Below are 57671 nucleotides of genomic sequence, written 5' to 3'. Positions count from 1 at the left end.
ACGAGATCATGACCCAGATAGGGTGTCCAATCTACAAATAACTTCTCATTAGGTTCACTGACTAATGAATTGGCGACATACTCTCCGCGATCTAGAGATTCGCGGTATTCGTCTTCATACTTAGTAGCGTCTTCGCTTGTGATAACCCCAGCTTCGATAAGCTTATTGATGTAGATCGTACGAGTAGTCGGTAGCTTTTTGATAACCGCATACATAAGTGGCTGCGTCGCTGACGGCTCATCGGCTTCATTATGACCATTACGGCGATAGCAAAACAGATCGATAATGATGTCTTTGTCAAATTCGTGACGATAATCAAGCGCAAGCTGAGCTGCAAATATGACTGACTCAGGATCGTCACCGTTCACGTGTAAGATTGGCGCATGTACCATTTTTGCCACATCAGTACAGTATTCTGTTGAACGCAGATCTTCTTGACGACTGGTCGTAAAGCCTACTTGGTTATTAATGACAATGTGTACCGTACCACCTGTAGTATAGGCGCGCGTTTGCGACATCTGGAAGGTTTCTTGCACTACCCCTTGACCTGCAAAAGCAGCATCACCGTGAACCACGATAGGCAGTACTGAGTTGCCGTCTTTACCGCTATGACCAGGCTGATCATTACGGCGAACTTGACGTGCCCGTACTGAGCCTTGTAGCACTGGTGCGACAATTTCTAAATGAGATGGGTTAAAAGCTAGTGCTAAATGCGCTTCGCCACCAGGCGTCATCACGTTTGATGAATAACCATTGTGATATTTGACGTCGCCTGAGCCTTTTTCTGGTTGCACTTTACCATCGAATTCATCGAATAGATCAGCAGGATTTTTACCTAGGATGTTGACCAGTAAGTTAAGACGTCCGCGGTGAGCCATACCAATGACCATCTCTTTGGTACCATAACCACCAGCGCGCTGAATAATCTCATCAACTGCAGGAATAAAGCTCTCGCCGCCCTCTAACCCAAAACGTTTGACCCCTGTATACTTACGTGCCAAATACTTCTCTAGGCCCTCAGCAGCAGTTAGACGCTCTAAGATTGATAAACGTTTTTCTTTATCAAACTCGATATAACCTAAATTACTTTCTAAATATTTTTCCATCCAGCGCTTTTCAGTACTGCTAGTGACATGCATGTACTCAACACCGATATAACTACAATAGACGCGCTCCATGATCTCAATGATCTCACGTAGCGGCGCTTCGCTCTTACCGATGTTTAAATCGTTGGTTGGATATACCGTATCCAAATCAGCTTCTGACAAGTTGTGATAAGCCAGCGTCAAATCTTCTACTTCTGGACGCGGATGCAGCCCTAAAGGATCGAGATTGGCATGACGATGACCACGGCGACGATACGCAGATATCAATTGCTGCACGCCCATTTGCTTAGGATCAGCGCAGTCAGCTGCTAAGCTTTGAGCGGCAGAAGTAGAACCGCCGCCTTTATTAGCCGTCTGATTACGTGCAAGCAGTAAAAATTGATCTTGAATCGCATTGTGCTTAGCATCGTTTGGCGCTTGATACTGTTTAAAGTACTCTTGCCAATCGCTATCAACGCTATCTGGATCGCCTAAGAATTGCTCATAAAGAGCTTCGATATAATATGCATTATCAGCGGCAAGTTCAGTATGAGCTACGCCTGCTGCTTGTTTAGTTGTACTATTCATAATAACCGTCTATTTGATAGATAAATGAATGAAATTTGGTAGTTTTATCAGTATCTGCAGTTTATATTTGCATCAAAGTGCAATATGAACTGTCTTTTAACCAGTTGTGCTACCCTATTGTTTATTTGTGAACGCTCAGTTTTCTATATAATATCGTCTCAAAACATTTTTTTATATATACTGCCATCGACCATAACCAGATTACTATCAAAAACTAGCAAACTAATTTTGAGTAACGGTATCATTTGTTATAAATTGCCATTCCTTGACTCATATTGGCTGCTTTTGCATGCGCAAACAATAGTGCTACTTACCCTAACATGAGGTAAGTAGGTCACATAGTTTGTTTGTTCAATACTAAGTATTTACGTAATAAATATTTACTATCACGCTATTATACCTAAGTTTTATCAAACTACGAATCTATAAAAAAATGTCAGTTATATAAACATGTCTTAATCTTATCAAAAAAAACACCGCCAAGTCACTCGGCGGTGTTTTTAATTTCAAAAGACTAACAAATAAAGCATATTAGCCTGCTTGGTCAATAAGCATGTTACGTAGATGACCAATTGCTCTAGTTGGGTTGAGACCTTTTGGACATACAGAAACGCAGTTCATGATACCGCGGCAGCGGAATAAGCTAAATGGATCGTCAAGACGTGCTAAGCGTGCTTGCGCGTCACTATCACGACTATCTGCTACAAAACGATAAGCATGCAATAGCGCTGACGGACCTAAAAATTTATCAGGATTCCACCAAAATGATGGGCAACTGGTCGAACAACAAGCACATAAAATACACTCATACAGACCATTTAGCTCCTCGCGCTGTTCAGGAGATTGCAAGCGCTCGGTTGGCGGCGCAGGCTGATCGTTAATCAGATATGGATGTACCTTTTCGTACTGCTCATAAAACTGGTTCATATCGACAACCAAATCGCGAACGACTGGTAAGCCTGGTAGTGGACGAATGGTAATCTTTTCAGGCAAAGTGTTCATGTTTAACAAACAGGCTAGCCCATTTTTGCCGTTGATGTTCATACCATCAGAACCACAGATACCTTCGCGGCATGAGCGGCGAAAGGTAATAGTCTCGTCTTCTTTTTTTAGACGTAGCAAGACATCAAGCAACATACGATCTGATTCTAGTAGCTCGATATTGTAAGTTTGCATACGCGGAGCTGCGTCCCGATCAGGATCGTAGCGATATATCTCAATGGTGCGGTTACCTCTGCTCATAATGCTTAACTCCACACTAGATAATGGCTGGCTTGTTAGAATAATAGCGCCTTAAGCACTCACCTAACCTATAGCTGGCGATCATCCTTTGTCATAGATGAATTGATAATATAACGTAGCTATTACTTATCCTAGTATAAATACTCATTCTAGAATAAGTATAGCGGTATAACCTACTCAATGAACTTAAAGTTAGTAAACGCGAACTTTAGGTTCGATGTAATCTACTGTCAGTGGTATCTTGCGTACAGGCTTGTAGATGATACGGTTGCCTTCAGAATACCATAAGGTATGCTTCATCCAATCGTGATCATTGCGACCGTTAGGAGCATAATCATCATCTTCTGGACGATCATAATCAGCAACACTATGAGCGCCGCGGCTCTCATGACGACTAGCAGCCGATATCATAGTGGCTTTTGCGACTTCATAAAGATTAGCCACTTCAAAAGCTTCGATACGCGCTGTATTAAATACTTGCGACTTATCTGCTAGATGAATGTTTTCAACTTTTTCGCCAAGTGCCAATAGCTTCTCAACCCCCTCATCCATCATCGCCTGCGTACGGAATACACTGGCATGCGTCTGCATAATAGCGCGAATCTCATCTGCCACATCTTGTGCGTTGTGACCTTCAGTAGATTGCTGCAATTTATCTAAACGTCCAACAGTATAATCAAGGACGCGCGGATCCATAGGCTTATAGTTGTGATCGTTTTGATGGAACTCATCAACGATGTGTTTACCAGCAGCACGTCCAAATACCAATAGATCAAGGAGTGAGTTGGTACCTAAACGGTTAGCACCATGTACACTTACGCAAGCGCACTCGCCAATAGCATAAAGACCCGTTACGATTTTGCCTTCAGTGTATAGACCGTCTTCATCTGTACCCGCCTCAAGATCAGGCTTGATGACTTGACCATGAATCGTGGTTGGAATACCGCCCATCATATAATGAATAGTTGGAATAACAGGAATGGGCTCTTTAGTAATATCAACGTTTGCGAAGTTCTTACCAATCTCAAATACTGATGGCAAGCGCTTCATAATGGTTTCAACGCCTAAGTGAGTCATATCCATCACGATGTAGTCGCCGTTAGGGCCACAGCCGCGACCTTCTTTGATCTCTTGATCCATAGAACGTGAGACGAGATCACGCGGCGCTAGATCTTTGACCGTTGGCGCGTAACGCTCCATAAAGGCTTCGCCGTCTTTGTTACGCAAGATTGCGCCTTCGCCTCGGCACCCTTCGGTTAACAGAACGCCTGCGCCTGCAACACCTGTTGGATGGAACTGCCAAAACTCCATATCTTCTAACGGCACGCCTGCACGTACTGCCATGCCTATACCATCGCCTGTATTGATATAAGCGTTGGTTGAGGCTTCAAAAATACGACCTGCGCCGCCTGTTGCAAGTACGGTAATCGGTGCTTGGAATACAGCAACTGTACCTGTCTCTTGCTCTAAAGCAACAACACCGTTGATGTTACCTGCCTCATCTTTGATCAAATCTAGAGCAATCCACTCAACAAAGAACTGCGTGCCTTGCTCTAAATTTTTCTGATACAACGTATGTAATAGCGCATGACCAGTACGATCAGCTGCAGCGCAAGCACGTTGTACCGCTTTTTCACCGTAGTTTGAGGTATGTCCACCAAAGGGGCGCTGATAGATAGTGCCATCTTCGTTACGATCAAATGGCATACCCATATGCTCAAGCTCGTAAACGACTTTTGGTGCTTCGCGGCACATATACTCAATAGCGTCTTGGTCACCCAGCCAATCTGAACCTTTTACGGTGTCATAAAAGTGAAAATGCCAATTATCGTTACTCATGTTACCAAGACTTGCACCAATTCCGCCTTGGGCTGCGACCGTATGCGAGCGCGTTGGGAATACCTTAGTAATAACAGCGACATTCATACCCGCTTCTGCTAATTGCAACGAAGCACGCATGCCTGAACCACCACCACCAACAATGATGGCATCATAATTCAAGGTTTTAATGTTGCTGATAGTATTATCTTGTTTAGTTGCCATTGTGATCTTCCTAGTTAGTACTCAAAATAAGTAGTACTTGTGAAGTAAATAAGGATTGTCTGATAGATTGATCTATATCCATTGGCGATATAAGAGCGATATTGTTATGCATAAGGGTTGTGTTGATCATAGTAGTCAAACGCTTTGCCAAAATATGAACAATATAGTCCTTACAGCCCCCTTTATCAGTGTTAGTAGCCTGACTGTATATCCTTGTACTACTGGCAATCTAGGACATTAGGAATGACTACTATTCTATATAGTCATCGACTGACTACTTTTAAACGCTTTATCTGCTTATAAATATGACTTAACAGTTTGTATTTACAAGCAATTAACCAAAAATTAGTACTGATAAAAAAGTCATCAAGCAAACAAGCTATTGATTAAACGGCAACGACGTTAAAGCCATTACCCCAAAAAATCATGATGCCCCAGAATACATAAACTAAGATAGCTGCAACCATCAAAGCTTGTAATGCTAAGCGCAAACCTGCAGCTTTTGCACCGACTTTGCTAGTAGTAATATAATCTGTAAATACGGTCCACATACCAACCCAAGCGTGACCTGCTAGAGCAATAATCGCGACTAAGCTAAACAGGCGCATAGGTAAGCTGTTCATAAAACCGAACCACTCATAAAAGTCCACGCTACCATGAGTCAAAAAGAAGCCGAGCAGAGTTAGGCTATACAGAGCCAATACTACAGCGCCAAAACGTTGCACAATCCAATCGCGTGACCCTGAACCTGTCAAACCTGTTGCGCTTTTGATACCTGAATTATTCTTAATCATTAGAACATCACCCATATAAATGACGCGACGATCAAAATCGCAGCGATTACAAAGCTGACAACAGCAGCCGTGCGACCAGATTTTAGCTCTTCGTTCATACCCATGTCAGCGAATAGATGCTTCATACCCATCACAAAATGGTAAGAGATAGCAGCGACAAATATCCAAGCGACAAAACGCACTAACACATTGTCAAATACAGTTGCAAAGCTCTCAGGCGATGCCAAAGAAGTTTGTAGCAACCAGAGCATGACAGGGATGAGTAAAAATAGAATAATACCGGAAATACGGTGTAATATTGAGGCGATGGCGATAGGTGATTTTGCATTAACGCTAATCACCTGACTCATAGGCAGATCAATGGGTCGGTTGCTTTTCACAGCGGTCATCCTTTTGCGGTTATACTCTTGTTTTTGCTACCAAAACTTAAACTTTATAAAAGCTATAAGCACAGTGCAAATCATGAGGCGAATAAAGTAAGGAAAAGCTAATTGACCTTGTTTATTTTGTACCGATATCATCTAATCCAACCAGATGGCATTCTTAACTGTCTCAATCACTTTCATTATTAAGAATGACTTCAAGATAGACTATCTAAAAATAGAACAAATAACAAAAACATTCAAGTTATAAAGTATGTCTATCTCATAAATATCAGCGTTTATCGTAACAAAATATAAGTAGTCCGTAGGTAAGGTAACGTCATCTACTCATAACAACAAAGTTTGCTTTAGCCAAATTGTCTCAATTATAAAATGACTGAGCACTAATTACAAACTTATCCTCTAAATAATGACTTATAAAAAGGTTTTAACGCCCTATTAACACTGTGCAATACTCAGCTATTATTGCTCATCTTGTTTATAACTTGTAGTTTAGACAAAATAACTGCTATAGCTCAGCGATTATCTAGATAAAGGCCGTTTTTGAGAAAATGAGTGAACAGACATATTTTGATACAATAATAACCTCGTCTCAGTGCCACCAAATCCTATAAATCGGTGGTATGGACGCTAAAAGTCTTTTCAAATCACTACGGTTTGCTGCTAATATAGATAAGATAGCGCATTAGTTGAATTTATATCTTTGTTTGACTAGTAGTGACGCACTACCAAGCGTCGATTTTATATTTGTGTTTATAAATTAAAACCAATGGAGAGGAAATTATGGCTGATAACAATATGGCTGATAAGAGTGCCACGCTAAGTGTAGATGGTAATGAGTACCAACTGCCCATTACTGATGGTACTTTAGGACAGTCGGTTATTGATGTTGCCGCCTTACAAGAAGCAGGCTACTGGTCTTATGACCCTGGGTTTAAGGTCACAGCTCCTGTTGAATCAAAAATCACTTTTATCAACGGCGGTAAAGGTGAGCTATTGCATCGCGGCTACCCTATCGATCAATTGGCAAACAATGCTGAATACCTAGAAGTGGCTTACGCGCTCATCAATGGTGAGCTACCAAATAGCGAGCAAAAAGAAGATTTCTTTGCAAAGATTCGCAAGCATTCAGCAGTACATGATCAATTGCGTAAGTTCTTTGAAGGCTTTCGCCGTGACGCCCACCCTATGGCTATTATGGTCGGCGTAGTCGGTGCTTTATCTGCGTTTTATCACGAAGACTTAGACATCAGTAATGAGCATGATCGTGAGCTTACTGCTATTCGCCTAATCGCTAAAATGCCAACGCTAGCTGCTATGAGCTACAAGTACTCACAAGGCGAGCCGTTCATGTATCCGCGTGAAGACTTTAGCTATGCTGAAAACTTCTTGTACATGATGTTTGCCACCCCAGGTGACGTTGATTACAAAGTAAATCCTATCATCGCTGATGCTATGGACAAAATCTTTACTTTGCATGCTGATCATGAGCAAAACGCGTCAACATCTACTGTGCGCTTAGCAGGCTCTACTGGCGCAAATCCTTATGCTTGTATCGCAGCTGGTATCGCAGCCCTTTGGGGCCCCTCACATGGTGGCGCAAACGAAGCTGTGCTTGAGATGCTAGATGAAATTGGTACTGTTGAAAACGTGCCAGAATTTATGGAAAAAGTGAAAAGCCGTGAAGTCAAACTTATGGGCTTTGGTCACCGCGTGTACAAAAACTTTGATCCACGCGCGCAAGTGCTCAAAAAGGCTTCTGATGAAGTACTAGAAGCTTTGGGCATTGATGATCCAAAACTTGAGCTGGCTATGGCGCTAGAAAAGATCGCTTTAGAAGATCCGTTCTTCATCGAGCGTAACTTGTATCCAAACGTTGATTTTTACTCTGGCATTATCCTAAAAGCTATTGGTATTCCAACGTCAATGTTTACTGTTATCTTCTCACTAGCTCGTACTTCTGGCTGGATCAGCCATTGGCTTGAGATGCACAGCACGCCATTCAAAATCGGTCGTCCGCGTCAGTTGTATACAGGTGAAACCAAGCGTGATTTTGTTAAACTTGAAGACCGTAAATAGGTCTTACAGTTTATTGAAATAAGCTAACCAAAAAATCCCGCCATAGTGCGGGATTTTTTGGTTAGCTCCAAAGTAGAGTCCGTTCACTATAAATGTTATAGATGAAGCGGCACCTTTTATCGTTTACTGCTGGAACTCTTTTAGCGTTTGCTCATATTTGGCGATTTGTTCGTCGTAATCTTTAATAGTATCGTTAAATTTACTCATTAAGGTCTCAAATTCTTGCTGTTGTGATAGTTTTAATTGCTGCATATCTAGCACTTGCTGCGCCTCTATCTGCTGCCAGACTTGACGCTGAATAATTAATCGCGCCAGTGCAGGACTCTTGGCATTGACCCTATTAGCAATCTCGGCATGCTCAAACAACTGCGGAATTAAAGCGGCAATATTGAGTAAGGTGTCGGTATCTTTTGCGCTCATCTCACTAGTGACAGGCTCATAGAGCGCTTGCATAGCTTGCTGATAGTTTTCTATGATTTGCTCCTGTGTCAACATATTAGGTTTGCGCGGCTCTAAACTAATGCGTTTGAGTACCGACAAGTCGCGCTCACCCACCTCTGTACTGGTATTGATATCAGAGCTCTTCTCTTGCGTATCCGTTGGTGCTGACTCAGCAGTTGCAGCTTGATCGTTAGTTGATTCAGTAGCAGACGCTTGATTGGGTTGTGTTTGAGTGGAATTGGAGAGCAGACCGGTCTCACTCTCTGATATGTCCGCTGCTTGTAAGGACTCATACTCTGCTTGCAAGCGTCTTTGCAGCCCTAGTACTTGTTCGACGTACAAAGGCTGAAACTGCTCAATGCGAGCGGTAGCGGAATCGCTTTGAGTCACGGATTGACTGTCCTCAGCGCGCTGCTGCTCCTCTGTCTTTACCTCTTGACTCTCTGGTGCCACATCAGGGCTGGCTGGCTGATTGCATGCGGTGAGTAGCAAAGAGCCTATCAGAGTTAATGCCGTCAAATTTATCGCATGACGCGCACGCGTAGCGCCTTTATAATTAGAAGTAGGTAACAAAAATTTAAACATCAGAATACAAATCCTTTGTTAAAAATTAAAATCAGTATGGCAATCCATTGCTTATTTAAGGTATGTTTGATAATTTACAAACGGTTTTTATCTTATAGATGATTATGCACAAGTAGAAGATTAAACTATGAACGAGCTGTCAGTGTTTTTGCTATGATTTTTGGCTGGCACAACTAAAAATGGAATACAAGCTTGTAAATCCTGACAATTTTGACCGCGTTCGCGACGCAAAAAGTAATCTTGTACCATACGCGCTTGCTGCTCAATGCCATACTTAAAAAATGATTTGCCAGTTTTGAGTATGTATTGATAACGGCGATCTAAAAGCGCGCCGCGAACCACTTTGATACCCTGCTGCAACTGCCAAACGTGCGTAAGCTCATGTATCAGCCAGCTTTGTTTGCCAAGCGTGGTATGGCTAAAGTCCTCTATCCAATCTAACGGATTGAAGTAAATATTGCCATTAGGGCTAACCGCATAATTTTTGAGTACCCACCAAGCGGTTTTAAGCTTGACGGCATCAAGATTGAGACTATCGCCGAATACGCTACGTGCCAGCGCCTTCTCGCCACTGGTGAGATACCGTGATTGCGGCTTTTGATAAAAGCTTACAGTGCGTATTGCATTTAAATATCGATGCCAGCGTCTTTTATTCTGTCGATCTGTCATTATTAATATTCCATATATCGATACAACCTAGGCCCTGTTGTTTAGGTCTATTGCCGCAAACTTTGAGAATGCTATGTCCTCTACCTTTCATGCTGATACTCCACTTGCTCAGCGTATGCGCCCATCCTCTTTGGAGGCGATTATCGGTCAAACGCACCTGCTAGCAAAAGGCGCGCCACTACGACGTTTGGTAGAACAAGGCCATCTGCCCTCTATCATTTTGCACGGCGAGGCGGGTATTGGCAAGACTACTATTGCCATGCTGCTCGCTGATGCTGTAAATAGACCGTTTCATGCGCTGTCAGCACTCAATACTGGCGTTAAGCAGCTGCGCGAAGTCTTGGACACTAAGGACTCGCTGAATTTTGAGTCGCCTGTCGTCTTTATTGATGAGATTCATCGCTTTAATAAAGCCCAGCAAGACGCTCTGCTTGGCGCAGTAGAATCAGGTGACATTACTTTGATTGGTGCAACGACAGAGAACCCCTCATTTAGTGTCAATAATGCATTGCTGTCACGTTGCCAAGTGTACCGCTTAGAGCCGCTCAATTCTGAGCAGATCCATGCGGTGTTAGAGCGCGCGCTCTTAGAGGACAATATCCTTAAAAAGTTAACTATAGACTTACAAGCGCAAGAGATTATCAGTCAATTCGCTCATGGCGATGCTAGAAAAGCCTTAAACCTATTAGAGCTTGCAGTACAGACCGCTGATCCTGCGCAGTCACCACTTGTTATCGATGATGAATTGATTGGGCGCGTGGCGCAGACTGCACTGGTGCGATACGATAAAGATGGCGAGCAGCATTATGATATCGTCTCTGCCATGATTAAGTCCGTACGCGGCTCTGACCCTGATGCTGCTCTTTACTGGATGGCGCGAATGCTGGTCGGCGGCGAGCCTGCAGATTTTATCGCACGGCGTTTGGTCATTTTGGCTAGCGAAGATATTGGTAATGCAAATCCTAATGCCTTGCTGCTTGCGGATGCAGCACTACGGAGCGTGCAATCAATCGGTATGCCAGAGGCGCGTATTATACTAGGGCAAGTTGTCGTTTATTTGGCGACCAGCGCTAAAAGCAATAGTACGTATAAGGCGATCAATGCGGCAATGACACTCGCAGAAAAAGATGCCTCTGCTGTACCTCTACATCTAAGAAATGGCGTAACCAAACTTATGCAAAATCAAGGCTATGGTAAAGGCTACGCCTATCCACATGATTATCCCAACCACTATTATCCGCAGTCTTATTTGCCTGATAATCTAGCCAATACCCGCTTCTATGATTTTGCTGATAACCAGCGTGAGCAACATAGCAAACAGTTTATAGATTGGCTTAAAAACCAAGCGGCGAGTAATGACTAATTTTTTAAGTTGCTAGTGTTTTTAAGTTGATATTATTTCTAAGTTGACAGTATCCTAAAGATGATGACATTTGACTTTGAGTCATTAAGTAAGTAGCTAAAAGTACAGCGGTACGCTATAAAAGCCACTAAAACGGATAAGTCACTTGCTTTACTATGCTACAAACACTATATCTTCTACAAGATTTATAGTTATATGCTGCTGGTTTTACTAACCTATACAGCGCTTTTTTTATTCTACTGCTACAATAGGCAAATATTTCGCTTTCACCCTTTTTTTATACTGACAAATAATAAAGCATTGAGACCTTTTATGAGTTTAGATACGATTCCTGAGATTATTGAAGACATTCGCGCGGGCAAAATGGTCATTTTGATGGACGATGAGGATCGCGAGAACGAAGGCGATATCATCATGGCCGCCACTCACGTGCGCGCCGATGATATCAACTTTATGATTACTCATGCTCGCGGCTTAGTATGCTTAACGTTATCACAAGCGCGCTGTCAGCAGCTTGAATTGCCGCTAATGTCTGATCGTAACGAAGCCAAGTTTAGTACCAACTTTACGGTGTCTATTGAGGCCGCCGAAGGCGTTACCACAGGTATATCAGCAGGTGATCGTGCACGTACGATACAAGCAGCGGTTTCCTCTTCAGCCAAACCTGAGGACATCGTACAACCTGGGCATATCTTTCCCATCATGGCACAAAACGGCGGCGTCTTGCACCGCGCAGGTCATACCGAAGCGGGTTGTGATTTGGCACGCCTAGCAGGACTTGAGCCTGCAGCGGTTATCGTTGAGATTATCAATCCAGATGGCACCATGGCGCGCCGCGATGATCTTGAGATATTTGCTAAAGAGCATGATATCAAAATCGGTACTATCGCCGATCTTATCAATTATCGTATCGCTAATGAGCAGACCATTGAGGAAGTAGAGTCGCACCCGTTTGAGACTGAACATGGGACATTTACTTTGCACCGTTTTCGTGAGTTTGGTGCTGATGAGACGCATTTGGCATTGGTCAAAGGCGATGTTGGCGCAGGCGTCAGTACGGTACGTGTCCATGGGTTTCATCCGCTACGAGATTTATTCGCCGCCAAGAACGACGCCACAGGCCGCGGCGGCTGGAGCGTACAAGCTGCGATGGAAGAGATTAATGCATCTGAGCGCGGCGTGCTGGTATGGATTGGGAGCCATCAACCCATAGATTTAGGTGATGCTTTGGACAAAGCGTCGGACAATCAATCGATCTCTACTATCACTCAGCAGCCTTATCGTAGTATCGGTGTTGGTGCACAGATTTTGCGTCATTTGGGTGTGCGTGATATGCGTCTGCTGTCATCTCCGATGAAGTTCTATGCGCTATCAGGATTTGAGCTTAACGTCGTTGATTTTGTTCATTCTCCCAATCAAGAAGAGTAAGGTTTAAGCTAAAAACACGCTATAAAAAGGGCATATCAATTATTATTGGTATGCCTTTTTATTATTTAAATAATGCGCTTCATATCTTATTATTTCATAGTTTTGGAGCGTGACCGACTCTTGACTCTATCGCAACGAGATACTCTCGCTCCTTTTGCGTCCATGGTAGCTTTACTTCGCCAGTCGCGTCCAAACGTACGACTACCGCCTCAGCTGTCGCTACAATCGCCTGCTGCGCGTCACTGTAATAGCTATATTCTACGACCATGCTCGTATTGCCCAAACGCTGACAGCGTACACCGATGAGCAGAGTATCAGGATAAGTTACTGGGCGTAAATACTGACAGCTTGACTGCGCCAGCATCGTCACCATGCTGCCATCAAACATACCGAGCGCCTGTAAGTAAGCAATACGCGCCGACTCTGCATAACGATAATAGACGACATTGTTTAGATGGTTAAAGGCATCCATCTCGCCCCACTGTACCGACTGGCTATGAATAACAGGATAGTGCTTTAGGGAGCCAGGAATAGTACTTACTCCTTGCATAGCATTTAGTTGATTTGCTGCCGCATGGTTCATAATTTGCCTATTTGCGTGGGTATTGAGCTATGAGCTATTTATTATTGGGCTGATCTAAAATTTGCGTGGTCAACAAGGGCGAGCGTGCTGGCGTATTAGCTATGAGCTTATCTAACCAGTTGATGACTTCCGTTATGTTTGTTGGTGCATCCATCATGGCTGTTGCTACTTTTGCGCTGTCCTCTACTTCTATAGCACCTTGCACTTTAGGCTGAGAATGAGTAGATGGCGCTGTTAGCGTTTGTAGTTGCTTGCGCGCTTGACGCAGGTAACTCTTAAGCTGTTCTTGGTCACGCATAGTGCTCGCTTGACTGGCTAAGTTTAAGGTCATAATCACTTCGTGAAGCACCAGCTGTCGCCGTGTCAGGCTGGTATTATCAGTGCTATTTATGCGCTCATGATCTTTATCAGACTCATGGCTGTTGTTACGCCCATGGCTGTTATTACGCTCATGGCTATTATTACGCTCATGGCTGTACAAAAACTCTTGAATGTTTTGAATGGCAAGGTTCTGCAATTGCCAAGGGCTAGGTTGCGAGGTTTGTGCTTGCAGGCGTTCAATATCATCAGTTAAGCCTTGTTTGATAACAATAGTAAGCGCAGGCGCAATCTCATTACTCTCTTGCGCTAGCTGCCAGTGCAGTCCGCGCAACAGCTCAATAGCAGCTCTATCGTTGTCGTCAGCAAGCAACCTATCAGCAGCTTGTATTTGAATACGTAACAAATCGAGCTGATTTTGTGCTTGACTGCCCGCGGCACTACTAGGCTGCGGCAAAGTCTGCTGGCTAACTGCAAACAGGCGGTCATCCATCTCATTTAAACGGCTGACCACGTGCTCGTTACTTTGCAAACGCTCTTTTATCTGATTCTCAAAACGCTGCTGATCAATATAAAGCCACACTAAAGCGATAGTGAGTAGCAAAATCACCAGCCATTGCAAGCGTATCAGCAGCATATTGGCTTGCCGGCGCTGCTGATCTGCTGATGGAGCTGAGGAGGACGGCTTAGGAGGGATTGACATAGAGTACCGTGATTGTGTTAAGCATTTTAGTATCAAGCATCTTTAAAGGCACAAAGGTTAGATTTGATAGTGGATAATATAGTCTCAGGTGCTAAGTCCTCTACGCGCCAGTAATCAAGCTTTGCATCATCTAACATATTAGCTAGGCGCTCGCCTAATACTATGTAAGTAAAATCATTTAGCCCAAATTTTTTTGTTACCAAAGATTTGCAAGGTGCAGCGCGCCCTTGAGTGACGATACTTGTCCAGTGCTCAAAAGCGCTACCACTACTAATAAGGACAATGGGTTTTGAGGTAGTAAAAGTTGTCTGCTCACGCCAGCGCTGATAACTCTGTTGCGCATCAACAGGCATCACGCGCTCATACCAGGCAATGCTATCGATATGGACACCGCGCGCCTGTAACGTATCAACCAATAACCGCCGACCACCCAAACCGCGCCATACAAGCAATTTATCGCCTTTTTGTAGAGACTCAATCTCAGGCATAGCGAGCATGCCTTCGTTGTTAGCAACCATAGGTTGTAGCACTTGATAGTTGATAGGGCGCTCATCACTTTGTAGGACAGCAGCTGTCGCTGTGCCAACTGCAATAATATGACTGGGCGCTTCATTGTTAGCTTTGTTGGGTACAAATACATCAGGCGACTGGGCTTGCAAGGCTAAAGAGTCACTGCCTGTCTGTTCTTGGCCTTTTTGTTCAAGTTTTTGCCATACCCCAAGGCCAGAGGCGGCAGCCGTTGGACTAACGATGACAAGCGCCTGATAGTCACCTGCCATCCATCGCTTCATCACCTGCACCTCTTGCTCAGTAATGGCGCGTGGTTGCAAGGCAAGCATCGGCATATCAACTACGGTCAGTCCAGCGCTTTGTAGCAGATGCGTCAGCGGCGCGGCGCGCTCTACTGGGCGCGTATTGATCACTATATTTGAGGACAAAGCAGCAGACAATTGATCTAAATCGGATGACATAGACATACCATTACGTGTAATAAGATAAAATAAATAGCCTGTTCAAAACAACATTACTAGCTTTGGTAAATGGCGGATAATATCTCATCCGCCCCTTTAGCAAGGAGCATATCCGCCACGTCAATACCCAACTCATTAGCCTGCGACTCTTGCTCATCTTGCGTGCCCGTCAAGGTAATACGTTTGTCCGCTTTGAGCAATCGGCTACCATCCTCAGACCCTACGCGGCCACGTAGCCAAAGCGTGTTGCCATTATCATCATTACCGTTATCCATATTATTATCGAAACTGTCCGCCATTTGTAATACCGCAAACGCGGCAATAGGTACCTGACAGCCGCCTTGTAGATGCCTATTAAGCGCGCGCTCTGCGATTAGGCGAATACGAGCCTTGTCATCGTTCAGCGGCGCAAGTAAGTCCATTACTCGCGTATCATCTTCGCGGCACTCAATCGCAAGCGCGCCTTGTCCGACCGCAGGCAGACACATATCAATATCCAATTCACTACGAATACGCGCATCAAGCTCAATACGCTGTAAACCACTGGTTGCCAAGATAATTGCATCATAATCATTAGCATCAAGCTTACCTAGGCGCGTGCCGACATTGCCGCGCAGGGTTTTGATTTGTAAATCTGGTCGATAGGCTTTTATTTGGCACTGGCGGCGTAAACTGGCGGTACCAACGATAGCCCCTTGTGGTAGCTCATCGATACTTTGGTAGCTATTAGATACAAAAGCGTCTGTGGGCGCTGCACGGGTGCAATAAACGCCAAGCGTAAGCCCTTGTGGTAGTTGCATCGGTACATCTTTTAGCGAGTGTACGGCTATATCCGCTTGTTTATCGTACAACGCCTCCTCTAGCTCTTTGACAAACAACCCTTTACCGCCAATTTTGGCTAAAGGCGTGTCCAAAATCTTATCGCCCTTAGTGACAATTTTGAGCAAATTAATAGTCATGTCAGGATATAGTGCTAGCAGTCGATCTCGAATATGCTCAGCTTGCCATAACGCTAAGGGACTTTGGCGTGTTGCGATGTTTAGGGTAGTCAAGGCAGGTTGTCGCTGGTTACTCATAAAAGACCTCAAATCAATGTATTGCTAACGTCGTAAAGTAGGGACGCAAAAAAATACCCCTATTTAAGCATAAATAAGGGTGTGATGATACGGTATGAATGATTTGCAGCTCATGACTAATGCTCACTAAACAACTTCTAAATACAGCAAGATCTACATAAGACGATATCTACATACTCTGTATTTTTTCACGTAGCGCAGGCAGATGGCGACGGCTAACCGCTAGGGTCTCATCAATACCCTTAAAGCGAACTTGATACTGACCTGCATCTACTGTCTCCAAAAAATCTAAATAGCTTAGATTAATAATGGCATTGCGATGTACACGAAATAGGCGATCGTCAAATTCTTGCTCAAGCTCTTTTAGAGTTTCATCAATCAGTACAATACCGTCTTTGTGGCGCACTTTGACATACTTTTGATCAGCGGTACAGTAGTAGATGTCTTTGAGTTTAATGAGCTCAACGCCGCGATGAGTCCGTGCTGAGATATGCTCACGAATGGGCCGTGCTGTTGGATCCTCAAGTTTACGGATCTCATTGAGCTGGGCGGCATTCAAGCTTTTGGCTTTACTCATTGCCTCTAACAGCTCATCTTTGTTAGCAGGCTTGAGCAGGTAACCAATCGCATTGGCTCTGAGTGCGGCAATCGCATAGTGATCATAAGCAGTAACAAAGATGATAGCAGGCGGATGCTCAAGCTTATTGAGCTCATGAGCGCAGCGCACACCGTCCATCTCAGGCATACGAATGTCTAGTAATATAATATCGGGTTGATGAGACTTTACGGCGGTAATAGCTTCCATGCCAGTCGTTGCTTGAGCAACCACTTTATGACCTGACTCTTGCACGATTCTCACCAAACGCTCACGCGCTAATGGCTCATCATCACAAACTACAATCCGCATGTAATATCCTCTCTTAAACTATATGTGACCGCTATTTAGTAGTATAGATATTATACTGGTATATGCTCATATTCTTTTAATACTATCTATCACTTATTTATTCACTACTTTACATAATCACTGCATTTCAGAAGCTGTAAAAAGCCCTTTCAAAGACAATTTTTTGAGGTAAAAGCCTATTGCGTTATCTTTTTACATCAATTTAACTCGTGTTATTTATAATAATAGCTAGACCATTATCGATAGTAGTAATAATGTAGCAATAAATATGCCAGCTGTTAAAAAAGGTTGTTTTAAAAGCGTTACAGACCAACATCTTGAAGCGGATAGTTTATCTTAGTGATGATCTGTTCAGTTGTGACCGTACTGTTGATAGTAGCGCTATCGCCAAAGTAAGCGCGCAAACGCTCAGTTTGAATGTAAAAATCCATGTGTTGCTGCAAATCATAAATAACCATCAAAGTCTTGCTAGGCAGTTGCACGGTAATTGTAATGATCACGCGGTGCTGCTCCCACGTGACCTTTATATGAATATCAATGGTCTCAGTAGTCATCTCTACGACGTTGAGCAGCATCTTTTCCAGAACACTTTGCAAGGTGAGTGAAGTGATGACCATGTCATACATGATATCTTCTTCAGGTAGAGACCAATTGACAATCAGCTTGTCCGCCAATCGGCTCGACTCTATCGCTATGTAATGCTCACAAAGTGCAATCTCCTCTTCAAAACTGATCTCACGAGCGCCATTGAAGCTGGCACGAAAGAGCGCTGAGACGTGCTCTAGTAATTTAGAGGCGCGCGCAGGATTAGAATCCATAAGGGCGATTAGTGTATTAACGGTATTAAAGAAAAAGTGCGGAGCAATACGGGCTTTAATCATATCGTTTTGCGCGCCAAGCTTGTCCTCAAATGAGGCTTTGAGAGCATTTAGCTCCATGTAGCGGCGTAAAAAGTATAGGATAAAGACTAAAGTAAAACCGCCGCCCACAATACTATCGAGCATAACATCTATGATAAACGTTCGAGTATCGTACTTGAGCCAATCAAAATTAATCATCACTAGCTGCACTAAAATCATAGTTACAGCAGAGCTTGTCATAAATAGCGCTATGATATAGACGCTGACTCTAACGTTACTCATACTCTTAAATATGGGTCGCAGATAATCAATAAGGTATAAAATAGGAAGAATTGAGATGACGTTTTGAAAAAAATAGCCTGCAAAAAAAATGGCAAAATCAGACCCTGTAACCAAATCTTGGCGCTTAGTGATAGTGACAAATAACGACCAAAAAAAGATGTACATCAGCCACTGCCAAGGCTTCATCATGACCATGAGCTTGGGGATAAAAAACTCTAAGCGCGCCGCTAGTAAGGCGACCTCATCATTTGCTATACTTGAGTGCTTATTCTTATGAGTAGTCTTAGACCGATATGAACGCCATTTCTTCAAACCCTGATAGCTCCATTGATTCTGAGCAAAATAAAAAGTCACCTGTCTCTGATTCTAGCACAGATACTATGAGCAGCACTGAACAAAACGATTCGTCAACTGCTGCTCTAAATAGTCAGGGCCAGCAGATGTGGGGCGGGCGCTTTAGTGAGGCCACTGACAGTTTTGTCGCCGCTTTTACCGCGTCAGTTGGCTTTGATCAACGCTTTGCCCGTCACGATATCCAAGGTTCAATTGCCCATGCGACGATGCTTGGTCGCTGCGGCATCTTGGCTGATGATGAGGTTACAACGATCATAGAAGGTCTACGGCAGGTGCTCGCTGAGATTGAAGCGGGCGAATTTGAGTGGTCCATTGCCCTTGAAGACGTACATATGAACGTCGAGTCGCGTCTGACAGACATGATTGGCGCAGTTGGCAAAAAACTGCACACGGGGCGCAGCCGTAATGATCAAGTGGCAACCGATATTCGTCTTTGGCTAAGGGAGGAGACTGATAATATCATTGAGCTACTCGTGCGCTTGCAAAGCGGTCTCCTTAATCTGGCTGAGCAGCATACCGACACTATCATGCCAGGCTTTACCCATTTGCAGACCGCGCAGCCAGTAAGTTTTGGTCATCATGTCATGGCTTGGTTTGAGATGTTATACCGCGATACCCAGCGCCTAAAAGATGCTCGTCGCCGTATGAATCAGATGCCGCTCGGTAGCGCAGCTTTGGCTGGTACGACCTTTCCGATAGATCGTACCATCACCGCCGAGCTGCTAGGCTTTGAGGGCATTTGCCAAAACTCACTTGATGCCGTCTCAGATCGTGACTTTGCTATTGAGTTTACATCGAACGCTTCGATCTTGATGATGCATTTATCGCGCATGAGCGAGGAGATTATCTTATGGATGTCGGCGCAGTTTAATTTTGTGCAGATACCCGATCGCTTCTGTACCGGCTCATCTATCATGCCACAAAAGAAAAACCCTGATGTGCCAGAGCTGGTACGCGGTAAATCAGCGCGCGTCTTTGGTCAACTGATGACGCTGCTTAGTCTGATGAAGAGTCAGCCGCTCGCTTATAATAAAGACAACCAAGAAGATAAAGAGCCGCTATTTGATTGCGTCGATACATTGACCGGCTCACTCCTTGCCTTTGCTGATATGCTACCGAATATCACTCCAAACATCGAGGCTATGCGCGCCGCTACCATGAAAGGCTATGCGACAGCGACCGATTTGGCCGATTATCTAGTGCGTAACGGCGTCGCCTTTCGCGATGCTCATGAAGTCGTCGGTCATGCAGTCGCTTTGGGTATCAAGGAGGGCGTTGATTTGAGTGACTTGTCACTAGCCCAACTACAACAATTTAGTGACGCTATCGGTGATGATGTCTTTGAGTATTTAACGCTTGAGGGCTCACTCGCGGCGCGTGATCATTTAGGCGGCACAGCGCCCAATCAAGTTAAGCAAGCGGTCATTAACGGCCGAGCCCGCCTTAAGGCTTTTGCTTAGTTGATACTTACCAACGTATATCTTTTATAAAGATACCCGCCATTGTTGCGGGTATTTTTGTTCATTCTCTTAGGCACACTCGCTGTTACCTTCTATACACCTGATAGCCTTTGCTAAATTGACTAAGACCGTTATCATAGATAAATACTAATATTTAATAAATAATTTCATAAAATCAATAAGGAGCACCTCATGACTGAGACCTTTAACCCGCAAGCCAATACCGTATTTTGCCGCAAATATCAGCAAGATTTGCCAAAGATGCCGCATCCGCCTTTTCCAAACAAAAAAGGTCAAGAGCTACAAGATACAGTTTCTGAAAAGGCATGGAAAGAGTGGCTTGAGCAACAAACCATGCTCATTAATGAAAATCATCTGAGTATGATGGATCCTGAAGCCAAAAAGTTTTTGACCGAGCAGCGGGATAAGTTCTTAGATAATGAAGACTACGAGCGTGCGCAAGGTTGGACGCCAGAGAAATAAAGCAAACTGCTATTTATCCTAAGCTAATTTTGCTACTATAAAGCTTGCTGGTGTAAACTTGCCAGCAACAAATTTACAACACTGACAGACTCGGGGTGCGGTGTGCAATTGGTCACAAGCCAGTGCGCATTCGCTGAGAGATCACCCGCCGAACCTGATGCGGTTAGTACCGACGCAGGGAAGTCTTAAGCATACGTTATACCTATCTATTAGGCGCGCAGAAATGCCTTTTTATTATCATACTGTCTCTTATCGCTAGAACACGTTGGTTAATATGAAGTGGCGTCTACTGATTTTTGAAGCGTTTGACTGCCTATCATCGTAGTAAAACGTTTTATGCAATTAAGATAGATATAAATTCTATGCTTGTCCCGCAGCTACTGGCGGTGTTGATTTTATTCAAAACAACACGCTAGGACAGCATATGACAGCCTCAACCCTAATATCAAAACCTAATCAAAAATCGTCTGACAAAAAAGCCGATGCACTAAAAACCCCTGCCCATCGCACCTCTACCGACGCCCGTTTTGAGGAGGACGCTCGCGACTTGCATCGTGTTCTCCCCGCTTCTCGTAAAGCCTATATCCAAGGATCAAGATCTGATATACAAGTGCCGATGCGCGAGATTACACTTGATCCTACGCCTATTCAAGGCGTTGATGAGTCGGACTGGGAGCACAACCCGCCGTTTTATGTCTATGACACTTCAGGCGTTTATACCGATCCCGATGCTCATATTGATCTCACCAAAGGGTTGCCTAAATTACGCGAGGGTTGGATCGCTGAGCGCGGTGATACCGAACAACTAACAGGTCTGTCTAGCTCATACGGGCAAGCCCGTGCACGTGACATTAGTACCGCTAACCTTAGGTTTGCGCACATCGACAAACCGCGCCGTGCTAAAGACGTCGATGGCAAAGTAGGCAATGTCACGCAAATGTACTACGCGCGCCGCGGTATTATCACGCCTGAGATGGAATACATCGCTATCCGCGAAACACAAAAACAGCATGAGTTAACTGACATGCGCCAGCACGAGGGTGAAAGCTTTGGTGCCAATACGCCAAAGATTATCACCCCTGAGTTTGTCCGTGATGAAGTTGCCGCTGGACGCGCCATTATCCCAAATAACATCAACCATCCTGAGTCTGAGCCGATGATTATCGGTCGTAATTTTTTGGTGAAGATAAACGCTAATATCGGCAACTCAGCGCTCGGCTCTTCTATCGATGAAGAAGTGTCGAAAATGACGTGGGCGACACGTTGGGGCGCGGATACCATTATGGATTTATCAACGGGTAATCATATCCACGAGACCCGTGAATGGCTGATTCGTAACTCACCCGTGCCCATCGGTACCGTGCCGATTTACCAAGCATTAGAAAAAGTCGATGGCGTGGCAGAAGATCTTACTTGGGAGATCTTCCGCGATACTTTAATTGAACAAGCGGAGCAAGGCGTAGATTACTTCACCATTCACGCAGGCGTGCTGCTACGCTACGTGCCGCTGACCGCCAATCGTTTGACAGGTATCGTCTCGCGTGGTGGCTCTATCATGGCGCAGTGGTGCTTGGCTCATCATAAAGAAAGCTTTTTATACACGCATTTTGAGGACATCTGCGAGATTATGAAACAGTATGATGTCGCGTTTAGCTTAGGAGACGGCCTGCGTCCCGGCTGTTTGCAAGACGCCAATGACGAAGCGCAATTTGGTGAGCTACGTACCCTTGGCGAATTGACCCAAGTGGCATGGGAGCACGATGTACAAGTGATGATCGAAGGTCCCGGACACGTTGCGATGAACCGTATAAAAGAGAATATGGACTTGCAGCTTGAGATCTGCACGGACGCGCCTTTTTATACTTTAGGGCCGTTGACGACTGATATCGCACCTGGTTATGATCATATCACTAGTGCCATTGGGGCGGCGATGATTGGCTGGTTTGGCACCGCCATGCTCTGCTACGTGACGCCCAAAGAGCACTTAGGATTGCCTAATAAAAAGGATGTCAAAGACGGCATAATCACGTACAAAATTGCCGCTCACGCCGCCGATCTTGCCAAAGGTCATCCAGGGGCACAAGCGCGTGATAATGCGTTATCCAAAGCCCGCTTTGAGTTTCGCTGGGATGATCAGTTCAATCTAGCGCTGGATCCTGATACCGCGCGTGAATACCATGATGAGACTTTGCCCAAAGACGCGCACAAGTCGGCGCACTTTTGCTCCATGTGTGGCCCTAAGTTTTGTTCGATGAAAATCACGCAAAATGTGCGTGAGTACGCCAAAGGCTTGGAAAATAAAGTCACGCCAAGTAGCGGTGATCTTCAAAACGAGAACCACCGTATCAAGCAGGTCGATACTGAACTGGTCGAGCAAGCCCGTGAAGCGAGCTTAGAGGAAGTTCGCCAAGGCATGGCTGAGATGACAGAAAAATATCGTGCTGAGGGTCGTCAGTTGTATAAAGAGGTATGATAAAGACTGATTGTAATCCTAAAAAAAGGCGCTACTGATTAGTAGCGCCTTTTTAGCTGATGTCTTTTGCAAAAGGAGTCAAATTAAACCTTTGACGCCTCATAAATCTCATTGATCGAGTTATCAATGGTCTCAGCAAACTCTTTATCGCTCTGCTGCTTACTTAAGCCTTCGGTAAAGGCACGTGAGAAGCTGGCGATCATACCTGGGTTTTGCTTGAGCTTATCACAAGCTTGCTGGCGGCTGTAACCACCTGATAGCGCGACTACTTTGAGCACTTTTGGGTGATCGACGAGCTCTTGATAAAAGCCCTCTTCCTCTGGCAAAGTCAGTTTAAGCATGACTTGGTGATCGTCGTTTAAACGATCCAGATTGCGCAAAATATCTGCTTTGAGTATCACTTCACACTCGTGTTTTTGTGCGCTATCAATATTGACCTCAGGCTCAACAATGGGCATAAAGCCTTTAGAGATGATTTGTTTGGCGACATCAAACTGCTGCTGTACGACAAGCTCAATGCCATCGACGCTTGGCTCATAAATGACTGAACGCATTTTAGTACCAAATACAGGGTACTTTTTAGCTTTATCAAGTAGCGCATCCAAATCTGGCATCGGGCGCATCACTTGCACGCCGCTCATTTGCTCAGCTAGACCTTTATCTACCTTTAAAAAAGAAACGATGTTTTTATCTTCCCATAAGTAGTTGGCAGTGGACTTGCCGTTTACTTCACGATCCATCGTATCTTCGAATAAAATCGCACCAAGGACGCGCTCATTATCAAAGCAGTCGCAGGTCATAATGCGGGCACGCATTTCATGCACTAAATCGAACATAGCATCATCGCTATCGTAGGCATCACCGTTTACGCCGTAATTCTCTAACGCTTTAGGCGTACTGCCGCCGCTTTGATCGAGTGCGGCGATGAATCCTGAACCCTCTTTTATACGTTGTAGTTGTTTTTGATATTCCATTGATTAAGTATCCTCTATTTATTGAATCTTTATTTTATCATAACGTGTTATAAGCGCTTAGCGATGTTCGTTCCTAACGACGTAGCAACACCCATAGCGAATTATAAATTACCTTACCATAAGCGCTAGCATTTGCTTGTATTTAGTCAGTTAACCGTCAAATTTTAATCAGTAAATCCTAACTCAAGTTTACGCCAAAAACAGCACCGCAACGCAGCAGATAGCCAGCAGAATTCCTAACATATTAATGCGATTAAGATGCTCTTTAAATACGCCAACCCCAATAAGGGTAGCGACGGTAATCACCCCAACATTCATACCCGTAAAGACGATACTTGGTGATTCAGACAAGACTTGATGGGCGCGCACATATGCATAAATATTACCCATGTTCAGTACGCCAAGCAGCAGACCTGCTGCCAAAGCATTGCCCTGCCAGCGCACTCGAGTGATAAGCAAATAGATAAATAACAGCACAGCTGCTAAGCCAAAACTAACAAATAGCGTTAATGGAAAGGCAGCGCCCTGCTTGGCGACTTGCTTAAATAAAATATCAATAATGCCATAGCCGACCCAAACACCGAATAACCAAAGTGGCGTCTGCCTAGCGTATGAGAGAGCACTGTTATTGCTAGTCGTGCTGTCGCTAGGATGATCTATATTAGCAGTACTAGTGGTAGCTATTGCCAAGTGCTGCGGGCGATACACCAGCGCGCCTAGCGCTAAAAAACCCAGCAGTAGGCCAAATATACGTGTCCCTGTCAGCACTTCACCGAACCATAAAAAAGCGGCGATGATAGGAATGATTAGCGATAAGCGCTGAGCGGCGTCCGTGGCCACCATACCTACCGCTGAGATAGCACGGCCAAGAATAACAAAAACGAGCGGCAGTAAAATACCAAGGGCGATGATAATGCCCCATGCGCCGCCAAGCGTACTGATAGCGCTGATATCAGGTTTGAGTAGGACTAGAGTGAGTAAAAAGGCAACAGGGTAACCGGCGACAATCGTTTGACGAATATCTATATCTTTTAGCCGCAGCACTTTTAATAGCACCGAAACGGCAACGCTGCACAGCACTGCAATAATCAAATACAACATCAGTTTTACCCTTAAATAAAATAAGTCAATGTTCAATGTTTTCAAAATTAAGTCAGTAGAGAATGTAACAATATATTTCATAATCAGCAATGATTATATCTCAACTCATTTATATGCACCTCTAAATAGTCCTGATAGCTAAAAGTATCCTCATCAGTCGATCTCAGCTTACAATTAGCCTGCAAGCCTGATAATGAAGTTTGATAAAATATCCGATTATTCTAATCCTAAAAGTAAAGGCGCAAAACCGCGAGTACTAATGCTGGTTTTTGTACGCTGATACTACTGTCTGTTTGCTACCTATGAATGCACTTTTTCGCTTTTTTGAAACCCGTCTGCCCGCTTTTCCTGAATCTCCAATGCCGCTACCTGCACCTCGTGATGGTCTGCTAAAGTTCTTGTGGGCCTGTACCAAAGGCCTGCGTGGCTGGCTGCTGCTGTTTATGGTGCTTTCAGCGGGTATTGGCGTTTATGAAGCTATGCTGTTTGCTTGGATTGGCGATATTGTCGATTGGCTTGGGATTTATACCCCGCAAAATCTATGGCTAAACAAAGGCGATATGCTCCTGCTTATGTTTGCAGTGATGCTAGTTAGCCCCTTTTGGATTGCCTTATCGTCGTTTATTCATTTTCAAACCTTACAAGGCGTATTCCCCATGCAGATGCGCTGGCGTTTTCATCAGCGTATGCTTGGGCAGTCGATGCAGTTTTATCAAGATGAGTTCTCAGGTCGCGTCTCAGCCAAAGTAATGCAAACGGCGCTTGCGGTACGTGATACGGTGATGACGGTCACCGACATGTTTATGTACGTTACCGTTTATTTTATTACAACGGGCGTCATTTTATTTAATTTAGACAGCTTATTATTGATACCTTTTATCGTTTGGTTCATCTTAGTCGCTTTGACGATGTGGTATTTTATTCCTAAATTAAAACAAACTGCTATTGTACAAGCAGATGCTCGCGCACTCATGACTGGACGTATTACCGACGCTTATGCCAATATCATGACCGTCAAGCTCTTTAGTCATTCACGCCGTGAGCTAGGTTATGCCAAAAATGCGATGGGTCAGTTTTTGGGTACGGTACACGCGCAAATGCGCTGGGTAAGCTATTTGGAGGTTTCAACTCATCTCATTAGCGTGATTTTGGTCAGTAGTACCGCAGGTATCGGTCTTTATTTGTGGCAACAAGGCGCCGTTGGCGTCGGCGCGATTGCTGCGGCGACGGCGATGGCACTACGCCTAAACGGTCTGACCCGCTGGATCATGTGGCAAACCGCTAGCTTGTTTGAGAGTATCGGTACGGTACAAGACGGTATGCGCACGTTATCAGCGCCGCAAACTATTATCGATGTACCAAATGCGCCCACTCTAAAAGTCACTGACGGTCATATTGTGTTTGATCAGGTTGATTTTAGTTATGAAGGTGAGGAGAATGGCGATATTGAAGGGGCGCGTATCGATGAGGTCAAAACGGTTGCCGCATCAAACTTGTCACAAGTTAAACTACTAGATAACTTTTATCTCGATATCAAACCAGGCGAAAAAATCGGTCTGGTTGGGCGCTCAGGCGCAGGTAAATCAACACTGGTCAATTTGCTCTTAAGATTCTTCGATGTCGATAGTGGCAAAATCTGTATCGATGGACAGGCTATAGACAAGGTCACTCAAGAGTCCCTGCGTCAGCAAATCGGTATGGTTACCCAAGACACCTCCTTACTTCATCGTACCGTCCGCGAAAACATTGCCTATGGTCGCCCTGATGCAAGCGATGACGAGATTATAACTGCCGCCAAACAAGCGCAGGCTTGGGACTTTGTCAAAGACTTATACGATGATAAAGGCAATACAGGTCTTGATACTCATGTTGGTGAGCGCGGGGTTAAGCTCTCAGGCGGTCAGCGTCAGCGTATCGCTATCTCGCGCGTCATGCTCAAAAACGCGCCAATTTTGTTATTAGATGAAGCCACCAGTGCCCTTGATTCTGAGATTGAGTTTGCCATTACTGAGAGTCTAAACGACATCATGACGGGCAAAACGGTCATTGCGATTGCCCATCGCCTCTCAACGATTGCCGCCCTAGATCGCTTGGTGGTTATGGAACAAGGCCAGATCATCGAACAAGGTAGCCATGAGGAGTTACTCGCGCTCGGTGGTGTATATGCGCGCTTGTGGCAACGTCAAAGTGGTGGGTTCTTAGGTGAAGATAACTAAACCATTATAAAGTTAAACGAATACAAAGTATAAGGATAGTGCTGTCATGCAAGATTTTGCCAAACCGATTACCCTCAAAAAGAAAAAAGCGCGGTATTACGATTTAAGTACTCTTGGCGCACATACAAACACTAAGCGCGCGCCTGCTCATTTTTATGGAGGTAATGGCTTTACTGTCGGTAATTACAAACCGCTGCTCACCCAGCTTTCCACAAATTTTGATATCAGCGCGCTGGCTATGCGCGGCTATTGGTATGATAAGCCAAAGGCAAAAGTGTTGACCCGCCAGCAGGATGCCGATCTTCTTATTAAGTTTTTGGAGCAGACGCAAGATAAGCCTGTAGTCGGTATCGGTCATTCACAAGGCGCGACTGCGACCGCGATGGCAGCGGCTAAACGTCCTGATCTGTTCTCAAAGCTATATTTAATTGAGCCTGTGACTTTTACCAAACGCCAAGCAAGGCTATACAAGCTCATTCCTCGTAAGGTTCTGCTCACTCGAGAACCCTTTAAAAGCGCGCTGAGTAAACAAAATATTTGGTCAAGTGTGACAGAGCTTTATGATAACTTACGTAGCAAAAATGCCTATCGTCGTATCTCAGACGAGCACTTGCACCTCTTTGCTGAGCAAAGCCTTGAGCTGCAAGACGATGGCAGTTACCGCTTTATTTTTAGTCCAAAGCAAGAATTGGCAAGCTATTTTGGCATACCCTATATCGACGACGCCCTAAAAAAGACCCCCGTTCCTTATACCTTAATTATCGGTAAACCCACTATTTTTATTAACGATCAAGTTCGCAAAAATTGGCAAAAATTTGTCCCTTCAGATCAGCTGATCGTTATGCCTGAAAATGGACATCTACTCCCTGTAGAAGCGCCAGAAGAATGCGCTAAGCTCATCCTAAAAGACTTCAATGACAAGTAAACAACATCTTTAATCTATAGGGTATAGTAAATACTAAATAAAACAGATACATTTAATTTTAACGCGCAACTGATATCAATTTTCCTTGCATGCTGTGTCGTTGCAGCCAGAGGCTGCGCAAAATTAATATCAGTTACGCTTACAATGGACTGACTATAGATGCCCTATGACTAATTTGTTCCCGCTCATCCCTCAGCACAATTTACTACCCTGTGATGGTATTTTGAATGATTTTGGTGTGGTGATTGAGGACGCTAATGCGTTATACGAAGCTTTGTTGGCTGACTTGCCTTGGCAATCTGATCGTGTGACTTTGTTTGGCAAGACACATATCACTAGCCGCAAAATTGTCTGGATGGGTGACGACGGCACAAGCTATCGCTATTCAGGCCATACGCATTCGAGCATTCCTTGGTCGGATTCTGTGTTTCATGTGAAACAATTTATCGAGAAATCACTACTAGCGCAAGGTATTAAGACCAATTTCAACTCCTGTTTGCTTAACTATTATCCGTCAGGAGCTGAGGGTATGGGCTACCATGCTGACGATGAAAAGGAGCTAGGTGACCGTCCTATTATTGCGGCGCTATCTTTGGGCGCCACACGCAAATTTGTCTTTAAACACAAAACTATCAGACACCAAAACAAGCCTGTCAAAGCTGCGCTCTATCTTAAGTCAGGTCAGCTGCTTGTCATGCAGGGAGATACGCAGACGTTTTGGAAGCATAGTATCACCAAGACCACAACGGTTGATTCAGGCCGTATCAGCTTGACCTTTCGGCGTATGCTCGCTTAAAATGACTCTTGGCGATCCAAAAAACGCTCGCGGTAGCACTGATACGCCGCTTCACACACACTTGCCGTATAATTGGCATTGACGCCGCCTGCGACCACAGCGCCTACCGCAGGAATAATCTGCGCCGCTTTGGTTTTGACCATATTGGTCGCCACTTTGGTTGCCGTCTGTCTAAGTATTCGCGACATCAGCTCTTCATTTATTTTATTAAATGCCTTAGTCTCAGGGTCTTGAGTTAAGCTTGCCGTATCCTCAAGCGCCGCTTTACGCTCATCAGCAGACGCAGAAGTCGCAACTGCTAGCAGTGACATGGCAAATAGCTGTTCGCCTTTTTGACTCATATCGAAACCATAATAAGTGGCATACTCACCGATAGCGCGCAGATTGGCGGTGATTAGTCCCATCACGTCAGCACTGATACCTGCCCAGCCCGCCATTCCTGTCGCTACGCCTTGTGCACTTGTCAGTGCTACGTATTTGCTCTTAAATAATGTCACTTGCTCATCAACATCCGCGATATCTAAGCTTGCAATGTCATCGAAAGATTTAACCGCGTCACTATTACCCAGCGTATTGCGATAAGCCTCTATAGCATCTTGGGTATCTAGCGTCCAGTTTGCTGCATCGCTTAGAGTTACAATAGCTTTTTGTGTCGCTTGCTTGAGCGTCTCGCCCAATTGCGGCGCGTTCATTAGCGCATCGCCTGCCTTGTCTATTGGCGCACTTAAAGCTGCAAAGGTTTTATCTATTATATTTTGATCAGGGTTTTTCCATGCCTCTATCTCTTGGCGTACTTGAGCAGCATAAACGTTACCTCTGCCGTGACTTTTGGTGTCGTTGCTAGTGTCGCTATTTGCATTATCCTTTGCATCGGTCATTTTTTTATCCTTAATAATGATTATGTGCTAGGCGGCTGAGAACCAAAATTTCAAACCAGCCGCTTTTAGAAGCGATCAATAAAGGCCGCAGTATGAATACTATAGCGGCTTACACGCATTGGTTTTGTAAGGATAAACACGGATAGGTAGTATAAAGGTAACTTATACGGCGAGTACCAATTTGCCAAAGGCGTCGCCTTTTTGCAGATCAGTGTGAGCGGCGACTACCTGTGCTAAAGGATAAACCTGCTGAATCTGTAGCGTCAGCTTGCTATCAGCAAGACACTTAAGCACGCGCGTCATGTCTTGACCATTGGGCTTGACTGCATAGCCCTCTACGCTTAGGTTTTTGTCACTACCTGCCTCTTTAAGCTTATCCACCCAAATCGTCGGTAGCACGAAGACGCGCGCGCGAGGTTTAAGTACGCTCAGCGCGCGCACGCCAGCCTCGTTACCGACCAAATCTAGCAACACATCCGCTTGTAAGTTAGGGAAATTATCGTCTTTAGTATAGTCAATCCAGCCCGCTAGCTGGTTTCTATCGACCAAACCTGAGATTTTGTCGTACTTATCAGGTGAGCAGATCACGGTAACTTTGATGCCCATCGTCGCCACTTTGTCCATCAACAGTTGCACGACCAATTGCCCAACGCCGCCAGCAGGGGCATTCATAACGACGTGCTCACCTGCTTTTATATCGGCAAAATCAATGAACTGTAATGCTGTTTGACCGACACAAGGCACCGCCCCTGCCTGCTCTAAACTAACAGTCTTGGGCACTTTGGCAAGTAGCTCTGCCTCAACCGCTACATACTCGGCATAGCACTGTCCATTGAAGCTAAGCGAGGCAACCTTATCACCGATAGCAAAATCATCACTACTGCTTTTGACGACTATACCTGCGACGTCAAAGCCTAAGATGGTAGACCACCCTTTATCGAAATACTGTTTTTGAATATTGTCTGCGCCCCAGCCTTTGCCTTGACGAGTCTTGTAATCGACAGGATTGATACCTGCATACGCGACCTTTATCAGTACTTGGTTATCACCAATGTCAGGGACTTGAACGCCACCTTCGTAGCGCATGACCTCAGGCGTACCAAATTTACTGATCAGTACAGCGTGCTGGTCTTTTGGTATAGCGTGCGTAGACATGATTGCGTCTTCCTTTTCGATGGTTTAAAAGTAATCAGGCTAAGCCAGCACCAGCTCTGCACTAATCGGTAGATGATCTGATAGCGTCGACCACGGCTTGCCCGTATGTACCCAAGCATCCTTAATCGTCAGATTGCGCACGTAGATACGGTCTAAGCTGAGTACAGGCAATTTAGCTGGGAACGTCGGTAATAGCTTGCCATGACAGCACCGTAGAGCCTCGGTCATACCGAGATTGGTCGCTAATTTATCACAAGACATCTTTTTCCAATCATTAAAATCACCTGCCAATATCAGTGGCTGATCAGGAGCAATGGCGTTACGCACGTAGTCGCTGATCGCCTCGTACTGCTTGATACGGTCGCGCTCAAATAGATTGAGATGCGCGCACAAGATAACGACAGGGATATCCCAGCCAATGGGTTGAACTTCGCAGTGCAATACGCCGCGCTGCTCAAGCTTATTGACGGTGATATTGACATTGTGTTTGGGGTCTAACGGGAACCGGCTTAGTACTGCATTGCCGTGATGACCGTTTTGGTACTCGGAGTTTTTGCCATAGCTATTTTGAAATTGCAGATATTCTCCGAACCATTCGTGCTGCGATTGATCAGGGTATTCGTTGTATTGTAGATTGCGTTTTAGGTTTTGACCTTGCACTTCTTGCAAGCAAATTACATCTGCACGTATAGTATCGAGCGCCTGCGCAATACCCTGCATCTTGACTTGCCGATTCATCGGCGACATGCCTTTATGAATGTTATAACTGGTCAATACAAAAGATTTAGTGGTCATAGAATTATCATTTTTAAGATAGAAAAATTGGGTTTGATCGTTTAGTCGTAATCAAAATAATTAGCAAACTTATGATGAATAGTAGCAGATAATCATTATGGTAGTTTATCAAAGCGCTGGAGCAGCGTACTCAGCTAAGATCAACAGACCAACTACCCATAGTGCTCATCTAAATAATTGATAATGTCTTTGGACTCATACATTTGCGTATCGGTATTAGGATCTACTAGATACGGAAATTGTAATTTGCCATGCATCACCTCATTCATCAAACGCTCACGTTTACCGCCTTTGACAGGCTGATACTCCCCTACACTGAGTCGAACGCCAAAGCCGCCAATGTCTTGAATCTGCTCGCGAGCGACGCTATGGTTAATATAACCGACCTCAAGCTCGCTGAGTTTTTCACGCACCAATCGGCAAAAGGGACTGGCCTCAAACCCATATAAATGTAACGGCTCATTAGGTTTACCGCGCGCGTCATTCTTTTTGGGGTGGTCGGCTTTTACGCCGCGCATCATAGAGGCCACACTCGCCGCTTTATTGACAAGGGTGGCGTTGTCATCATCTTGGGCTCTTTGATACTTGCTGGGGGTTGTGCCTTTTTTGGAATAATGCGCGAATAGATGATCGATAATCGCTTGTGAGTCAAGTAATTTGACGTCTTGGTTATCATCAATCAAAAACGGTACTTGCGCTTTACCAGCCCGTTTTGTGAGCTCATCGCGGTAAACGTGGCCTTTGTGCGGACTGGGACGACTCTCAAAGTCTAAATTAAGATGGGTCATGACCTCACGTACACGGCGCGAATAGGGACAGGCCTCATGCTCATAGAGCACCAGCATTTTTTCAGGCTGCATAGGCTTGGGCGTGCCCATATTGCCACGCGCACCGCGCAACAGCATAGTCGTCGTTGCTTGCAAGCTTTTTATCGTATGTCCAAGGGGTGTGTTTGGGATAATCATCGTGGATGCCTTATTGTGATGTAAAAAGAGCATTGACTCGTTATGAACCAATGCTCCTTTATTGTACTTTTATGATACTTAGTTATATGACCAAGTGCTATATCAATAACGGGTGACCAGAGCAATCGGTTGATCTTCGCCCATGATCTCCTCAGGCAAGAACACCACGTCGCCGCCATTGTGAATGACATGCTCAATAATCACGCCGATAGCGTCATCAGTAACGCCTTCGCCAGCTGCGTCGTCGACTACCGTTAGCGTCTGCGCTTTTTCATCGATTTTGGCAGGTTGGATGTACCAACGACGTACATATAGCGTCTCACCTGCGCCTTGGAACGCGCCGCGATAGACTTCTTGCAAGTCAGTACGTAGCATCTCAGCGCCGCGAGCTTTGTCAATCTCACCCATCGCCTCTTGATGTAGTGATGAGCGATACTCTTCTACTGCCTCTTGAACACCATCAACGATATGCTGCGCGCCGCCATCATCTAGATTAGTCACGTTGGAGACCGTAGCGATAATGTTGTCTGGACGATCGCAAACTTCTTTATAGTAGCCGATATTTTTGGCATCGCCGACGATAACGAGTGGTAATTTGTGCTCACCCCATAGCTCTTGTACGCTCTTGTCCACTTGGTTAAAGAACTCTTTTAGATGACTGCTCTCATTATTCGCCGAGCGATCTGAGCCGCCATCACTGGTGGTATATAAGCCATTGTTTTCGACAGGAAAGGCAATGTTTTCCATATTGTTTTGCTTGTCATCATCTTTATCAAACTCAGCAACGACGCGATCATTTGACGCCTCAATTAAGCGCGCGACATCACGAGTCAACACAACGGTATAAAAGTGTACTGCGCTTGCCATATCACGAACCAAATCACGCGTTGCAAAGCTGTCTGAGATCACTACGCGCTCTGTAGTGTCAAGCGGCATACGGATGAGCTGCACATCATCGACGCTAGCAAAAATAGCGAGAGTATCTAGATTATAGTTATGATTAAGATCATTGGTTTTTGCATGGATACTATCCATGATCGTGGTCGCTGTGTGCTTATCGTACTCATTGTTTAGGCGCTCTTCTGCAACTTTTAATTGGTTTTTGAGGGCGATAGGATCTTGCTCATTGGCAGGATGCTCGCGATGGGTCTTAACAAAAATACTCACGGCTGGATTGGCTTTGGTCTCACGTAAACTCTTAAGTGTTGCTTTCATAGATGCATTCCTTATTTTATTATCGTTAATAAACCTTTTGTATTGGTACTCTATTAAAGCATTACCACTATAAATGGTCGTCATCTTAATCTGACACTATCTAGCGGATAACGGTGAATAGGCACCTGTATTAGTACTTTTAGGCATATGTTTTTCTTAGTACCACCTTTGATACTAACAGACCGCCTTCACAGATGTATGATTAGTTTGCAAGCAAATGATGACGCTTTGTAAGCAATAGCAATAAATGCAAGATACTGTTCTGCGCCTATTTTAAGCTTATGTCTAAGTGCGTCAGATTGCATTGCTCATCACTAATCGCTAGCAGCTTGTATTTTTGTCAAGACATACCCATCTTTAATCCATATAACCTTATTGAATACTTATCATAACAATGACCTCAGTCAAATGGATACCCTTATGAGTGCTTTAGACCCTAGATTAAACCTTGTCAACTTTTTGGATGCTTCTCCTACAACGCTACAGGCGCAAGTCAATCAAGCTATAAAGCAAGCCAATGATTTTTTGGATACCTTGACAAGTTTTCAAGATAAAGACTTTACCCCTATTAGTGCAGATATTGCGCTACGTGACGTCCTAGAATTTGATCATATTAATTTAAGCTTAGATCGTAGCTGGGGCGTGCTCTCGCACTTGAACGGCGTGATGAGTAATGATGAGATTCGTCATGTACATCATGAGCTACTGCCTAAACTCTCAGCTTATGGCACGCGCGTAGGCCAGCATCAGCCGCTATTTGATCGCTATCAAGCTATTATCGATGATGAGACGTTTTTTGCAGAGTTAGAGCCTGCACGCCGCCGCGCTATTAAGCTTGCCGTACGCCGATTTGAGCTATCAGGCGTGGCGCTACCAAAAGCTGAGCAAGAGAGGTTCGCCGCTATTCAAAGCGAGCTATCCACGCTATCAGCGACATTCTCAGATCATATCTTGGACGCCACTCAAGCATACGCGCTACCGCTGAGCGCAGAGCAATTAGCAGGCTTGACCGATAGCGGATTGTCCTTACTTGCAGATGCCGGCGAGCAGTTTAAAGCAAACGAGTTAGAAGCGGGTCGCTTGACGCAAGAGGATGTCGACGCGCTACCAACGCCTTATTATGTGGCGACGCTTAATATTCCTGTGTACCTGGCAATTATGACGCACGCCGATGATCGTGATTTGCGCGCTGAGCTGTACCGCGCTTACGTCACTCGCGCCTCAGAGTTCGATACCCATACCAACAAAGACGGCGACTCGCTGAACAATGCTGAGGTGATGAGTCAGATACTCACATTGCGCCAGCAAAAAGCTGAGCTACTAGGCTTTAACCATTATGCTGAGGTCTCGCTATCGACCAAAATGGCGGGCAGCGTGGCAGAGGTTGAGACCTTTTTGCGCAATTTAGCCAAGCAGGCGACGCCAACTGCCAAGCAGGATCTGGCGCAGTTGCAAGATTGCGCTCGTAATTATGGCATCACTGATTTGCAACCTTGGGACAACGCTTATATCGCAGAAAAGCTTAAGCAAGATAAATTTAGTCTCTCGCAAGAGGAGATACGCCCGTACTTCCCTCTACCAAAAGTCATCGATGGACTGTTTGCTATCGTAGAGCGCTTGTACGGTATTACAGTAAAAGAGCAAGAGATTTATGCCACGATAAGTGACGCTACTGCAGCCTCGCGCTGGCATGAAGATGTGCGTTTTTATCAATTGTTCGATAACGATGATCGCTTAGTTGGCGGCTTTTACTTTGACTTATTTGCTCGTAGCGGTAAACGTGGCGGCGCTTGGATGAGCGGCTTTCAGTCTCGCTATAGTCATGACGAGCAAGGATATGAGCAGTTACCGGTCTGCTTTATGGTAGGTAACTTCACGCCAGCGCTCGGCGGAAAGCCAAGCCTACTCACGCACAACGAAGTGCTTACCTTGTTTCATGAGTTTGGTCATGGCTTGCATCATCTGCTCACGCAAGTTAGTGTCGGCGATGTCGCAGGAGTCAACGGCGTTGAGTGGGATGCCGTCGAGCTGCCTAGTCAATTTATGGAGAACTGGGCGTGGGATTCTGAGGGTATCGCGCTCATTAGTAGTCATGTCGATACAGGCGAGCCCTTACCCAAAGACAAGCTTGATGCCCTACTTGGGGCCAAAAACTTCCAGAGCGGTATGCAAACCTTGCGTCAGGTTGAGTTCGCGCTGTTTGATTTATTGATACATGCGCATACGCCAGCGCTTGATTATGACGGTATCTTAGCGACGCTCAACGAGGTTCGCGGTGACATCGCTATTACACAGACGCCTGATTACAATCGTTTTGCCAATGGCTTTAGTCACATCTTTGCGGGCGGTTACGCGGCGGGCTACTACTCTTATAAGTGGGCTGAGCTATTGTCAGCGGACGCCTTTAGCAAGTTTGAAGAGGACGGTATCTTCAATCCTGCTACGGGTAAAGCGTTCCGCGAGACTATTTTGTCCGTTGGTGGTAGCTTCCCTGCTAAGACTAACTTTGAGAATTTTCGTGGGCGCAGCGCCAATATAGAGGCGCTACTACGTCATAGCGGCTTTGCCCAAAATGATGAATCTAATATGGATCAGGAGGCATAAATGCGCTATCAATCCACTCGTCCAAAACGGCAGTTCTTGGCTGGGGTACGCTGCCCCAAATGCCAAGCACTAGACGCCATCGTACAGGTCAATATTGTCACCCCAGAACCTGATGAGTATATTGAGTGCATACAGTGCGATCATAGCGAACGCCGCCCTGACCCTGATGCGATCAGCGCGCAAAACCACGCACAAGATCAACTCGTACGCGACGCTATGACTACAGGAACGAGCGGTACGGTAAAATTTAAACCTTAATTTAACCGCCTATCTAGCTTAGATAGGCTTTTTATTTTGGGTTTGCTATTATAGCCACAACTTATGACAACCCCTAATAACGATGGTATGAAATCACAAAAATCGCGCCCTACCTTTAGCCGTTATTCCAAGCCCAAACGCCAGCCTACTCAGATATTGTGGATTGCCATTGCTCTGATAATAGCGATTATTATTCTAGCGTACCTGCTATGGCTGCGCTCTACTGCTGATAACATGGACGAACAAGGAACAACCATTGACATATCGACAGTAGAGGAGCAAATAAGAGCAGCTCAGCCCGTCTCCTCGCCAGTAGTACCTTCTGATAAAACTGTAGATGATGATAGTGTTAACAGTACCAATAGTCCTACTATCGATACTTTAAACGACAATGATACGCTTGCTGTCAAAACAATAGCGGTTCCTAGTCCTAAAAAAATCACAGAAGCGCCATTGCCTAAGACCAATAGCCTGGCTAAAGAAGAGATTGACCGCTTAAAGGACGAAAAACAGCGTTTCGCTGAACAAGAGCGACTCGCGGCTGAACAAATCGCGATGACAAAACAGCTCACTCAAATGAAGGCCGAACAAATTGCGCTATTAGAAACGCAAATTGCTCAGTTAGAAGCACAAAAGTTAGAGGCGCAAAAGCGAGCCCGAGCAACGATAGAATAAACTAGGAATAGCTAATATGGCGAGTATCCATTTAACGCATGCGCCTATTCTAGGTAGTAGCGTACAGCTGCTCGTTCTACCTGTGAATACTGCAGGCACGTTATTAGATCCTGTCCTTGCCCGCACCAAGTCCCTTTATCCTGATAACTATCGGCACTATCGAAAGGCCTGTATCGATGGCAGCCTAAAGAGAGGAACCTGCTTAATACACAAATGCGCGCGTGAGCACTCAGGTCTAGGCGTTGGTAGTCATAATAAGCCCAGTTATATCGCCAATCTAGTCATATCAGATCATCCTTACCATCGGGCACGCACCATTTGGTTAACACAAGCACTTAACGATTTATCCGATCAGCTTATGGCGCTGATACGCTATCAAGGCGTGCGTAAAGCGGCCCTACTCGCCCGTCCGCTGCTATTTGACAACTCTTCTATTAATGCTAGTTTGAATGATGCAAAAGAGCACATGACAACCAGGCTGCCCTTGGACTGGCAGGATATCACGCTACCCCTTATTACCCAGCATCTACAAGAGTTACCGAAACTACGTATCGATATTCATATACCTAAAAGCGTAAAGCTCTAGTAGCGAATACTATGCTAATTAAGGCGGCGCTAATTAAGGCGGCGTTAATTGAGACAAGGCTAATGCACACTTAGCGTATTTAGAAATATAGTTTTGACAATCGGTTCAATGCTATTCTATAAGCTGTACATATTTACTTTTAAGGATAAGGACGTCCTATGAAAACTCTACGAACCCCTGATACGCAGTTTGAGAACCTACCTGATTTTGACTTTGTACCGAACTATCTGATGGTTGATGATACTGAGGGCGGCGAGCTACGTGTGCACTATCTTGATGAAGGTAGCAAGGACGCTGACCCTATTCTCCTGCTCCATGGAGAGCCGTCATGGTGCTATCTGTATCGCAAGATGATACCGATTTTGACGGCAGCAGGACACCGCGTTATTGCGCCAGACTTGCCTGGATTTGGGCGCTCGGACAAGCCTGCTGATCGCAGTGACTATACTTACCAGCGTCATGTCGACTGGATGCAATCGCTACTCGATCAGTTAAAGTTAGACCGTATCACGCTGTTTTGCCAAGATTGGGGCGGGCTCATTGGTCTGCGCTTAGTCGCGGACAATCCTGATAAATTTGCGCGCGTTGCTGCAGGCAATACTATGCTCCCTACTGGCGATCATGATCCTGGTGAGGGCTTTCGCAAGTGGCAGCAGTTCTCACAAGATACGCCAGAGTTCCATGTCGGCAGCATCATCAATAGCGGCACCGTAACCGAGCTATCACAAGATATTATCGATGCCTATAACGCGCCCTTCCCTGATGAATCATTCAAAGAAGGCGCAAGACAATTCCCCGTGCTCGTACCGACTACACCTGATGACCCTGCCTCAAGTGATAACCGCGCAGCTTGGGGCGTACTTAGCAAATGGGATAACCCCTTTATCACCTTGTTTAGCGACTCTGACCCTGTTACCAAAGGCGGTGATAAAATCATGCAAAAGCTCATACCAGGTACTCAAAACCAAGCTCATACGACTATTACCAATGGCGGTCATTTTTTACAAGAGGATCAAGGCGAACCATTGGCCGAGCTGCTAGTTACCTTTATCGCTGACAATCCCTAGTATTAAACTATTTAATATTACCTTAATATCAAATCATCTTGCATGACGGCGCGGCATCTTGATTACAGATGTCGCCCTTTGCCGCGTCACTGTTTGAACTATTTGAACCTCACATCAGCGCATGTATCTTCCTGTACACTTTAGACAGTAGATTTATATCCATATATTGATAATCAAATGCGCTTAGCTTAGTATCCTTCTCATAAGTGAACTATCAACATTTAATACATTTAAACTTAATTAAGGATAACAAGCCATGTCAAACAATGATCCCAAAAACAGTAATGATAACAATGCAAAAAAAGCGACTGATAATAAAGCCGTCGTTGGCGTAGAAGTCGTCAAAGACGATACCGTAGTATTTGAAGACGGTAACTTTGATGAATACAATGCTGAGCATGATTACCAAGAGGGCGAAGAGCAAGACAAAAAAGCTCAGGACGATAAAGCGAAAACCACCCCAGCTCCAAACAAAGCCGATAGTGCGACCAAAAACGATAAGCCAGCGGCCGATAAAGCTAAAAATCAAGACAAGCCCCAAAACCAAGAAAAGACTCAAAGCACAAGTAAAGCTAAAGATACTGACGCTAAGAACGAGTCAGATAATAAGAGCAATACTCAAAGCGCTAATAAAGATAAAGAAGCGGATAACGTTGAAGCCTCTGTAAAAGAGCAAGCCCCTAAAAAAGACGATAAATCAGCAAAAGCAGAGACTGCTAAAGACGATAGCAAAGCTGATGCTAAAGACGATAGCAAAGCTGATAAAAAACAAGCGCCGAAAAAAGCGAGCGAAGCTACCAAAAAAGAAACCGCAAAAAAAGACAGCGAAGCTAAAGCTGACGATGCTGCCCAAAAAGAGACGTCTAGCAAAAGTGACAAGTCTGATAAAGCTGCTGAGCAGAAGAGCGACGCCGAACAAAATGATGCAAATGACCAAGCGCAGTCTGATGAAGACAACGCTAACATGTCGATGGCAGGTCTCTTTCAGTGGGCCAATAAGCTCAGAGAAGACTTTATGTCAGAAGCAATGGGCATCACCAATGGCGTCACTGAAAAAGCTACAGCTATGACGCTAGAGCGCTTAATCGCTATGGTAGATATGGAACTGGCCGCCTTTGACAAAAGTGTAGATGTCGCCAAAAAACTCATCGCCAATGTAGAAGAAGAGCGTAGTAAGATCGCCAGTAGAAAAGAGAAGTATCAAAGCATGATTGATGATCTAAACCAAGAGTAACCGTTTCATCTTGTAAGTTTAGAGTGTGATAAATCCAATGTTAGGCGTTTATTTAAGCGTTTAGCATTGGATTTTTTTATGCGTTAAAAGTCATAGTAAATGTCTATATCGGTATCTTTACTTACTATGAGATAATTTTTTAGTTTGAAAAGACCGACCAGCCTGTTCTTTCTACCAGTAGCTCTAGCGCTTTTGTGCCAAGTTCTGAGTTACCTACTGGATTTAGGCCAGGTGACCATACTGCGATTGCGCCTTTACCCGGCGCGATTGTTAGAATGCCGCCACCGACGCCGCTTTTGCCCGGCAGACCCACCTGATAGGCAAACTCCCCAGAGCCATCATAATGACCACACATCATCATCAGTGAATTAATCCGCTTAGATTGCTGCGGGCTGATCACCTTGGCTCCTGTGGGTTCATTGATACCGTTAGAGACCAAAAATAGGCCAGCGCGAGCTAATTGCTCACAGCTCATGGCAATCGAGCATTGATGAAAGTAGGTATTAAGTATGGCATCGACGTCATGCTGCAGATGCCCAAAAGACTTCATAAAATGCGCAAGTGCGGCGTTGCGATCCTCGTGCTCAATCTCAGATCTTGCGACTTTATAATCAAAGCTGATCGACTCATCGTCTGCTATAAAGTGCACAAATTGTAAAATCTCATCCAATATCTCTTTTGGCTCGCGTCCCATAGTGATGGCATCGACCACCGCAATCGCCCCTGCATTAATAAAGGGGTTACGCGGTCTGCCCGATTCGTACTCGAGTATGGTAATGGAGTTAAAGGGGTCGCCTGAGGGCTCACGACCGACATGATTCCACAGCGCACTGCCAAGCTTACTAAGGCCGATAGTTAGCGTAAATACTTTGGAGATACTTTGTATCGAGAATAGCGTGCTGGCATCCCCTGCGCTATAGACCTGCCCATCAGGAGTCGCGACGGCAATACCAAACTGGTTAGGGTCGACATGCGCCAGCTGCGGAATATAATCCGCTACTTTTCCGCGCTCAGTCTTAAGCGCCATTTGAGCGGCGATGTCATCTAAAATTTGTTGCATCATAAAGGGATAGCCGTGTTTTTATTGATTTATTAAGTAGGCATGATTTTAACTGAATTGAGGAGGATAAGGCGGGGAATATTTTATTTCGCTATTATTTATCACAACACATATAGTCTGATATAGGTAGTTCCATTCTAGCGGTCTGTTTAGGGTTTATCAGACCTGTTTAGATGGTTCCAGTAGGATATACTTAACTTTCCATAAAATCTTAGATAAATAAGAAAAATTTTAGATATAGCTTTTATCAAAGCTCAATAAATGATGATATACCTGGCATACTGTTTATTAATGTACTCATTGGGTTGTCTATTTCCACATATCTAAGATGTTTATCACACCTAAAATCCTCATGAATATTTGGTTTATGCGATTTATAAAAAATTTCTTTTTTAGAATAAATTTGTATTGTGTGATTGCACGCTTCGATTTCAGTATCTTTTAATACTAATGTTGAAAGCTTAATCTCTGGTTTATAAGAGGATGGTTTTACCATAACCACACTGATATTCGGTGTTATTGGTACAACCATATAAGGAAAGCTAGGCGCTTCTACATTCCCCACTATATTAGTGAAAAAACCATCACCGTATATAAACTCTTTGCTATTGCTATATAGAACAGCAAACTTGACCTCACTGTCTTTAATTACTTTAACTATTTCTCTTTGTTTTCTTATCATGTTGAGCTTAATTTCTACTGCCTTGTGAGAGCTTATTTCTCCGCCTACACTTTCTATCAAAGAAACATATCCCTCTCGATTCTGAGGACTGCGTACAGCCAATGAAACGGCACATTCAGTTAGCATATTGAGGTCTTCTTTCGTACATGTTTGAGGTACAAAACGATCTTCTAAATGTTCATTAAATTTAAATATATAAGTAAGACTTTCTAACCATTTAATTACGTTAGGGAAATTACTATCAGCAGTATCAAACTCATACTCAAAGCTAGTATCGAACGATGAGCTAGTGTCTTTATCTTGTTTTAGTTTGATATTGTGAGCGTCCTTGATAACTCCCAAGTTTTTGGGAGATGAATCCGATATCGCCCCATTAGGTTGCATTCGATTAATGTGTCCAGTTTCATCTCTCCAATGCTTGGATACACATATAGGCCACCAATGATGGTTAGCTGTTTTAATTTTTTTCATTTAACGCATGCTCCTTACTTTCAATTTGATAAAAATATTCCAAAATTTTGACCTCTGCTGCTAAGTTTAGTAAACGTAGGGTGCGCCCAGCGCACCGATATAACACCATAACTTATCCAGTGGTGCGCATGGCACACCCTACGAAAACTATATTTATTTTTTACAGTTCTATGTGCTGGGCTAAAAGCCCAGCCTACGCCAAAACTTAATATCTAAAATGTTTCTACGAAAAAACCGCCCTAACCAAAAAGCTAGAGCGGTTTTTCTAAATCAAGAAAAAGTACTTATTCAGCAGTATCAGCCGTTACATTTTGCTCGATACCTTTCATAGTCAATTTAATGCGACCACGGTTGTCGACGTCTTGGACGAAGACATTGACCTTTTGACCTTCCTTTAGATAGTCAGAGACATTCTCGACGCGCTCTTCTGCGATTTGTGAGATATGCACGAGACCATCAGTGTTTGGCAAGACGTTAACGAACGCACCGAAGTCAACGATACGAGCGACCGTACCTTCATAGGTTTTGCCGACTTCAACTTCAGCCGTTAGCGCTTCGATTTTACCGATAGCCGCTTTGGTTGCCGCTTTGTTCTCACCAAAGATACGAATCGTACCAGCATCATCGATATCGATAACCGCGCCAGTTTCTTCAGTGAGCTGACGAATCATCGCGCCGCCTTTACCGATGACGTCACGAATCTTATCAGGGTTGATTTCGATGACCGCATAGTTCGGTGCATGAGCGTTGATTTCAGTACGGCTCTCTGGCAATACTTTATTCATCGCGTCAAGGATATGAATACGACCGGCATGGGCTTGCTTCAGCGCCTGCTCCATGATGTCAGGCGTGATGCCTTCGATTTTGATATCCATCTGAAGGGCTGTGATGCCGTCTTTAGAACCAGCGACTTTAAAGTCCATATCACCAAGATGATCTTCATCACCCAAGATGTCTGATAGTACTGCAAAGCGCTCGCCTTCTTTAACCAAACCCATCGCAATACCAGCAACTGGTGCTTTGATCGGTACGCCTGCGTCCATCAATGCCAAGCTTGCACCGCAAACAGAGGCCATAGAAGACGAGCCGTTTGACTCAGTAATTTCAGATACGACGCGGATGACATACGGGAAGCGTTCGCTATCTGGTAGCATCGCTTGCACACCGCGGCGCGCTAGGCGACCATGGCCGATTTCGCGGCGTTTTGGGATACCTTCGCGGCCTGTCTCACCGACTGAGAAATGCGGAAAGTTATAATGCAGCATGAAATGATCACGAATCGTACCGCCTAGTGAGTCGATCATATTCACATCACGGCTGTTACCTAAAGTCGTTGTGACAAGAGCCTGAGTCTCACCGCGAGTAAATAGCGCTGAACCATGCGTGTATGGCAATACGCCAACTTGTACGTCAAGCGCACGGACAGTATCTAAATCGCGACCATCGATACGCGGCTTACCTGACAAGATATTGTCACGAACGGTGCGGTATTTAAGATCATTAAAGATGTCTTTGAGCTTGGAGACATTGCTGCTGTAGTCCTCTGACTCTTTATCACCTGCTAGAGCATCGATAGCCGCTTGTTTGACGTCATCGAGCTTGGCGTAACGCTCTTGCTTATCTGTAGTGGTATAAGCGTCAGCCACTTGCGCGCCGAACTGCTCTTTCATGCTGCTCTCAAGCGACGCGTCTGCCTTTGGCGCTTCGAACTGCTGCTTGGCGGTGCCGATCTCTTGTGCCATTGAAGCAATGTTATCGATGACAATTTGCTGTTGCTCATGACCGTATAGTACCGCGCCTAGCATTTGATCTTCTGATAGCTCAGCGGCCTCAGACTCAACCATAAGTACCGCAGACTTAGTACCTGCGACAACTAGATCAAGATCACTTTCTTTGAGCTGCTCAAGCGTTGGGTTGAGGACGTATTCACCACCGATGAAACCAACACGGGCGGCGGCGACTGGACCATTGAATGGCGCATCAGAGATGGCCAACGCTGCTGAAGCACCAATTAGCGCAGCGATATCAGCAGATTGGGTCTTATCCGATGACACAACGGTAGCGGTAATTTGAATCTCGTTGACGTAGCCTTCAGGGAATAGCGGACGAATTGGGCGGTCAATCAAGCGTGAGGTTAGGGTTTCAAACTCGCTGGCGCGGCCTTCACGTTTGCCGTAAGCCCCTGGTATTTTACCTGCCGCGTACATTTTTTCTTGGTAGTTAACCGTTAGCGGGAAGAAGTTTTGACCCTCTTTTGGATCTGATTTGACGACTGCGGCAACCAGTACCGTCACGCCGCCCATATGTACCATAATCGAGTTGGCTTGACGGGCAACGCGGCCTGTCTCGATGACGACTTGCTGATTACCGTATTGAAATTCACGCTTCACTGTATTAAACATTGTCATATAAGTTTCCTAGTATTGAGACTGATAATATCCGTATAAAGAGTCTGTCATCAGTCGTTAAATTTTTAAGTGCTAAGTTTTAAATACTATAGTCAGTTCAAAGTAAAATTGTCATAAATTTAGACGAGCTACTGGTATAAATTTTACTGGCGTGCTATTACCTTTCAACGCTGCGCAACTTCACGTAAAAATAGCATCCCAGCAGCGCTATATCATTTTTAGAGTAAATCAACTATAAGTGCTAAATTGCTATCTCATTCATCTATCAATTATTTTGCTTCAAATAAAGAGCTTTTCCCTATCGCTGTGATCGCTCAATTATCTGTTACTACTCGTACTGGTTCAAATTCTGTTTTTTATGCTCATGTTACCTAAGCCTTTGTTTCTATAAAGCGCCTAATGACGCTCATTTTAAAAAGGGTTAGCTTAAGCTATGTCAGGATACAAATTCACAAGGCATTATTTTACAGTGATTTGTCGCCCTTGACCAATTAATCGCAAAATTGGCTCAAACCTTGTCACTTAAGTAATATAACAGCCATAAAAAAGCGGCGTGAAACTATTCCACACCGCTTTTGTAATACTCAGATATCTTATCGATAATCACACAGCTGAGTGTGATATTAACGACGTAGACCTAATTGGCTGATCAGTGTGGTATAGCGACCAAGATCTTTACCTTTTAGGTAATCAAGAAGTTTACGGCGCGTGTTTACCATACGGATAAGACCACGGCGGCTATGATGATCGCCTTTGTGCTCTTTAAAATGGTTCTGTAGATCGTTAATACGGGCGCTTAATAGGGCAACCTGAACTTCAGGGGAGCCAGTATCGTTCTCGCCGCGTTGGTATTGAGCAATGATTTGTTCGCGATCAGTATTCGTTAGCATAATTCTCTCCAGCAATGCTAAGAGCTCTATAATTTACTCAAACAGATGAGTGCTTATAGAACCGTAAAAATAAAAAAGCTTTGGCATCATTCAGGACAACCCTGCATTACTAGAGTTGACCTAGTGAACGCTAAGCATTCAAGGGTCGTATTATTAAACAATGAGCTTCACACGTAAACATTCAAGCTTAGCCGTCTATCTAGATACTAACTAACTAGATGCTAAAACTATATCAAAGTTTTGCATAAGAGCTATTGCCAATACGGCGCTGATTATAACAAAAAACTGCCACATTAGCAGCAGTTTTTATGGTGAGTTCACACATTTGATATCACAGTAACATCAATGGATAGACTCATTATAAGGATTACTTATCGTTGTTCTTTTTAACATCGTCTTCTGTAGCATGTCGACCAAGCTCGCTATCATCAAGCGGCGCAGTTGTTGCTTCTGCTAAACTATCAGGAGCCTCATCAGTTGGGTTAATCTCTTTGTATTGCTCTTCGATTTTCTTTTCTTGTTCATCCATTATTACTCTCCTATTCTTATAATAATTTTGCAAGCCTAAAAACAATAGCTTTCTTCTTAAAAGAAACGCTTTGAAAAATTTTTATAGAAGATAGCCATCATAGTTACAAGTTGCTAGCTATAAGTGCTTACTTATCGTCTTTAGCATTCTCTACATTGTCTGCAATACGATCGGCAGCAGCTTCTGTCTCTTCGTTATAATTGTCTTCGGTTTGATTCTTTAGTGAAGCGATTTGCGAGTCAGACTTTTGTTGCTCAAGCTTGGTATCGTTTGGGTTAGGCTGTGTCATAGTAGATCCTTAGTGGTGGTTAAGTAAATTAAATCAGATATAGAAGAATAGAACTAGGATAGTGCTTTGTCGATAGCGTCTACGAAATCATCAATATCATCTGGATTGCGTGAAGTAATCAGATTACCATCAATCTGCACGCTCTTGTCGACAAATTTTGCACCTGCGTTCTCTAGATCGGTTTGCAAGGAGTGATAAGCGGTTAGCGTTTTGCCTTTTGCAATGCCTGTATTGATCAGTGCCCATGGCGCATGGCAGATGACAGCTAAAGTCTTGTTTGCGTCGTTAATAGCATTGATGATGCTATGAGCTTCTTTGTTGCCGCGAATAGTATCAGCGTTTACCGTACCGCCTGGTAATACTAGCGCATCATAATCAGTAACATTTGCTTCATTGGCGAACATATCAGCCGTGAACGTATCAGCTTTATTGACGTCCTGCTGCATCGCTTGTACTTGTTTATCGTCATTAGTAGTAATCAGAACGGTCTTATAGCCTTTGTCTTTGAGCTGGTTATTGACGTCTTCATACTCTGCTTGTTCAAAATTATTATGTAGTAAAAAAGCGATCGTTTTCATAATCTACTCCATTATTGATTATAGTCTCCTACTAGCTTACGTTGTCGCTGTTTTTATTATCATTAGTGCCTAGTAGGTTTGGCTAGTCTATAAAAAAAACAGGTCACGCCATAGACGTAACCTGCAATAAAATGTGACGATATGTGATTAATGTAATGCCCTAGTAATGCAATCTATAAATGGATGAGCTTTTTAGGCTGCAAGCGTCCGTTGAGACTAAGTGCCCCTAGACCAATAAACTGTCCCTGTTCATCAACTAGACGTATATCTATAGGCATCTCATGATGCAAAAGTGGCTCGACTTTTGGTTCTAGATGGTTCTTAGAATCAACCAAAATCTCATCAGACACTTGAGAATCGATACTGCTGGAGAGGTAGTTTTTAATATCAACACTCATCTGCTCTAAGACATTAAGGCGTTGACCTTGGCGTATACGTGCAACTTGCGCTGCGGTCAGCATAAGGGTAGCAGGTATATCAATACAAGCGTCCACTGGCAGCAATTGCTCAAAACGTTTATCAAGTGCTAGTGCTTCAAGCTCTGGTATGGTTATGGCATCATCAATAGCGAACTTGCCCACTTGCAATCGTCGTAATGCGGTTAAGTGACCGAGCGTGCCTAACGCTTGCGCGATATCCTCTCCCAGCACGCGTATGTAAGTGCCCTTAGTACAGGTTGCGGTGAGTTGCAACTGAGTGTCATCAATGGCAATCAGCTGGATATCTTTGATGACAATATCTCTTGCTGGACGTTCAACCTCAATGCCAGCACGTGCATACTCGTAGAGCTTTTTGCCGTCTTTTTTGAGTGCAGAATACATAGGCGGGACTTGCTGCTGCGCGCCCAAAAACTTTTGAGCGATGCGCTCTAGTAGCGGCTGATCAATTTGAGTTACCTCAGCAGTCGCAATAACTTGCCCGTCAGCGTCGCCCGTATCGGTTTGACTACCGAGCGCAATAGTCGCCTGATAGGATTTGTCCGCGTCGAGTTGATAGTGACTAAACTTGGTCGCCTCCCCTAAGCAGATCGGCAAAAGACCTGTCGCCATAGGATCAAGCGTGCCTGTATGCCCCGCCTTTTTGCTGTCATGCATTGGCGACTTAAACACATACTTCACCTTTGACACGACTTGCTGCGAGGTCATACCTTGTGGTTTATCCACCAAGATAACGCCAGAGACCCTTTGTTTATCTATCTGTTTTTGCTTAGTCATTTTGCGAGGCGTCGTTTTCTACGTCATCTTCGTTTTGCTCAGTTTTAGTAACGGCTTGACTGATCAAGTCCATCATATAGTTACCACGCGCGGTCACTTCATCATAGTGAAAGCGCAGGCGCGGCGTCGTCCGTGTTTTTAGGCTATGGCTTAGCTCTGTGCGCAAAAATCCTGCGGCGTTGTTGAGTACTTTGATGCTCTCTTCGTGACTGGTTTTGACCATAGCATCATTAAGCTCAGGCTCCATGATAGTGACATAGACATCAGCGTAGCCTAGATCTGGGCTAACCTTTACGCTAGAGATGGTCACAAAACCCGTTAGACGCGGATCATTGACTTCATCACGGATAAGGACGGCAAGTTCGCGCTGGATTTGATCAGCCAAGCGTTGTAGACGTTGGTTCATAGAATTAACCTTACTGTAGTAAAATTTTTATAGTTAAAATACGTTTAGAGCGCTCATTTTATAATAAGGGCTATTCGGTAAAAAAGGCCTAGCAGGGTACACCTGTTAGGCCTAGTGGTAACTGACTATCAAACAATAGCCTTAGATCGTACGTGCGAACTCTTGAATCTCAAAGACTTCAATCTTATCGCCCGCTTCGACATCATAGCCACGAACTGCAAGACCACATTCCATCCCCATACGCACCTCATTGACGTCTTCTTTGTAACGACGTAATGATTGCAATTGACCGGTAAAGATAACTTGGTCATCACGTAGTACGCGGATAGGCTTGTTACGATAGATCGTGCCTTCAACCACCATACAACCGGCAGCTGCACCAAACTTACTAGAGCGGAATACTTCGCGAACATCCGCCACACCAAGGATCTTCTCACGATGTTCAGGCGCGAGCATACCGCTCATAGCTGCTTTGACATCATCAATAAGGCCATAGATGACGCTGTAGTAGCGAATGTCCATATCAGCGCTATCGGCTTTGCGGCGTGCAGTGGCATCAGCGCGAACGTTGAAACCTAACAGCACCGCTTCACTAGATTCAGCAAGGGTAACGTCAGACTCTGAGATTGGACCAACGCCTGAGCTGATAACGCGAACTTTGACTTCGTCAGTAGATAACTCATTGAGTGCTGCAAGTAGAGCTTCTAAAGAACCGCGAACATCAGTCTTAAGTACAATGTTTAAGAAAGACACATCACCTTGTTCCATCTGATCGAACATGCTCTCAAGGCGCATAGCGTTTTGACGTTCAAGTTGACGTTCACGCTCACGATTGGCTCTAAAATCAGCAACTTCGCGAGCTTTTTTCTCGTCGGTAACGACTAAGAATTCGCTACCAGCCGCTGGCGTCTCAGGTAAACCTAAGATCTCAACAGGGATAGAGGGACCCGCTGACTTAACACGTTGACCATGCTCGTCCGTTAGCGCACGAACCTTACCATAATGCTCGCCTGCTAGAACGAGATCGCCTTGCTTCAATGTACCTTTTTTGACCAGTACGCTGACGACAGGACCACGACCTTTTTCTAGTCTTGATTCGATAACGACGCCTTGAGCAGCACCATCTAGTGGGGCTTCTAATTCCATCAATTCAGACTGCAAGCTGATAAGCTCTAACAGCTCATCGATACCGTCACCTGTTTTGGCAGATATACGAGCCATTGGTGTATCACCACCCCAATCCTCTGATACCACTTCTTTCGTCGTCAGCTCATTGAGAACGCGATCAGGATCAGCGCTTGGCTTATCCATTTTGTTGATAGCAACGATAATAGGCGTACCTGCCGCGCGGGCATGATCAATCGCTTCTGCCGTTTGAGGCATCATGCCATCGTCAGCGGCGACAACTAAGACAACAATATCCGTCGCCTGAGCACCGCGTGAGCGCATCGCACTAAAAGCGGCGTGACCTGGAGTATCTAAAAAGGTAATGACGCCGCGATCCGTCTGCACATGGTACGCACCGATATGCTGAGTGATACCGCCAGCTTCACCTGTGGCAACTTTAGTCTCACGAATCTTATCAAGTAAGGATGTCTTACCATGATCAACGTGACCCATGATAGTAACGACGGGTGGACGCGTTTGTACGTTACTGCTGCGCTCATCAACGGCATCATGTAGATCGTCTTCGACTTTGGTATCGCTAACGGGTACTGGGTTGTGACCCATCTCTTCTACGATTAAACTCGCTGTCGCTTGGTCTATCATGTCAGATTCGCGAGCGATTTCGCCCATTTTCATAAGCAATTTGATCACTTCGCGAGCTTTGACTGCCATACGCTGAGCTAAATCAGATACTGCGATTTGCTCGCTAATTTCGACGTCATAGACGATTTTTTCGACAGGCTTTTCAAACTTATGCTGTGACGCTTGCGTTGAAGTCAGACCGTTCTTACGATTCTTGATTTCACGCTCATCTTGGTTTTTGCGGCGACGACCACGAGCACCCGTACTATTAGAACCACGTTTGATCTCACGGCGCTCTTTTTCAAACGACTCCTCAAGCGCGTCTCCTACAAGGCCTTCAGCTAATGGCTCGTCTTTACGAACTTCTGCCACAGGCTCACGGTCGGTATACTTACCCGCCATTTTGCGCATCTGCTCAAGCGTACGCTTTTGCGCTTCTTCAGCTTGTACGCGGCGCGTCTCAGCTTCGATTTCACGTAAGCGTGCTTCCTCAACTTCACGTGCTTCGCGTGCTTTACGTTCAGCTGCGGTTTCAACTTTTGGCTTAGTCGCGGCAACCTTTTTCTTAGGCTGCTCTTTTGACTTGACTTCAACTGCCGCTTTGCCGCCTTTTTTGACGACAACAGAGGCTGCAACATCATCGTTTTTGTCATCAGATGACTTGTTAGAGCCCAAGCTTGCACGCATCGCTGCTAGCGTTGCTGCTTGACGTTCTTCAGATTTTTTCTTAGCAGCTTGGCGCTCTTCGGCATCTTTGGCAGCGCGAGCTTGTGCTTCAGCCAAAGCCTGTTCACGAGCGGCTAATTCTGCTGCCATTTTTTCTGGATCAGGCTTGTCGAATACTTTTTTCTTACGCACTTCAACATTGACGCTTTTGGACTTACCAGAGGAGCCAGTCACGCGCGCGGTGCTCGTCGTCTTAGACTTAAGACTGATACGGCGCTTGTCGGTCTGGCCATGACTTTGTTTTAAATACGTCACTAACTTCTCTTGCTCGCGTTCAGTGACCATGTCACTCTCTTCGCGAGCAGGCAGTCCAGCATCTACCAGTTGCTGTTTTACAGCACTTACGGTTTTGCCGACCATTTCTGCTAGTTCTTTGACGGTCTTATCTGCCATTTATTATCACCTACTGTCTATTGTTTGCTATATTTTCAATTCAATTGTTGGCTACAAATGATTGCGTTAAGGCAAGTGTTGTCTTACTAAACGTTATAATAAGGACAGCACTCACGCTTTATGGTTGATAGCATATCACCAAAAGACAGCGATATGCGATTAGCGCCTATTCATCGAACCAAGATTCCCGAGCTTTCATAATCAGTTTTCCTGCGGTCTCATTGTCCAAACCTTCGATATCTTCTAGATCGAAGACGGCTTGTTCTGCCAAGTCATCGACGGTAATGATGTCTTTTTGTGCCAGTTTATAGGCCAGATTGACGCTCATACCTTCAAGGTCTTGTAGCTCTTGACTTGGCTCTTTCATGTTTTGTTGTTTGACCAGCTCATCTGCGATGACCACTTCTTTAGCGCGCTCTTGAATCATATCAATCGCTTCGTCATCCAAGCCTTCGATATCATAAAAGGTCTCAACAGGCACATAAGCTACTTCTTCGATAGTCGTAAAGCCAATATCGACAAGGGCTTGTGCCAAATCACGATCTACTTCTAAACGCTCATAAAATAAATCGATAAAGGCTTTTGATTCGCTCTCTTGGCGCTCTTGATACTCTTCTTCTAGCATCATGTTGAGCTTATAACCAGTCAGCTCAGAGGCCAGACGTACGTTTTGACCTTGTGAGCCAATCGCACGTGCAAGCTGATCGTTGGTACTAAAGACAATATCAGCTGTCTTGGCATCTTCATCTAGGATGATACTGCTGACATCAGCAGGCTCAAGCGCACTGATAATGAACTGGGCAGGATCATCTGACCACACCACGACATCGATACGCTCGCCGTCGAGTTCTTGTTGTACCGCTTGGATACGCGTACCACGCATACCGATACAAGCCCCAACAGGATCAATACGATGATCATTGGTCTTGACCGCTATTTTAGCACGAGTACCAGGTAGGCGAGCGACATTACGAATCTCAATGATCTCTTCTGCAATCTCAGGGACTTCCTTTTGCATCAGTGCTGAGAGCATTTCAGGATGCGTGCGGGATAATAGTAACTGCGCGCCGCGATTTTCACGGTTGACATGATAAAGGATAGCATTGATACGAGATTTGGCACGTAATTGCTCACGTGGCAGCATCTGATCACGAGACAGATAGCCTTCGGCGTTATCGCCTAAGTCAACAATGTAACCATCGCGAGTTTGTTTTTTGACTTCGCCATACATCATCTCACCAACGCGAGATTCAAAAGCATCGGCAACCAAAGCACGCTCAGCTTCACGGATCTTTTGGATGATAACTTGCTTGGCTTGCGTGGCTGCAATACGGCCAAATTCGATAGACTCAATCTGCTCTTCTTTGACATCACCAATGGACCACTCGTCTTGATCAAGATCAGTAATAGCAAGCTGACAGGCTGGCATCTCGTGGTCTTCATCAGCGACCACTGTCCAGTAACGATAAGTATCGTAGTCGCCCGTGTCACGATTGATCGCGACACGTACCGCTACTTCTGGCTGTTCGGTATAGACCTTTTTTTTAGTGGATACCACCAAAGCATCTTCGATAGCCTCAAAGATGTCTTCAGGGTTCAATCCTTTTTCGTTACTGACAGTTTCTACTACCGTTAAGATTTCACGACTCATACTCTATCTGTCCTATCGTTTTGTTATTGACTCATATCTTATCATTGATGTCGTAACGTTTATCGTCATTACGAATGTCACTACTACTATTGTCACAATGAGTTATTCACGGCTCAAATTTTTGATATTAGATTATATGTAGCGCTAGACGTCTTCATAGATCAAGTTTGCTTTATCTATATTACTAAAAGCAATCTCAAACACTTCGCCATCAGAGGCGCTAAGCGTTAGTGAGGTATCGTCCATACTATCGAGCTTGCCTGTCGCTTTGCGGCGTTTTTTGTCGCCCTGCCCAATCGCTTGTATCAAACGAAGGCTTACCGTTTGACCGATGTAATCACGCATTTGCGACTCTGAAAAGAACGCCCGATCAAAGCCAGGTGAGGATACTTCTAGAATAAACTCGCCTGCGATAGGGTCATGCACTTCTAATATACCGCTGACTTGATGATTCACCGCCGCACAGTTCTCAATAGTCACTTGCTTGTCTTGTGCTTGGTCTTCAGGCAACGCCTCAATATAGATACGCAGTAAAGAGCGCTGACCTTGCGGTACAAATTCTACGCCCCATAGCGACACATCACAAGCGGCAACAGCAGGCTCGATGATAGCGGTTAGTTCAGCAACTTTGGTTGATAATTTCATAATGTATTTATTTTTTCCTATTGACGTATCACTTGTACATAATAAACGGCAACGACTTTGCCTATTATTTTGGGCAAAAGCGCTCAGTCTAGGTTTTCTATGACCTAATCTTATTTATAGGCAAATGGATGTCATAAGATAAGGTAGAAGACCGTACTACTTATAAAATACTTATAAATAAGCACTCACTATGCCTAGTAGGCAGGCGCCACACAAGCTAATGCTTGGCATAGTAGGACAAGTGTCATGATAACACAAAGCTTTAGGTACAAAAAAACCCACAAACATAATGGTGGGCTAATCGACACTGGCTATTTAGGGTACAAACATCAGTATAAAAAGTGGTAGCGGGGGCTGGATTTGAACCAACGACCTTCGGGTTATGAGCCCGACGAGCTACCAGACTGCTCCACCCCGCAACAATTTAGAATGCGTATTATAAGTAGGTTTAATCACCTTGTCAATCTTTATTTAAATAAAGAGCGCTATAATGCATCGGTACTATACAAAACAAACATTAAAACTTGGACAAAACAAACATTAAAACTTGGTGCGATTGGGGGGACTTGAACCCCCACAGCTTGCGCCACCACCCCCTCAAGATGGCGTGTCTACCAATTCCACCACAATCGCTTATGAGACTATAAACTCTCATCACACTGCTTTTGACTATCTACTTTTAACTACGCTGCTCTTTGAGGAAAATTCAGAACAGTAGGTCGACTATTAAGAGTCGGCTGCAAAAACAGAAAAAGTATTGTAAGACTAACGCATCAAAATAGCAAGCGCTGAGTATCCATTAATAGATGATTATACCGAAACCTTGCTTTTTACTACTGCTGAGGGTTCTCGGTTAACGGGCGCGGCGTTTGCGGCGCAGATACAGGCGCATCTAGGCGAAACTGATCTTCAGCCTGCTCGCGAGCATTGACTGCAAGTACCATACTGGTAATAAAAAATATAACCGTAAGCACAGCTGTCGCACGAGTCAAAAAGTTGGCCGTACCCGCTGCGCCAAAGACTGTACCAGAGGAGCCTGCACCAAAGGAGGCTCCAGCATCCGCCCCTTTACCATGCTGTATCAAAATCAAGCCGATCATAGCAATCGCTACGATAATATGTATGGCTAATATAAACGTAAACATGGTGTCCTCTTTTGCCGCCTAATGACGACTGGTAACAATAATAAATGATGTGAACCAACGACTTATAGCTCAAATAAAAAAACTTATGACAATACTCGCCAAAAAAAATCTAAAGTTTGTGCCATTCGACCTTGTCAAATTAGAACTGCTCGTTAGATTAGAACTGCTCGTTAAATTAAAACTGAAAGTATCAAGGCTTAATAAATAAGGCGCATTGTACACGATTGCAAGGGCACTATTAAAGTGACTTTTATCACCTTAAAGAACACCGTTTACATCCGTCAGCCTACTCTTAGAGCAAAGAGTATAAGACCAAAGATCTTAATACAATACTAAGCTACTCATTAGCTTAACTAAAGGCATCCGCTATCGCCAAAAAGCTCTCTACCTTTAGTGAAGCGCCGCCCACCAAAGCCCCATCTATCATACTATCAGCAGCAAAGTCTTGCGCATTATCTGCATTAACACTACCGCCATAGAGTACATTTATATTACTAAAGGCGGGCGAGAGGCCAGCGAGCGTCTGCTTGATATGCTGATGGGTGGCGCTGACCTCAAAGACGGTTGGGACTTTGCCTGTACCAATCGCCCATACTGGCTCATAAGCTATCATTAGGTGCGATGAGAGAGAGTCGGTGATCTCTGGCTGCTGGGCTAGTAAGTCTTTGATAATGGATAACTGCTCATCGATAACATTTAGGGTTTGCTTATCATCGTACTGCGCTTGCGTCTCGCCAATACAAAATATGGCGCCCAAGTTTTGTTTGAGGGCACAAGATAGCTTTTGCATAAGCGCCTCATGAGACTCTTGATGGTACTGACGGCGCTCAGAGTGACCTAGTAGCGTCCACGTTGCACCAGCATCAGCGACTTGCTGCGCTGAGCAATCCCCAGTGTAGGCACCTGTACTATCACTATGCGCGCTAATATCTTGTGCAGCGGCAAGTAGCGATGTTCCCTTAATTTGCGTAGCCACAGCTGCTAAGTGAATGCTACTTGGGGCGACCATTAACTGACAAGTTATTGGCGCAGATTTTGCATCAATAGCAGCAAGTAAGCCTTGTACCAGTGCGCCTGCTTCGTGACTGGTGGCAGGATTTTGTTTCCAGTTGCCTATTACCCAAGTTTGCATCTTGTTTGCCCTATATGATTTATCATTATCGCTTTGTGCGCGCAAGTATAACAAATATTTTGCAAGTGCTATAGTATATAGAACACTAGGCTGTGTTTGATATTCGACCATAGCACTGATAGCAAGGTTAGGGAGAGACCATATCTATGACAACTATTAAAATCGGCGGCTTAGCGCAGCAGCTCATTAGCGAAGGGATTGTCAACGAGGCGCAAATGGATACTGCGCAAAGAGAGGCGCAGCAGCAGCAAATGGGACTGGTGTCTTATTTGGTAGATAACAAAATAGCCAATGCTTATCAGTTAGCAAAAATGATGTCGCAAGCTTTTGGCGATCCTTTATTTGATCTCAATGCGTTAAGCGATGACATCATACCCAAAGACTTAATTGATGAAAAAATAGTCCGTAAATTTAATGCGCTACCTATTTTTAAGCGTGGTCAACGGCTTTTTGTCGCGCTCAGTGACCCTACGCGTATCGATGCTATAGACGCCGTCGCCTTTAACTCGCGCTTGTCTGTTGAGACGGTAGTGGTTGAGGAGGATAAGCTCAAAGCCCGTATCGAGAAGCTATATGCTGATAGTATGCAAAACTTTAGCGGGTTTGCCGATAGCGACTTAACGGTCGATTTTGAAGACCCTGATGCTGATGATGGCGAGACCAAACTCTCTGATGGCGTTGATGAAGCGCCCGTTGTCAAATTCGTCAATAAAATGCTCGTTGATGCCATTCGTATGGGCGCATCAGATCTTCATTTTGAGCCATATGAAAAGAGCTTTCGTGTGCGTTTTCGCGTTGATGGCGTCATGCAAAAGATGGCCAACCCGCCCGTACAACTTGCCAGCAAAATCGCCGCCCGCCTAAAAGTCATGTCGCAAATGGACATCTCAGAGCGCCGCGTGCCACAAGATGGGCGTATCAAACTTAAACTATCCAAAAATAAAGCCATCGACTTTCGGGTAAGCTCATTACCGACGCTGTTTGGCGAAAAGCTAGTGTTACGTATTTTAGACCCCTCCTCTGCTATGCTTGGTATTGAAGCTTTAGGCTATGAGCCTGATCAGCAAGAGATGTTTTTAGAAGCGCTTC

The 57671-nt window shown here is 44.7% G+C and carries 50 protein-coding genes, 2 tRNA genes and 1 riboswitch (2 of these 53 running past the window's edge); of the genes, 16 read left to right on the top strand and 36 right to left on the bottom strand.

The window, feature by feature from the left end:
* From ACTXGE_RS01015 to sdhC, 5 genes are all read right to left on the bottom strand, one after another.
* Positions 1-1673: the 5' portion of a 2-oxoglutarate dehydrogenase E1 component gene (locus ACTXGE_RS01015; protein WP_317199653.1), read on the bottom strand. The gene continues 1210 nt to the left of window position 1, outside the view; 1673 of the gene's 2883 nt are visible here — the first part of the coding sequence; it begins with the start codon at positions 1671-1673; its stop codon lies off the left edge, out of view.
* Positions 1674-2204: 531 nt separating this feature from the next.
* Positions 2205-2915, bottom strand: coding sequence for a succinate dehydrogenase iron-sulfur subunit (locus ACTXGE_RS01010; RefSeq protein ID WP_317199654.1), 711 nt, complete (start codon positions 2913-2915; stop codon positions 2205-2207).
* Positions 2916-3107: 192 nt separating this feature from the next.
* Complete coding sequence (gene sdhA / locus ACTXGE_RS01005) at positions 3108-4958, bottom strand: succinate dehydrogenase flavoprotein subunit (RefSeq protein WP_443541198.1); 1851 nt, start codon at positions 4956-4958, stop codon at positions 3108-3110.
* A gap of 386 nt (positions 4959-5344) precedes the next feature.
* On the bottom strand, positions 5345-5749 hold the full coding sequence (sdhD, locus tag ACTXGE_RS01000; RefSeq protein ID WP_317199677.1) for a succinate dehydrogenase, hydrophobic membrane anchor protein: 405 nt from the start codon (positions 5747-5749) through the stop codon (positions 5345-5347).
* Between the two features lie 2 nt (positions 5750-5751).
* The gene (gene sdhC, locus ACTXGE_RS00995) at positions 5752-6141 is read right to left on the bottom strand and encodes a succinate dehydrogenase, cytochrome b556 subunit (RefSeq protein WP_317199656.1); all 390 of its coding nucleotides are present in this window, start codon (positions 6139-6141) and stop codon (positions 5752-5754) included.
* 792 nt (positions 6142-6933) lie between these two features.
* Here sdhC and gltA point away from each other — a divergent pair.
* On the top strand, positions 6934-8214 hold the full coding sequence (gene gltA / locus ACTXGE_RS00990; RefSeq protein WP_317199678.1) for a citrate synthase: 1281 nt from the start codon (positions 6934-6936) through the stop codon (positions 8212-8214).
* Positions 8215-8337: 123 nt separating this feature from the next.
* On the opposite strand, the gene ACTXGE_RS00985 is transcribed toward gltA, so the two are convergent.
* Both ACTXGE_RS00985 and ACTXGE_RS00980 read right to left on the bottom strand, forming a co-directional pair.
* Positions 8338-9240, bottom strand: coding sequence for a hypothetical protein (locus ACTXGE_RS00985; RefSeq protein WP_443541199.1), 903 nt, complete (start codon positions 9238-9240; stop codon positions 8338-8340).
* Between the two features lie 120 nt (positions 9241-9360).
* Positions 9361-9909 (bottom strand): type IV secretion protein Rhs, encoded by a 549-nt coding sequence (locus ACTXGE_RS00980; protein ID WP_435950031.1) that lies wholly within the window; start codon positions 9907-9909, stop codon positions 9361-9363.
* 73 nt (positions 9910-9982) lie between these two features.
* Between ACTXGE_RS00980 and ACTXGE_RS00975 the strand changes: the two genes are divergently transcribed.
* A complete protein-coding gene (locus ACTXGE_RS00975; RefSeq protein ID WP_443541200.1) occupies positions 9983-11272 on the top strand; it encodes a replication-associated recombination protein A in 1290 nt (429 codons plus the stop codon).
* Between the two features lie 312 nt (positions 11273-11584).
* Positions 11585-12700 carry a bifunctional 3,4-dihydroxy-2-butanone-4-phosphate synthase/GTP cyclohydrolase II gene (gene ribBA / locus ACTXGE_RS00970; protein WP_435950029.1) on the top strand — a complete coding sequence of 372 codons (1116 nt, stop codon included), beginning with the start codon at positions 11585-11587 and terminating at the stop codon, positions 12698-12700.
* A gap of 94 nt (positions 12701-12794) precedes the next feature.
* On the opposite strand, the gene ACTXGE_RS00965 is transcribed toward ribBA, so the two are convergent.
* The 6 genes from ACTXGE_RS00965 to ACTXGE_RS00940 form a co-directional block, all read right to left on the bottom strand.
* Entirely contained in the window at positions 12795-13283 is a 489-nt protein-coding gene (locus ACTXGE_RS00965) for an acyl-CoA thioesterase (protein ID WP_443541201.1), read from the bottom strand.
* Between the two features lie 34 nt (positions 13284-13317).
* A complete protein-coding gene (locus tag ACTXGE_RS00960) occupies positions 13318-14304 on the bottom strand; it encodes a hypothetical protein (protein ID WP_443541202.1) in 987 nt (328 codons plus the stop codon).
* 32 nt (positions 14305-14336) lie between these two features.
* Positions 14337-15275, bottom strand: coding sequence for a uroporphyrinogen-III synthase (locus ACTXGE_RS00955; RefSeq protein WP_443541203.1), 939 nt, complete (start codon positions 15273-15275; stop codon positions 14337-14339).
* A gap of 56 nt (positions 15276-15331) precedes the next feature.
* Positions 15332-16351, bottom strand: coding sequence for a hydroxymethylbilane synthase (gene hemC, locus ACTXGE_RS00950; RefSeq protein ID WP_443541204.1), 1020 nt, complete (start codon positions 16349-16351; stop codon positions 15332-15334).
* A 169-nt stretch (positions 16352-16520) separates the two neighbouring features.
* Positions 16521-17258: a LytR/AlgR family response regulator transcription factor gene (locus tag ACTXGE_RS00945; RefSeq protein ID WP_443541205.1), complete on the bottom strand. Its 738-nt coding sequence runs from the start codon at positions 17256-17258 to the stop codon at positions 16521-16523.
* Positions 17259-17560: 302 nt separating this feature from the next.
* Positions 17561-18712, bottom strand: coding sequence for a histidine kinase (locus ACTXGE_RS00940; RefSeq protein ID WP_443541206.1), 1152 nt, complete (start codon positions 18710-18712; stop codon positions 17561-17563).
* Positions 18713-18840: 128 nt separating this feature from the next.
* Here ACTXGE_RS00940 and argH point away from each other — a divergent pair, with 128 nt between their 5' ends.
* From argH to thiC, 3 genes are all read left to right on the top strand, one after another.
* A complete protein-coding gene (argH, locus tag ACTXGE_RS00935; RefSeq protein WP_435950996.1) occupies positions 18841-20214 on the top strand; it encodes an argininosuccinate lyase in 1374 nt (457 codons plus the stop codon).
* A 192-nt stretch (positions 20215-20406) separates the two neighbouring features.
* Positions 20407-20697 carry an oxidative damage protection protein gene (locus ACTXGE_RS00930; RefSeq protein WP_317199666.1) on the top strand — a complete coding sequence of 97 codons (291 nt, stop codon included), beginning with the start codon at positions 20407-20409 and terminating at the stop codon, positions 20695-20697.
* A gap of 81 nt (positions 20698-20778) precedes the next feature.
* Positions 20779-20895, top strand: a riboswitch (TPP riboswitch).
* Positions 20896-21121: 226 nt separating this feature from the next.
* Positions 21122-23170 carry a phosphomethylpyrimidine synthase ThiC gene (thiC, locus tag ACTXGE_RS00925; protein ID WP_443541207.1) on the top strand — a complete coding sequence of 683 codons (2049 nt, stop codon included), beginning with the start codon at positions 21122-21124 and terminating at the stop codon, positions 23168-23170.
* A gap of 83 nt (positions 23171-23253) precedes the next feature.
* Here the strand turns inward: thiC and ACTXGE_RS00920 are convergent, their stop codons facing one another.
* Entirely contained in the window at positions 23254-24144 is an 891-nt protein-coding gene (locus ACTXGE_RS00920; RefSeq protein ID WP_443541208.1) for a fructose bisphosphate aldolase, read from the bottom strand.
* A gap of 189 nt (positions 24145-24333) precedes the next feature.
* On the bottom strand, positions 24334-25245 hold the full coding sequence (locus ACTXGE_RS00915) for an EamA/RhaT family transporter (RefSeq protein ID WP_443541209.1): 912 nt from the start codon (positions 25243-25245) through the stop codon (positions 24334-24336).
* 302 nt (positions 25246-25547) lie between these two features.
* Here ACTXGE_RS00915 and ACTXGE_RS00910 point away from each other — a divergent pair, with 302 nt between their 5' ends.
* The 3 genes from ACTXGE_RS00910 (at position 25548) to ACTXGE_RS00900 (ending at position 29182) form a co-directional block, all read left to right on the top strand.
* On the top strand, positions 25548-27461 hold the full coding sequence (locus ACTXGE_RS00910; protein ID WP_443541210.1) for an ABC transporter ATP-binding protein: 1914 nt from the start codon (positions 25548-25550) through the stop codon (positions 27459-27461).
* Between the two features lie 46 nt (positions 27462-27507).
* Entirely contained in the window at positions 27508-28386 is an 879-nt protein-coding gene (locus tag ACTXGE_RS00905) for an alpha/beta fold hydrolase (RefSeq protein WP_443541211.1), read from the top strand.
* A gap of 166 nt (positions 28387-28552) precedes the next feature.
* Positions 28553-29182 (top strand): alpha-ketoglutarate-dependent dioxygenase AlkB family protein, encoded by a 630-nt coding sequence (locus ACTXGE_RS00900; protein WP_443541212.1) that lies wholly within the window; start codon positions 28553-28555, stop codon positions 29180-29182.
* Here ACTXGE_RS00900 and ACTXGE_RS00895 read toward each other — a convergent pair.
* From ACTXGE_RS00895 to ACTXGE_RS00875, 5 genes are all read right to left on the bottom strand, one after another.
* A complete protein-coding gene (locus tag ACTXGE_RS00895; RefSeq protein WP_443541213.1) occupies positions 29179-30060 on the bottom strand; it encodes an EcsC family protein in 882 nt (293 codons plus the stop codon). The two genes, ACTXGE_RS00900 and ACTXGE_RS00895, sit on opposite strands and share 4 nt — an antisense overlap.
* Before the next feature lie 162 nt (positions 30061-30222).
* Positions 30223-31215, bottom strand: coding sequence for an NADP-dependent oxidoreductase (locus ACTXGE_RS00890; protein ID WP_443541214.1), 993 nt, complete (start codon positions 31213-31215; stop codon positions 30223-30225).
* A gap of 39 nt (positions 31216-31254) precedes the next feature.
* Complete coding sequence (locus tag ACTXGE_RS00885) at positions 31255-32010, bottom strand: endonuclease/exonuclease/phosphatase family protein (protein WP_435950014.1); 756 nt, start codon at positions 32008-32010, stop codon at positions 31255-31257.
* A 152-nt stretch (positions 32011-32162) separates the two neighbouring features.
* On the bottom strand, positions 32163-32975 hold the full coding sequence (locus ACTXGE_RS00880; RefSeq protein WP_443541215.1) for a glutathione S-transferase N-terminal domain-containing protein: 813 nt from the start codon (positions 32973-32975) through the stop codon (positions 32163-32165).
* 102 nt (positions 32976-33077) lie between these two features.
* On the bottom strand, positions 33078-34190 hold the full coding sequence (locus tag ACTXGE_RS00875; RefSeq protein ID WP_317200499.1) for an AOC03_06830 family ribosome hibernation factor: 1113 nt from the start codon (positions 34188-34190) through the stop codon (positions 33078-33080).
* A gap of 420 nt (positions 34191-34610) precedes the next feature.
* Between ACTXGE_RS00875 and ACTXGE_RS00870 the strand changes: the two genes are divergently transcribed.
* The 6 genes from ACTXGE_RS00870 (at position 34611) to ACTXGE_RS00845 (ending at position 40614) form a co-directional block, all read left to right on the top strand.
* On the top strand, positions 34611-36794 hold the full coding sequence (locus ACTXGE_RS00870; RefSeq protein ID WP_443541216.1) for a M3 family metallopeptidase: 2184 nt from the start codon (positions 34611-34613) through the stop codon (positions 36792-36794).
* On the top strand, positions 36795-37052 hold the full coding sequence (locus tag ACTXGE_RS00865) for a YheV family putative zinc ribbon protein (RefSeq protein ID WP_443541217.1): 258 nt from the start codon (positions 36795-36797) through the stop codon (positions 37050-37052).
* A gap of 63 nt (positions 37053-37115) precedes the next feature.
* Positions 37116-37727, top strand: coding sequence for a hypothetical protein (locus ACTXGE_RS00860; protein ID WP_443541218.1), 612 nt, complete (start codon positions 37116-37118; stop codon positions 37725-37727).
* Positions 37728-37743: 16 nt separating this feature from the next.
* Positions 37744-38313, top strand: coding sequence for a macro domain-containing protein (locus ACTXGE_RS00855; protein WP_443541219.1), 570 nt, complete (start codon positions 37744-37746; stop codon positions 38311-38313).
* A 158-nt stretch (positions 38314-38471) separates the two neighbouring features.
* Positions 38472-39380: a haloalkane dehalogenase gene (locus ACTXGE_RS00850; protein WP_443541220.1), complete on the top strand. Its 909-nt coding sequence runs from the start codon at positions 38472-38474 to the stop codon at positions 39378-39380.
* 256 nt (positions 39381-39636) lie between these two features.
* A complete protein-coding gene (locus ACTXGE_RS00845; RefSeq protein ID WP_443541221.1) occupies positions 39637-40614 on the top strand; it encodes a hypothetical protein in 978 nt (325 codons plus the stop codon).
* A 139-nt stretch (positions 40615-40753) separates the two neighbouring features.
* Here the strand turns inward: ACTXGE_RS00845 and ACTXGE_RS00840 are convergent, their stop codons facing one another.
* The 16 genes from ACTXGE_RS00840 to tpiA form a co-directional block, all read right to left on the bottom strand.
* The gene (locus tag ACTXGE_RS00840; protein ID WP_435950005.1) at positions 40754-41677 is read right to left on the bottom strand and encodes a glutaminase; all 924 of its coding nucleotides are present in this window, start codon (positions 41675-41677) and stop codon (positions 40754-40756) included.
* A gap of 244 nt (positions 41678-41921) precedes the next feature.
* Positions 41922-42827 carry a DUF4238 domain-containing protein gene (locus ACTXGE_RS00835; RefSeq protein ID WP_443541222.1) on the bottom strand — a complete coding sequence of 302 codons (906 nt, stop codon included), beginning with the start codon at positions 42825-42827 and terminating at the stop codon, positions 41922-41924.
* 284 nt (positions 42828-43111) lie between these two features.
* On the bottom strand, positions 43112-45235 hold the full coding sequence (gene pnp / locus ACTXGE_RS00830) for a polyribonucleotide nucleotidyltransferase (protein WP_435950003.1): 2124 nt from the start codon (positions 45233-45235) through the stop codon (positions 43112-43114).
* 623 nt (positions 45236-45858) lie between these two features.
* On the bottom strand, positions 45859-46128 hold the full coding sequence (gene rpsO, locus ACTXGE_RS00825; RefSeq protein WP_435951085.1) for a 30S ribosomal protein S15: 270 nt from the start codon (positions 46126-46128) through the stop codon (positions 45859-45861).
* A gap of 364 nt (positions 46129-46492) precedes the next feature.
* A complete protein-coding gene (locus ACTXGE_RS00820; RefSeq protein ID WP_435950002.1) occupies positions 46493-46654 on the bottom strand; it encodes a hypothetical protein in 162 nt (53 codons plus the stop codon).
* A gap of 127 nt (positions 46655-46781) precedes the next feature.
* Positions 46782-46943: a hypothetical protein gene (locus ACTXGE_RS00815; protein WP_317200487.1), complete on the bottom strand. Its 162-nt coding sequence runs from the start codon at positions 46941-46943 to the stop codon at positions 46782-46784.
* 53 nt (positions 46944-46996) lie between these two features.
* Positions 46997-47521, bottom strand: coding sequence for a type 1 glutamine amidotransferase domain-containing protein (locus ACTXGE_RS00810; RefSeq protein WP_443541223.1), 525 nt, complete (start codon positions 47519-47521; stop codon positions 46997-46999).
* A gap of 173 nt (positions 47522-47694) precedes the next feature.
* The gene (truB, locus tag ACTXGE_RS00805; protein WP_443541224.1) at positions 47695-48735 is read right to left on the bottom strand and encodes a tRNA pseudouridine(55) synthase TruB; all 1041 of its coding nucleotides are present in this window, start codon (positions 48733-48735) and stop codon (positions 47695-47697) included.
* A complete protein-coding gene (locus ACTXGE_RS00800) occupies positions 48728-49141 on the bottom strand; it encodes a ribosome-binding factor A (protein WP_317200484.1) in 414 nt (137 codons plus the stop codon). Before ACTXGE_RS00800 ends, truB begins: the two co-directional genes overlap by 8 nt.
* Before the next feature lie 141 nt (positions 49142-49282).
* Positions 49283-52009: a translation initiation factor IF-2 gene (infB, locus tag ACTXGE_RS00795; RefSeq protein ID WP_443541225.1), complete on the bottom strand. Its 2727-nt coding sequence runs from the start codon at positions 52007-52009 to the stop codon at positions 49283-49285.
* Positions 52010-52175: 166 nt separating this feature from the next.
* Positions 52176-53660 carry a transcription termination factor NusA gene (nusA, locus tag ACTXGE_RS00790; RefSeq protein WP_443541226.1) on the bottom strand — a complete coding sequence of 495 codons (1485 nt, stop codon included), beginning with the start codon at positions 53658-53660 and terminating at the stop codon, positions 52176-52178.
* A 144-nt stretch (positions 53661-53804) separates the two neighbouring features.
* Complete coding sequence (rimP, locus tag ACTXGE_RS00785; RefSeq protein WP_435949998.1) at positions 53805-54305, bottom strand: ribosome maturation factor RimP; 501 nt, start codon at positions 54303-54305, stop codon at positions 53805-53807.
* A gap of 342 nt (positions 54306-54647) precedes the next feature.
* A tRNA-Met gene (locus ACTXGE_RS00780) sits at positions 54648-54724 on the bottom strand.
* Positions 54725-54853: 129 nt separating this feature from the next.
* Positions 54854-54938: transfer RNA gene (locus ACTXGE_RS00775), tRNA-Leu, on the bottom strand.
* Between the two features lie 200 nt (positions 54939-55138).
* Positions 55139-55450 carry a preprotein translocase subunit SecG gene (gene secG / locus ACTXGE_RS00770; RefSeq protein ID WP_317200480.1) on the bottom strand — a complete coding sequence of 104 codons (312 nt, stop codon included), beginning with the start codon at positions 55448-55450 and terminating at the stop codon, positions 55139-55141.
* Positions 55451-55799: 349 nt separating this feature from the next.
* Positions 55800-56582, bottom strand: coding sequence for a triose-phosphate isomerase (gene tpiA / locus ACTXGE_RS00765; protein ID WP_435949997.1), 783 nt, complete (start codon positions 56580-56582; stop codon positions 55800-55802).
* 146 nt (positions 56583-56728) lie between these two features.
* Between tpiA and pilB the strand changes: the two genes are divergently transcribed.
* Positions 56729-57671 carry the 5' portion of a type IV-A pilus assembly ATPase PilB gene (gene pilB / locus ACTXGE_RS00760; RefSeq protein WP_435949996.1) on the top strand. Its footprint extends 761 nt past the window's final position, so 943 of the gene's 1704 nt are visible here — the first part of the coding sequence; its start codon is at positions 56729-56731; its stop codon lies beyond the right edge, outside the window.

This window comes from Psychrobacter sp. T6-4 (assembly GCF_052258425.1).
In the GTDB taxonomy this organism is placed as follows: Bacteria; Pseudomonadota; Gammaproteobacteria; order Pseudomonadales; family Moraxellaceae; genus Psychrobacter.
The sequence above is the reverse complement of the archived record's forward strand: the minus strand, read 5'-3'. Positions and strand labels throughout refer to the sequence as shown.

Excerpts from the sequence above, each read along its gene's own strand:
- ACTXGE_RS01010 (WP_317199654.1), bottom strand. The coding sequence starts at position 2,915 with ATGAGCAGAGGTAACCGCACCATTGAGATATATCGCTACGATCCTGAT.
- sdhA (WP_443541198.1), bottom strand. The coding sequence starts at position 4,958 with ATGGCAACTAAACAAGATAATACTATCAGCAACATTAAAACCTTGAAT.
- sdhC (WP_317199656.1), bottom strand. The coding sequence starts at position 6,141 with ATGACCGCTGTGAAAAGCAACCGACCCATTGATCTGCCTATGAGTCAG.
- gltA (WP_317199678.1), top strand. The coding sequence starts at position 6,934 with ATGGCTGATAAGAGTGCCACGCTAAGTGTAGATGGTAATGAGTACCAA.
- ACTXGE_RS00985 (WP_443541199.1), bottom strand. The coding sequence starts at position 9,240 with ATGTTTAAATTTTTGTTACCTACTTCTAATTATAAAGGCGCTACGCGT.
- ACTXGE_RS00980 (WP_435950031.1), bottom strand. The coding sequence starts at position 9,909 with ATGACAGATCGACAGAATAAAAGACGCTGGCATCGATATTTAAATGCA.
- ACTXGE_RS00975 (WP_443541200.1), top strand. The coding sequence starts at position 9,983 with ATGTCCTCTACCTTTCATGCTGATACTCCACTTGCTCAGCGTATGCGC.
- ribBA (WP_435950029.1), top strand. The coding sequence starts at position 11,585 with ATGAGTTTAGATACGATTCCTGAGATTATTGAAGACATTCGCGCGGGC.
- ACTXGE_RS00965 (WP_443541201.1), bottom strand. The coding sequence starts at position 13,283 with ATGAACCATGCGGCAGCAAATCAACTAAATGCTATGCAAGGAGTAAGT.
- ACTXGE_RS00960 (WP_443541202.1), bottom strand. The coding sequence starts at position 14,304 with ATGTCAATCCCTCCTAAGCCGTCCTCCTCAGCTCCATCAGCAGATCAG.
- ACTXGE_RS00955 (WP_443541203.1), bottom strand. The coding sequence starts at position 15,275 with ATGTCATCCGATTTAGATCAATTGTCTGCTGCTTTGTCCTCAAATATA.
- hemC (WP_443541204.1), bottom strand. The coding sequence starts at position 16,351 with ATGAGTAACCAGCGACAACCTGCCTTGACTACCCTAAACATCGCAACA.
- ACTXGE_RS00945 (WP_443541205.1), bottom strand. The coding sequence starts at position 17,258 with ATGCGGATTGTAGTTTGTGATGATGAGCCATTAGCGCGTGAGCGTTTG.
- argH (WP_435950996.1), top strand. The coding sequence starts at position 18,841 with ATGTGGGGCGGGCGCTTTAGTGAGGCCACTGACAGTTTTGTCGCCGCT.
- ACTXGE_RS00930 (WP_317199666.1), top strand. The coding sequence starts at position 20,407 with ATGACTGAGACCTTTAACCCGCAAGCCAATACCGTATTTTGCCGCAAA.
- thiC (WP_443541207.1), top strand. The coding sequence starts at position 21,122 with ATGACAGCCTCAACCCTAATATCAAAACCTAATCAAAAATCGTCTGAC.
- ACTXGE_RS00920 (WP_443541208.1), bottom strand. The coding sequence starts at position 24,144 with ATGGAATATCAAAAACAACTACAACGTATAAAAGAGGGTTCAGGATTC.
- ACTXGE_RS00915 (WP_443541209.1), bottom strand. The coding sequence starts at position 25,245 with ATGTTGTATTTGATTATTGCAGTGCTGTGCAGCGTTGCCGTTTCGGTG.
- ACTXGE_RS00910 (WP_443541210.1), top strand. The coding sequence starts at position 25,548 with ATGAATGCACTTTTTCGCTTTTTTGAAACCCGTCTGCCCGCTTTTCCT.
- ACTXGE_RS00905 (WP_443541211.1), top strand. The coding sequence starts at position 27,508 with ATGCAAGATTTTGCCAAACCGATTACCCTCAAAAAGAAAAAAGCGCGG.
- ACTXGE_RS00900 (WP_443541212.1), top strand. The coding sequence starts at position 28,553 with ATGACTAATTTGTTCCCGCTCATCCCTCAGCACAATTTACTACCCTGT.
- ACTXGE_RS00895 (WP_443541213.1), bottom strand. The coding sequence starts at position 30,060 with ATGACCGATGCAAAGGATAATGCAAATAGCGACACTAGCAACGACACC.
- ACTXGE_RS00890 (WP_443541214.1), bottom strand. The coding sequence starts at position 31,215 with ATGTCTACGCACGCTATACCAAAAGACCAGCACGCTGTACTGATCAGT.
- ACTXGE_RS00885 (WP_435950014.1), bottom strand. The coding sequence starts at position 32,010 with ATGACCACTAAATCTTTTGTATTGACCAGTTATAACATTCATAAAGGC.
- ACTXGE_RS00880 (WP_443541215.1), bottom strand. The coding sequence starts at position 32,975 with ATGATTATCCCAAACACACCCCTTGGACATACGATAAAAAGCTTGCAA.
- ACTXGE_RS00875 (WP_317200499.1), bottom strand. The coding sequence starts at position 34,190 with ATGAAAGCAACACTTAAGAGTTTACGTGAGACCAAAGCCAATCCAGCC.
- ACTXGE_RS00870 (WP_443541216.1), top strand. The coding sequence starts at position 34,611 with ATGAGTGCTTTAGACCCTAGATTAAACCTTGTCAACTTTTTGGATGCT.
- ACTXGE_RS00865 (WP_443541217.1), top strand. The coding sequence starts at position 36,795 with ATGCGCTATCAATCCACTCGTCCAAAACGGCAGTTCTTGGCTGGGGTA.
- ACTXGE_RS00860 (WP_443541218.1), top strand. The coding sequence starts at position 37,116 with ATGACAACCCCTAATAACGATGGTATGAAATCACAAAAATCGCGCCCT.
- ACTXGE_RS00855 (WP_443541219.1), top strand. The coding sequence starts at position 37,744 with ATGGCGAGTATCCATTTAACGCATGCGCCTATTCTAGGTAGTAGCGTA.
- ACTXGE_RS00850 (WP_443541220.1), top strand. The coding sequence starts at position 38,472 with ATGAAAACTCTACGAACCCCTGATACGCAGTTTGAGAACCTACCTGAT.
- ACTXGE_RS00845 (WP_443541221.1), top strand. The coding sequence starts at position 39,637 with ATGTCAAACAATGATCCCAAAAACAGTAATGATAACAATGCAAAAAAA.
- ACTXGE_RS00840 (WP_435950005.1), bottom strand. The coding sequence starts at position 41,677 with ATGATGCAACAAATTTTAGATGACATCGCCGCTCAAATGGCGCTTAAG.
- ACTXGE_RS00835 (WP_443541222.1), bottom strand. The coding sequence starts at position 42,827 with ATGAAAAAAATTAAAACAGCTAACCATCATTGGTGGCCTATATGTGTA.
- pnp (WP_435950003.1), bottom strand. The coding sequence starts at position 45,235 with ATGACAATGTTTAATACAGTGAAGCGTGAATTTCAATACGGTAATCAG.
- ACTXGE_RS00820 (WP_435950002.1), bottom strand. The coding sequence starts at position 46,654 with ATGGATGAACAAGAAAAGAAAATCGAAGAGCAATACAAAGAGATTAAC.
- ACTXGE_RS00815 (WP_317200487.1), bottom strand. The coding sequence starts at position 46,943 with ATGACACAGCCTAACCCAAACGATACCAAGCTTGAGCAACAAAAGTCT.
- ACTXGE_RS00810 (WP_443541223.1), bottom strand. The coding sequence starts at position 47,521 with ATGAAAACGATCGCTTTTTTACTACATAATAATTTTGAACAAGCAGAG.
- truB (WP_443541224.1), bottom strand. The coding sequence starts at position 48,735 with ATGACTAAGCAAAAACAGATAGATAAACAAAGGGTCTCTGGCGTTATC.
- ACTXGE_RS00800 (WP_317200484.1), bottom strand. The coding sequence starts at position 49,141 with ATGAACCAACGTCTACAACGCTTGGCTGATCAAATCCAGCGCGAACTT.
- infB (WP_443541225.1), bottom strand. The coding sequence starts at position 52,009 with ATGGCAGATAAGACCGTCAAAGAACTAGCAGAAATGGTCGGCAAAACC.
- nusA (WP_443541226.1), bottom strand. The coding sequence starts at position 53,660 with ATGAGTCGTGAAATCTTAACGGTAGTAGAAACTGTCAGTAACGAAAAA.
- rimP (WP_435949998.1), bottom strand. The coding sequence starts at position 54,305 with ATGAAATTATCAACCAAAGTTGCTGAACTAACCGCTATCATCGAGCCT.
- secG (WP_317200480.1), bottom strand. The coding sequence starts at position 55,450 with ATGTTTACGTTTATATTAGCCATACATATTATCGTAGCGATTGCTATG.
- tpiA (WP_435949997.1), bottom strand. The coding sequence starts at position 56,582 with ATGCAAACTTGGGTAATAGGCAACTGGAAACAAAATCCTGCCACCAGT.